Genomic DNA, 55,939 nt, shown 5'->3' with positions numbered 1-55,939 from the left:
GGAGAGCAGACGGGCAGCCGTGCGATGCGCCGGCGAGAGCCCGTCGCCGATAAACAGGATGACGTTCTTCGCCTTGCGCGGCCCGGTATCGTAGACCGTCCACCCGACGGTGCGGTTGCGCGCGCCATCGCTGACTTCCACTGTGACGTTGCCCGGCTTGGTCAGGGTGACGCCGCGAAGCGTCAGCGCCGACTGATCCTTGCCGTCTTCGCGCTCCACGAACGTTCCGGGCTGGCCGAAGGCAGCGGCATGGTCCTGGCCGTTCACGGTGACTTTCAATTTTGCGGGATCGATGCGATCCGGAAATTCGACTTTGAAGTCGAAGCGCGCCCCAGCGAGAATCGCCGCGCGGTCGATCGGGTAGATGGTCTGGGCAGCGGCCGGGAATCCCGATAGCAGGACAATGAGGGTCGCGGCAGCGAAGAATTTAATCATGGAGCGTCACCGGGTCGGATTCGGAGTAAGGCGCGCCCTGGCGGCAAGCTACCGGCCCCCGGGGCAAGGCATGCGCCCACTCTATATCCTACCGCTCCCGAATGACGTCCCCGTTACAATCAATGCCGGCAACGACCGCTACGCGCCGCGATTCAATCCTTGTCGCTCTCAAGCTTGAAGATGTCGGCGCCTTCCCGGCTCGATAGCAAGCCTGTCTTGCCGTAAAGATCCAGCTTGGCGCGGGTATCGGTGATGTCGAGGTTGCGCATCGTCAGCTGACCGATACGGTCCGCCGGCGTGAACGCCGCATCCTCCACCTTCTCCATGCTCAGCCGCTCCGGCTGATAGGTCAGATTGGGGCTCTCGGTGTTCAGGATCGAGTAGTCGTTGCCACGGCGCAGCTCGAGCGTCACCTCGCCGGTGACGGCGCGCGCCACCCAGCGCTGGGCGGTTTCGCGCAGCATGAGGGCCTGGGAATCGAACCACCGCCCTTGGTAGAGCAGCCGGCCAACGCGCATGCCGCTGATCCGATATTGCTCGATGGTGTCCTCGTTGTGGATGCCGGTTACCAGACGTTCATAGGCGATGTGCAGCAGCGCCATGCCGGGCGCTTCGTAAATGCCGCGGCTCTTCGCCTCGATGATCCGGTTCTCGATCTGGTCGCTCATGCCGAGGCCATGCCGGCCGCCGATGGCGTTGGCCTCGAGGAACAGCGCGACCGGATCCGTGAACGTCTGGCCGTTCAGCGCGACGGGCTGGCCCTCCTCGAAACGCACGGCGACCGTTTCGGCCTTGACGGCACAGTCGTCGCGCCAGAACGGCACGCCCATGATCGGATTGACGATCTTGATGCCGCGGTCCAGGCGCTCGAGATCCTTGGCCTCGTGGGTTGCACCGAGCAGATTGCTGTCGGTCGAATACGCCTTCTCGGCGCTCATCTTGTAGGCGAATCCATTTGCGGACATGAACGCCGACATTTCCGCGCGGCCGCCCAGCTCATCGATGAACAGCTGGTCGAGCCAGGGCTTGTAGATCCGCAGGCTCGGATTTGTCAGCAGGCCGTAGCGGTAGAACCGCTCGATATCGTTGCCCTTGTAGGTGGAGCCATCGCCCCAGATGTTGACGCCGTCCTCCTGCATTGCCGCAACCAGCATCGTGCCGGTCACGGCGCGGCCAAGCGGCGTGGTGTTGAAGTAGGTGATCCCGCCGGTCGAGATGTGGAAGGCGCCGGACTGGATGGCGGCGATACCTTCGTGGACCAGTTGGGTGCGGCAATCCACCAGCCGGGCTTTTTCGCCGCCGAACTCGAGCGCCTTGCGCGGAATCTCGTCGTAGTCCGCCTCGTCGGGCTGGCCGAGATTGGCGGTATAGGCAAAGACGCGCGCGCCCTTTTGCTTCATCCAGAGCAGCGCCGCGCTGGTGTCGAGACCGCCGGAGAAAGCGATGCCGACTTTTTCCCCCTTGGGCAGGCTTTTCAGAATCGTACTCATCGAGCTTCCAATCGGTCGAAATGGCGGATGTCGTTATAGCGTTTTCGAGCGAAGTGGGTACCGGTTCGCGTGAAGAAAACGCGTCAAAACAAAAATCTAGAGCTTCGGTTCTGATTCAATCAGAACCGATAATGCTCTAGCGGCTTGGGGGCGCGAATATCAAATTTCGCGCTGATGGGCACGCGTTTAATGACGTCTGGCGGCTGGGATCGGATTATCCGGCTTCGCGCCCGCGCCAGCGCTGCAACAGCCGGTAGCCGGGCCAGCCCCAGCGCGCCAGCGCGGCCTCGATTTGCTCATCCGACCGCCGGGTCGACGGCCAGCGGTAAATCCAGGCATAGCAGAGCCAGATCACGAAAAAGCTGACGAGGCCCGCGGCGGCGACGTCGGTAAAGAAATGCCCGCCGAACGCCATCCGTAACGCGCTGGTTGCGACCCCGAACGCGGTCGCCGCCACATAGGCCAAGGGCCGCCACGCCGGCGGGGTCAGGGCTGCGGGTGCGTAGGTCCAGAACGCGGTGGCGCCCTCGCCGGAGAAGAATGAGCAGTTACGCCCGCACTCCCCGCGCGGGTCCCACCACGGCACGAACTGCCAGGGGCCGTTGAACTCCGTCACAACCACCGGCCGCGGCCGCCCCCAGTAACTCTTGAAGGTGAGATTGGTCAGCACGACGGCGGAGAGCAGGATGGTGACCAAAAGAAACACCGCCGCGCGCCCCGGAACCAGCATCGGCCGGTCCGGCCGCACCAGCTTTCCCACGATGGCAATCAGCGCCGGCAGCGCCAGCGCCCAGGCAATCCACATCGCGCCATCGCGCGCGAAGCCGGCAAGCCCGTTCTGCTTCAGCGGAAACGATGTGCTGGTGGAATCGTAGAACAATCCCGCCAGCTTCAGGTCGAGTTCGGGGAAAATCCCGAACAGCAGGCCGATGACGAGCGATATGCCCAACGCGATAACAAGTCCGGTCCGGTTCATGGCGCGGGGTTTAGCCGAGGCGGTTGGCGATGAAAACCCCCGTCATTACGAGCCAACGGGGCGCGCATTCGCGCGACCCGTTGGCTCGCAATGACGGCTGCGCTCTGGTTCACGCCTGCGGCCGCGAGTGCGAGGGCAATGGCGGCGGTGGCCGCAAGGGAGGTCTCGGTTCGCGCCAGGCGCCGGCGGATCGGCCCGCGATCATCCAGTAGATCAGGCCGGCCACGATGCCCGCGCCGGTCATGATTTCGAGATGGCGGTGCACGATGCCATCGAAACGCAGCGTGTCCGGATCGAACGGAATAAGGCCGAGATAGCAGGCCGCGCCGACGATCGCGCCGCCGACCGCATAAGCGAGCACGTTGCGGATATAGAAGGCCTCGGTGATCAAGACCACGATCAGCGCCGGCAGCAGCGCAAAGCCGGACAGGAAGATGAAGCCGAAGCCGAGCACGACGTTGATCGCGCCCTGATCGATCGGCCCGCCGCCGAGATCGCTGAATTCGGGGTAGAGCACCGCGCCGACCACGATCATCCCCGCCACGAAACAGGCGGCGAGGAAGGCGAACAGGATGACGAAGAAGCGGCCGATTAGCGCCATGCCTACACCGTCATTGCCTGCGACAAACGCGAAGCGTTTGCGCAAGGGAGCGCAAGCGACGACTTGTCCGCCGTAGCTCGAACAGCGAAGGCGGGACTCATCCTCAATCCGTCATCGCCATCGCGCGCAGCGCCTGGCGCTCGCGCGCGGACAGTTTTTCGGTCTCCGACTTCAACTGACCGCAGGCGGCGAGGATGTCGCGGCCGCGCGGCGTGCGGACCGGCGAGGAGTAGCCGGCATTGAAGATATATTCGGAGAACTTTTCGATCTGCTCCCAGTCCGAGCACTCATACTTTGTGCCCGGCCACGGGTTGAACGGAATCAAATTGATCTTGGCCGGAATGCCCTTGAGCAGCTTCACCAGCAGTTTGGCGTCATCCATGGAATCATTGATGCCCTTGAGCATCACATATTCGAAGGTGATGCGCCGCGCGTTCGACGAGCCCGGATAATCGCGGCAGGCCTGCAGCAATTCGGCAATCGGGTATTTTCGGTTGAGCGGCACCAGCTCGTTGCGCAGCTCGTCGCGCACCGCATGCAGCGAGATCGCCAGCATGACGCCGATTTCGTCGCCGGTGCGGATGATGTTCGGCACCACGCCCGAGGTCGACAGCGTGATGCGGCGGCGGGAAATGCCGATGCCTTCGTTATCTGCAACAATCAGCAGCGCATCGCGCACCGCGTCGAAATTATAGAGCGGCTCGCCCATCCCCATCATGACGACGTTGGTGACGAGACGGCTGCCGGTCGGCGTCTCGCGGTCGGCCCAGTCGTTGAGGCGGTCGCGCGCCACCATGATCTGGCCGACGATTTCGCCCGCCGTGAGATTGCGCACCAGCCGCTGTGTGCCGGTGTGGCAAAACGAACAGTTCAGGGTGCAGCCGACCTGCGAGGAGACGCAGAGCGTGCCGCGATCGGTTTCGGGAATGTAGACGCACTCGACTTCATGCGCTTTCTGGAACGCGTCACCGCTCGGCAGGCGCAACAGCCATTTGCGGGTGCCGTCGTTGGAAACCTGCTCGGCCACCACTTCGGGGCGATCGACGGTAAAATGCTGCTCCAGCTGCGCGCGCATTTCTTTCGAAATGCTGGTCATCTCGTCGAACGCCTTGGCGCCGCGGACATACATCCAGTGCCAGAGCTGCTGCGTGCGCATCTTGCGCTGCGCGGACGCAACGCCGATCTCGCCCAGCCGGTCGGCGATCTCGCCGCGCGACAGGCCGATCAGCGAAGGTTTTGCCGGCGGCACATAGGTTTCGAGCGGAACCTTCTCGAGGGGAGCCTGAGCCGAGGAACTGCTCTCGATTGAAGCGACGGTCATTGTGTTTCTGTTCTTGAGATACGTGGGGTGGGCAATGCGAAGTCCCCACCATAAACGTTAATGGTGGGCACGGCGCGACGCGCCTTTGCCCACTCTACGAGGTAGCACTCAAATAGGCCTTTCAGGCCCCCTAAACAACGTCATTCTGGGCTTAAAAGCCGTTGTTTGGGCATGATCTCTTCGGAAAACCGGAAACCACTTTTCCGGATCATGCGCTAGCGCTTGCAGTCCTGCGCCAGCCGGTCGAGCGCCTGGGCCAGCCCCTTCAGCGAGAAGACGTCCGTGGTCTCGGTGCCCTTGGCCGAAACGCCCTTGACGGTGACTTCGGCGGATTTGCGCATGGCGCTGACCATCTGCTCTTCCTCCGCGGCGTTCTTGATCCAGAGCCCGTCGCCCTGGGTATACATCGCATAGGCCGAGCCGCCGACCTCAAGAGAGGATTCCGAACCCGGCTTCAGCGCGTATCCGATCATGATCGAAACTTCGTTGATGACTTTTTCCGCCGGGCGCGTCGAGACGAAAGCGTAGGCAGGATCGCGCGGACGATTCGGTGGATTCGTTTTGGATGACGATGGCTTCGCCAACGCGAAACAGACCTTCCTGCCCGCCGGCGTCGCCGTGTAGGCGCCCCAGGTACCGTACTGACCGATCAAGGTGGGCTCCGCCCCGCCAGCAGCAGCCGCGGCGGCCGGTTCCGCAGGTTTGGCCCCAGGCTTTGCCGCGGGTGCAGGCGCGGGCTTGGCCGCTTCCTTCGCCGAATCCTTGGCGCCCTTCGGAGCAGCGCTCTGTGCTTGTGCGAGGGATGCCGCCCCACACAACGCCGCAATCGCAACCAGAAATGTCAGTATTCGCAACACGGACAACTGGTTCCCTCATCATTGTGACTGCAAGATGGCCCGAGAGCGCTTCGCGCCGCCGGGGATGGATAGCCGGGAAATGCTTTTTTGGGAAGGCAGTTACAGCGTTGCTCACCGCCGTGGCGACGCCTCGCCCCAAGATCCTTTGACGATCCCTTTGGCGAATCAAAACGCAGGCTTCGGTTTCAGCCCTTGGGACGACGCTCGCGCTGCTTTTGCCACTGCGCATCGGTCCATTGCAACAGATCTTCGGCGCCGGAACTGCGCAAATGGGCGCCGCCATCCTGCACCACCATCTCTCCATTGATGTAGCCGGCCCGGTCCGAAATCAGAAAGCTCGCCAGGTCAGCAAGTTCACCATGCTCGCCGGCGCGGCCGAGCGGATTGCGCTGCGCCCAGCTTTCATCGCGGCCCTCGGGGCGGAGCTGACCTGAAGCTCCAGGTGTCGGAAACGCGCCGGGCGCGATCGCAACCGTGCGCACGCCCTTGGGTCCCCATTCCACCGCAAGGCTTTTGGTCATCGCGAGCACGGCGGATTTCGCCATCGCCGAAGGCACCGTGAAAGCGCGCCCGGTGATCGTCGAGGTCGAGAGGATGCTCAGCACCACGCCGCTGCGCTTGGCTTCGATCCACCGCCGGCCCGCGGCGAGCGTGCAATACATTGTACCGTGCAGTGTCGGCGCCAGGATCGCGTCCGCCGCCCGCGACGACAGATGTTCGGTCTGCGCGATGAATGTCGCGGCGGCATTATTGACCAGCACATCGATCGGCGCCTCGCGCCATATCCCTTCCATCATGCCATCGACCGCAGTACCGTCGCGGATATCGCAGCCGATCACGCCAACCTTGCCGCCGAGTTCGCTGCGCATCTTTGCTGCCGTCGCCTCCAGCAATTCGAGCCGCCGGCCGCAAATGATCAGCTCGGCGCCGAGCTCGACGAAGCGGTGTCCCATCGCAGCCCCGAGCCCCGAACCGCCACCGGTGACCAATATCCGCTTTCCCGCCAGCAAGCCCTTTTCAAACATCGTTTGAATCCCCTTCGATCACCATAAGGTCATGCGCCTGAATCGGATTGTAGCCTGCCTTCAAATCCGGCAAGAAGCATCCAGCCTCTTCTTTTTCCCGGTCCGAAATCAGGTGCGCCCATGAAAGCCATTCTCTGTTCGCAATATTGCCAACCCGACGACCTCGTGCTGGCCGACGTGCCCGATCCGGTGGCCGAACCGGGACAGGCCGTGATTGCGATCAAGGCCGCAGCGCTGAATTTCTTCGACATCCTGATGATCCAGGGCAAGTACCAGATCAAGCCGCCATTCCCGTTTTCGCCGGCCGCCGAGGTTGCCGGCGTGATCGAAAGTGTCGGTGCCGGGGTCACCGACCTGAAGGTCGGCGACCGCGTGGTGGCGTCCTGCGGCCATAACGGCGCACGCGAAAAGATCGCGCTGCCGGCGAACACGATCGTGAAAATTCCCGACAATCTGGATTTCGATCGCGCCGCCGGAATCATCATCATCTATGGCACCGCGCTGCATGCGCTGGAAGATCGCGCCAGCCCGAAAGCCGGTGAGACGCTTGCGGTGCTGGGCGCTGCCGGCGGCACCGGACTTGCGGCCTGCGAACTCGGCAAGCTGATGGGCCTGAAGGTGATCGCCTGCGCATCGTCGGACGAGAAGCTCGAATTCGCCAAAGCGCATGGCGCCGAACTCACGCTGAACTACGCCAAGGAAGACCTGAAGGAGGGCCTGAAGCGGCTGACCGGCGGCAAGGGCGTCGACATCGTTTTCGATCCCGTCGGCGGCAGCTACGCCGAGGCGGCGCTGCGCGCCATTGCATGGGAGGGGCGCTTCCTGGTGATCGGCTTTGCCGCCGGCGACATCCCGAAGATGCCGCTCAACCTCGCGCTGCTCAAGGGCTGCGATATCCGCGGCGTGTTCTGGGGCGCGTGGACCAGGGTCAACCCGGAGAAGAACCGCGCCAACCTGGAAAAGCTCGTGAAGTGGACTGCGGAAGGCAAGATCTCCTCGCATGTCGACCGCACCTTCCCGCTGGCACAAACCGCCGAAGCGCTGAAGGTGCTCGCCGGCCGCAAGGCGATGGGCAAGGTGATCCTGCATCCCTGAGAGGAGATGCCGGATCATCCGTTGAATTGTTGAATTGTCGGCGCTTGAGGATGTGCAAAGGGTCCGTGCGATGCGCGGGCCGCAGAGGTGCGTCGCTATGTGACGCGTGCCTCCATGTCATCTCACCGAGATCATTTCTCGGTAACAATGCGTGTTCCAAAACCCCCTTATGCCGCTTCTTTGCCTCAATCTTACCAAGATATCTCCCCATTCGCACTGTCCGCCGTCGTTTTTTGAGCCCATTCCGTGTGCGACTTTAACCATCAGTTAAGGGGCTCCTGTACGTCAACAAAAGCAAGAAGTAGGTGCAGGGGACGCCCGTAGTTGCGTTCAGTAGTGGGGAGCATCATCCATGGCCGAGAATACCAGGCTGCCGACTCAGCCGAGAGATCCGTTCGACCGGTTCGACGAAGCCATCAGCGATCCTCGGTTGTATGAAGCTGATCAATCTCGATACGCGCAGCTACGAGAGCAGCTACGATACGAGCCGCAGCCTCAATATGAGCAGCCCCAGTACGAGCAGCCTCAATATGAGCAGCCCTTTGCGCTGCAGTATGATCGGACGGATGCGCTGCAGGAAGAGTTGCCGGCACACGAGCCGGTGCCGCTTTTCCTCTCCAACTATGAGGAGGAGGCTCATCAGGCGCTTTCCGAATATACTTTCGCGAGCGGCAGCCGAAAGAAACCGCGCGCGGGGCGCATCGTAACCGGCGTCGTGGTGGTGTCGGCGATAGCGGCCGTTCTCGCGCTGTTTTCAATCGACTCGACCCGTGCCGTCATCTTCAACGCCTCGCTCGGCGGTGGCGGTGGTGGCAGCGCGCCGCCGCCCGCTCAACTTGCCGCGGCGATGCCGGAGCCTGCGCAGCCGCAGCGCATTGCCGCGCCGCCGCTGGCCGCCGAACCGACCGGCGCGGAGGTTGCGGCCGCTCGCCGCACGCCGCCCAACGCGCTGGCATCGGCATCGCCGACGCGCGACGAAATCGCTGCCGCCTATCAGAGCGCGCTCAAGGGCAAGGTCGCAGTGCCCGAGCCGGTGGCGCGCGACGCTGCCCGCGAGGTCGCTGCGGTAACGCCGGCGGCCGCGGTGGTCGCGGTTGCTCCGGCCGTTCGTGAGCCTGTTCCTGTGGTGACGCGTGAGGCGGCTCCGGCAAGACGCATCGATCCAGACGAGCTTGCGGTGCTGCTGAAGCGGGCGAAGAGCCTGCTTTCGATCGGCGACATCACCTCCGCCCGCCTGCTGCTCGAACGGGCCGCGGACGCGCAGGAGGCGGAAGCGGCGCTGATGCTGGCGGGAACGTATGATCCGCTGGTACTGGGCAGCCAGGATTTGCGGAGCGTCACGCCCGATCCGGCGGCGGCACGGGTTTGGTATCAGAAGGCCGCCCAGCTCGGCTCGGCGGACGCGAAGCGGCGGCTCGGTCAGCTGCAAAACTAGGTAATTACTGAACTAGAGAATTACTCAAGACCAGCGCAGAGGTATCCATGCGACATTTGTTCGGAATGGCATTGCTTGCCATGACGATGGCATTCAGCAACACGACGGCCCGGGCCGCGGAGACGGAATACGATCCGGCCAAGGTCAGCGAAAGCCTGAAGGCCATTTTTCAGTTCGGTTCGGTCGCCACCAAGCAGGCGCTGAACGCCAACACAGTCACACTGATCTCGGGAACGATCGGCGGCACCTATGTGCAGTTCGGTGCTGACCTCGCTTCCGTGCTCGACGACGGAAACAAGTTACGCGTACTTCCGATCGTCGGGCGCGGCTCTGTGCAGAGCGTCGCCGACATCCTGTTCCTGCAGGGCGTCGACCTCGGCATCGTGCGAGCCGATACGCTCGATTATCTCGAGAAGAAGGGCTTTGCGAAGGACATCAAGAAGCAGTTCACCTATGTGACCAAGCTTTACAATGAAGAGATGTACGTCCTCGCCTCGAAATCGGTCACCAACATCAGCCAGCTCAACGGCAAGAAGGTCAGTGTCGATCTTCCCAATGGAGGCACCTTCGTCACCGCGGCGATCGTGTTCGAGCGGCTCGGCATCAAGCCTACCTTCCTCTATCTCGAACAGCGCATCGCGATGGAGAAAATGCGGGCCGGCGAGATCGACGCCGTGATTGCCGTTGGCGGCAAACCGTATAAGTCCGTCGCAGGGTTCAAGGACGACCGCTTCCATCTGGTTCCGGTCGATTATTCGAAACCACTGCAGACCGACTATCTGCCCGCGACCCTTACCGCAAAGGATTATCCCAACCTGATCGCGGAAGGGGCGAAGGTCGATACCATTGCGGTGCCTGCCGTGCTCGCGGCCTACAATTGGGCGCCCAATACCGAGCGCTATCGCAAGCTCGCGCAGTTCGTGGATGCCTTCTTCACGAAGTTTCCGACGTTCCAGAACCCTCCGTTCCACCCGAAGTGGAAGGAGGTCTCGCTGTCGGCGCCGTTGCCCGACTGGCAGCGCCTGCCGGTCGCCGAGCAATGGCTCAAGACCCACAACGTCGAGGCCGTGTCCCGCGCCAGGTTCGATGACTTCCTGAAACAGAGCCCGGCGACCGCGGCAAACGTCAAGACGGACTCGGACAAGGAAACCCTGTTCAAGCAATTCCAGGCCTGGGAGGCCGAGCGAAGCGCGAGAGCGCAGGTTCCGGCACAGCGCTAGAGAAAACGCGTCAAATCAGAAATCCAGAGCCCCGTTTCGATTCACATCGGAACGGGGCTCTTGGCTGTTCAATCCGTCACGTCAGCGGCGTCGATGCCGCGCTTCAGCGCGGCACGGGCGGCATCGCGATGCTCCTGCCTGATGTGGCCCGCGACCATGCGGATGGCGGTCGCGAGGACCGCGGCATCGTCGGTGAAGCCGAGCAACGGCAGCATGTCCGGCATGAAATCGAACGGCAGGATGAAATAAGCGACGGCACCGAGCAGCGCCGCCTGCACGTGACGCGGCGTCTGTTTGTCGAACGCACAATAATAGGCTGCGAGCAGCTCTTCGGCGAAGGGAAGCTGCGCCACCACCTGCTTGAACTTGATCCAGAAGCGCCGACGCACGCTTTCACGGTCCTGCGCCAGCCGGTCGGCCGGATCGAAACCTGCGGTGTGATCGGACGATGCCATCGCGGCGTTCCTCGGAACCCGGCGCGGCAGATCGCCGCGGCCGATGTATGATTCAAGAATTGGGGATGTCCGCCCCGCCGCGCAAGATCGTGGGTGCACAGACTCAGGTGACGCCCAATTGCCTTGCGATCGCATTCATCGCCTTGGCCAGATCGATATCGAGCCGGGTGACGCCGCCGGCGTCGTGGGTCGCCAGCACCACTTCCACCGTCTTGTAGACGTTCTTCCATTCCGGGTGATGGTCGTTCTTTTCCGCCACCAGGGCAGCGCGGGACATGAATCCGAAGGCTTCGTTGAAATCCTTGAAGGTGAAGGTCCGCGCAATCGCCTCGCGTCCCGACGTCTCGGACCAGCCGGGAAGTTCCGCCAGCGCCGATTTCCGCGCCTCCGCCGACAGCCGTTCCGCCATGATCACCTCCCGTTTCAGACCGCATCTACCCTAACACCGAAGGCCGCATCGGGGTCCCCTGCCCGGAATAGGCCGCAACCGGCCTCCTGTGGCGGCTGGGGGCGCCGGTAACCATGACGGAGATGTAACAATGGTTAAGGGGGAAATTTGCTAGGATACCGGGGTAAGCGTGCCGGCGGCATGAAATTGCACCTCCAACGACTATCCAGGGATTGATGAGCGACGGCCCTCTCCTTTCGGAAAAGCCGGCCCCACCCTCGCCCCGCTCAGCGAAACGACGACTGACCTTCGTCACGCTGGCCGGCGTGCTGGCCATCGTCGGCGCGCTGGCTGCCGGCTATTACTTTGCCATGCGGCCAGTGACGTTGCGGATCGCCGTCGGCCCGGCCAACAGCGACGACCTCAAAGTCGTTCAGAACCTGACGCAAGCCTTCAACAACCAGCGAAACAGCGTGGTCCGGTTGCGCCCGGTGCAGACCGATGGCGCGCTGGCGAGCGCCAATCTGCTCGGAGAAGGCAAGGCCGATCTCGCCATCATCAGGGGCGACCTCGATGTGCCGAAGAATGCGCAGGCCGTGGCGACGCTGCGCAAGAACGTCGTGGTGCTGTGGGTGCCGCCTGCAGCTAAGACCAAGGGAAAGAAGGCCGCGCCCGCCATCACGAAAATCGGCCAGCTCGCCGGGCGCCGCATCGGCGTCGTCGGCCGCACCCAGGCCAACGTCAATCTGCTCAAGGTGATTCTGCGGCAATACGGCGTCGACCCGGCAAAGGTCGAGATCGTCCAGTTCCCCGCCAACGAGGCTGCCGAGGCCATTCGTAACCAGAAGGCGGACGCCTACCTCGCCGCCGGCCCGGTCAACAGCAAGATCACGGCGGACGCGATCACAGCCTCCGTGCGCGACGGCGGCGCACCGAAATTTCTCGCGATCGATTCGGCCGAGGCGATTGCGCAGAACCATCCCGCCTACGAGGCCTCCGACATCCCGGCCGGAACATTTGGCGGCGCGCCGGGCCGGCCCGAGGAAGAGGTCAAGACGATCAGCTTCTCGCACCACATCGTGGCGCGCAGGGGTATTGCCGAATCGACCATCGCGATCTTTACGCGGCAGTTGTTTGCGATCCGCCAGACGCTGAAGAACGAATTTCCGCTGGCCGCCAAGATCGAGACGCCCGATACCGACAAGGACGCCACGATCCCCGTCCATCCCGGCGCTGCCGCCTTTGTCGACGGCGAGGAAAAAACCTTCCTCGACCGCTACAGCGATTACATCTGGTGGGCCTTGATGGCGCTGTCGGCGATGGGCTCCGCCGGCGCCTGGTTCGCCGGCTATCTCAAGAAGGATGAGCGCAATGTCAACACCTCGCAGCGCGACCGGCTCCTCGACATGCTTACCGCCGCGCGTCAATGCGATTCCATGGAAGAGCTCGACCAGATGCAGTCGGAAGCGGACGCTATTCTGCGCCACACGCTGCTATGCTACGAGCACGGGACGATCGAGGAGGGCACCTTGACTGCGTTCAACATCGCGATCGAGCAGTTCCACAACGCGGTGGCCGACCGCAAGGCGCTCTTGATGAGCATGCCGCAGAACCTGCAACGGGCGAGCGCGCAATTCCGCGCGGCCAGCAACGCCTGATCTGTAAATTTCGGCAATCCAACTGTCATCAATTCTCTCCAGGTCTATCGGTGCTATCATTGCGCCCCGCGCCAGATCCCGAAGAGGCCAGCATGACGTTCAGGATTTCCCGCAAAATTTCCCGCAATGTTCTCCGCGGAATTTCCCGGCGTCGTTTCCTCGCGGGCGCCGGAGCCATCGGCGTCATGACAATGCCTTATCTCAGCCGCGCCGCCGACCGGCCGATCGTGACATCGGGTGTGCAATCCGGCGATGTCGGCGCTGACGGCGGCGTGGTATGGGCGCGCGCCGACCGTCCGTCGCAAATGATGGTTGAAGTCGCGACCACGGAGTCCTTTGCCAATGCAAGGGCGCTGCCGCCGATCGCGACGCTGCCCGAAAGCGACTTCACCGCGAAGATGCTGCTGGAGAACCTGCCTGCCGGGCAGGAGATTTTCTACCGTGTCCGGTTTCGCGACCTCGCGCATACCGGCATCGAGAGCGAGCCGGTGGTCGGACGGTTCCGCACTGCGCCGGCCGATCGCCGCGACGTCAGTTTCGTCTGGGGCGGTGACGTTGCCGGGCAGGGCTGGGGCATCAACCCCGATGATGGCGGCATGTTCACCTTCGCCACCATGCGCAAGCATCGCCCGGATTTCCTGCTGCACTCCGGCGACACCGTCTATGCCGACGGACCGTTCAAGAGCGAGGTGACGCTTCCCGACGGCAAGGTCTGGAAGAATTTCACGATTCCGGAGAAGACCAAGGTCGCCGAAACGCTCGACGAATTCCGCGCCGCGCACAAGTACAATTTCATGGACGAGCATTTGCGCGCGTTCAATGCCGAGGTGCCGGTGTTCGTGCAGTGGGACGACCACGATGTGGTCAACAACTGGTCGCCGTCGAAGGAATTGCCCGCGGCCTACAAGGAACGCAACATCACCCTGCTCGCCGCCCGCGCCGCGCGCGCGTTCCACGAAATGTATCCGATGCGCGAGAGCATCACGGAGCCGGGACGGGTCTATCGCATCCTGAATTACGGCCCGCATCTCGACGTGTTCATGCTGGACGAGCGCAGCTATCGCGGACCCAATGGTCCGAACCAGCAGGCCTCATATGGACCCGAAAGCTATTTTCTCGGTCCGGAGCAACTGGCCTGGTTGAAACGCGGGCTGATGAATTCGCGCGCCACCTGGAAGGTGATTGCATCCGACATGCCGCTCAGCATCATCGTCTATGACGATGCACGCAACAAAAAGGGCTCGGAGGCCGTTGCTCAGGGCGATGGGCCGCCGCGCGGCCGCGAACTGGAGATCGCCGACCTGCTGCGCTTCATCAAGGCATCGGGCGTCGTCAACACGGTGTGGCTGACGGCGGATGTGCACTATGCGGCCGCGCACTACTACAACCCCGACAAGGCGCAGTTTAGCGAATTCGACCCGTTCTGGGAATTCGTCGCCGGGCCGCTGCATGCCGGCACGTTCGGCCCGAACAACCTCGACAACACCTTCGGACCTGAACTGAAGTTCATCAAGGCGCCGGGACCCGGCAATCAAAACCTGCCGCCATCCGCCGGCATGCAGTTCTTCGGCCACGTCAGGATCGACGGCGCCAGCGGACAGATGACGGTGACCTTGCGCGACCGCGCCGACGTGGCGCTGTGGTCGACAACGCTCGATCCCAAGCCCCTATAGCTGAGCCCGCGCAATTGCCGCGCCGACCGCAACCGCTCACGGCCTGCTGCAGCCGTTCTTCAAGAGCGCCTGCAGCGCATCGGTCGAATAGGGCTTGGGCAGCCGCGGCTTCGCCGCGAATGCGGCCGGAAGCCGGGCGTCGGCGCCATAGCCGGTGACGAAGGCAAACGGAATCTTGAGCGCCTCCAGCCGTTCGGCCACGGCAAAACTCTTCTCGCGAATGAGGCTGACATCGAGCAGTGCGAATTCCGGTGGCCGGTCGGCGATCAGATCGAGCGCCTTGGCCACGTTCGCGGCGGTCCGCACCGTCTTCACGCCAAACCCCAAAATCGTGTCTTCGAAATCGAGCGCAATGATCGGATCGTCTTCAACGATCAAGACATCGTTGGGCATGCCGTCGGAGGAGGCGGGGTCCATGTTTCTCGCCAGTTCAAGGTTCAGCATTTGATCAGAGACCCGGGCCGAAGCCCCGGAAGGCACAACACCAGCCGACGCCCGTAAAAGCGCATCGCCGGTTCCGGAACTGAAACCACCACATGCGAGTTCTACCGTCTGTCCACTAGTGCACACATAAACGGGATTGGATCGATTATTGTGCTCCGGCGGGGAGCAGGAACCTTCGATGATTTTGCGACAGGAAGATACGGCCGGCGGGCGGCCGTTCAACAATTTGCTGCGCCGACTGAACGACGCCGATTTTGCGTTAATCGAACCGCACCTCATCCCCGCCGACGCCGTTCCGAACGATTTGCTCTACAGCCCCGGCGACCCCGTCGAGACCGTGCACTTCCCCTGCGGTCCAAGCCTCGTATCCTACATGGTGACCAACGAGGACGGCCGCGATGTCGAGACCATCCTGATCGGCCGCGAAGGCGCCGTCGGCGGCATCGTCAGCCAGGGCTATCTGCCCGCCTACACCCGCATCACCGTCAAATTCGCAGGTCCCTTCGTGCGGCTGCCGGTCGGCAAGCTCGACGCGGCGAAATCGAAATCACGCACGCTGAGCAACATTTTCGCACGTTACGCCGACTGCATGCTGGCCCAGATCTTCCAGTCCACCGCCTGCAATGCCATCCATTCGATCGAGCAGCGCACGGCGAAATGGATCATTTCGGCGATGGAACGCGCCGACGGCGGCGAGGTCGTGCCGCTCACCCATGAGCAATTGGCGACCCTGCTCGGGGTCGGCCGCTCCTATACCAGCCGGGTCATTCAGACCTTCAAGGCGGAAGGCACGCTGGAGACCCGGCGCGGCTCGATCCTGATCCGCAACCCGGATGCCATGCGAAACCGGTCCTGCCAGTGCAACGAGGCGGTGAAAGCCCATTTCGAGGAGGTCTTGCGGGGGGTCTATCCCGACCTCGAAAAGGGCAATTAGGGCCGGAGACACGCCCAAAATCGGCTAATCAAATGCCAAACAAACCATTGTTTTTTGGCGTTTTCTGAATATATTGCGCCGCAACGCGTAAGGTGTGCCCGGTCCTTTTGGCCGGGTTTCCTTTTTGGGACCCATTGGGCCCCAGAGTATGATCCGGAAGAGTGGCTACCGGTTTTCCCTCGGGACAAACGCGGTACGTGTTTGCCCGGAGATCATGCTCAAACAAAAAGATGGATCGGGATGACGATTCGAAGAAGCGTCATCACGCGCCAGTATTCCAGGTTTTAGAAGCGCGATCCGGAAAAGTGGGTCCCGGTTTTCCGGTGAGATCGCGCATCCACCATGCACGACCAGAAGAAGAGCCATGAACCTTCGTAACGTCGCCATCATCGCCCACGTCGACCACGGCAAGACCACCCTCGTCGACCGCCTGCTGCAGCAATCCGGCACCTATCGCGAAAACCAGAAGGTGACCGAGCGCGCGATGGACTCCAACGACCTGGAGCGCGAGCGCGGCATCACCATTCTGGCCAAGGCCGCCTCGGTGCAGTGGAAGGACACCCGCATCAACATCGTCGACACCCCCGGCCACGCCGATTTCGGCGGCGAGGTCGAGCGCATCCTCAACATGGTGGATGGCGCGCTGGTGCTGGTGGACGCGGCCGAAGGTCCGCTGCCGCAAACCAAATTCGTGGTCTCCAAGGCGCTCAAGGTCGGATTGAAGCCGATCGTCGTCATCAACAAGGTCGACCGCCCCGACGCGCGCCCGACCGAAGTCATCAACGAAGTGTTCGACCTGTTCGCAGCACTCGACGCCAGCGAGGAGCAACTTGATTTCCCGATTCTCTACGGGTCGGCCAAGCAAGGCTGGATGGCCGACAGCCCGGACGGTTCGCACGATGCCGGCATGCAGCCGCTGTTCGACCTGATCGTGCGCCACGTCGCGCCGCCGAGCGTCGAGGAAGGTCCGTTCCGGATGATCGGCACCATCCTCGAAGCCAATCCCTATCTCGGCCGCATCATCACCGGCCGCATCACTTCCGGCTCGATCAAGCCGAACCAGGCCGTGAAGGTGCTTGGCGCCGACGGCAAGACCATCGAGCAGGGACGCATCACAAAAATCCTCGCCTTCCGCGGCATCGAACGCACCCCGCTCGAGGAAGCCGACGCCGGCGACATCGTCGCCATCGCGGGCCTCACCAAGGGCACGGTCGCCGACACCTTCTGCGATCCCTCGGTCGAGACGCCACTGGTAGCGCAGCCGATCGATCCGCCGACCGTGTCGATGTCGTTCATCGTCAACAACTCGCCGCTCGCCGGCACCGAAGGCGACAAGGTGACCTCGCGCATGATCCGCGACCGCCTGCTGCGCGAAGCCGAAGGCAATGTCGCGCTGCGCGTGGTCGAGGCTTCCGACAAGGATGCGATGGAAGTGTCCGGCCGCGGCGAATTGCAGCTTGCGATCCTGATCGAGACCATGCGCCGCGAAGGCTTTGAACTCTCGGTGTCGCGTCCGCGCGTGGTGCTGCAGAAGGACGAGGCGACCGGCCAGTGGAAAGAGCCGATCGAGGAAGTCGTGATCGACGTCGACGAGGAGCATTCCGGCGTCGTCGTGCAGAAGATGAGCGAGCGCAAGGCCGAGATGATCGAGATGCGCCCCTCCGGCGGCAACCGCCTGCGGCTGGTGTTCTACGCGCCGACCCGCGGCCTGATCGGCTATCAGGGCGAATTGCTGACCGACACCCGCGGCACCGCGATCATGAACCGCCTGTTCCACGGCTATGCGCCCTACAAGGGCGACATCCAGGGCCGCCGCAACGGCGTGCTGATCTCCAACGATCAGGGCGAAGCGGTGGCTTACGCTATGTTCAAGCTGGAAGACCGCGGCCCGATGATGATCGAGCCCGGCTGGAAGGTCTACAAGGGCATGATCGTCGGCGAGCACACCCGCGACAACGACCTCGAGATCAACATACTCAAGGGCAAGCAGCTCACCAACATCCGCACCACCTCCAAGGACGAGGCGGTGCGCCTGACGCCGCCGATCCGGATGACGCTGGAAAAGGCGCTGGCCTATATCGAGGAAGACGAGCTGGTCGAAGTGACCCCGAAGTCGATCCGCCTGCGCAAGAAGTTCTTGGACGCCAACGACCGCAAGCGCGCGGAAAAGGCCAAGGAAGCGGTGGCGTAAGCCGAACTCTCTCGTCATGCCCCGCGAATGCGGGGCATCCAGTACGCCGCGCCCTCTCGATTCAATTAAAAATGTCTCTGGAATACCGGGTCACCCGCCCCAGTGCGCAAATGCGCACAAGGCGGGTGATGACGGCTATGCGCGGGGTGGCTTCAGGCGCGGCAGCGAACATGCTAGATGCAAGGGCATGACGTCCCTCCCCTCCTCAGTCGATGTCGCCATCATCGGCGCCGGCGCAGCCGGCCTCGGCGCCGCGAATGCGCTGAAGAATTCCGGTCTCTCCGTCATCGTGCTGGAAGCGCGCGACCGCGTCGGCGGCCGGGCGCACACCATCATGGCCTCGCCTGACGTCACCTTCGACGTCGGCTGCGGCTGGCTGCATTCGGCGGACCAGAACTCCTTCGTCAAGATTGCCGAACAACTGAATTTCGAAATCAACAAGTCGCTGCCGCCCTGGCGCGAGCGCGCCTATGGCAAGGCGTTTCCGCAGGACGACCGCGACGACTACATGCGCGCGCTCGATGCGTTCTACGATCGCGCCGAGAAGGCTGCGATCGAAGCCGAGCAGAGCGGCCGCGATGTTCCCGCCAGCCTGTTCCTCGAACCCGGCAATCGCTGGAATCCGATGATCGATGCGATCTCGACCTACATCAATGGCTGCGAGCTCGATCAGGTCTCTATTCTCGACATGGACGCCTATGAGGATACCGACCTCAACTGGCGCATCCGCCGCGGCTACGGTGCGCTGATTGCCGCCTACGGCGCGACATGTCCGACCGCGTTCAATTGCGTGGTGACGCTGATCGATCATTCGGCAAAACGCGTCCGCATCGAGACCTCGCAGGGCACGCTGACGGCCGACAAGGTCATCGTCACCGTGCCGACCAATTTGATCGCCGACGAAGCCATCCGCTTTCATCCGCCCTTGCCGGCAAAGGTCGACGCCGCGCGCGGCCTGCCGCTCGGCCTCGCCGACAAGGTGACGCTGGCGCTGGACGAGCCGGAGGCACTGCCGAAAGAAGGCAATCTGCGCGCCGCCACCATGCGCACCGCAATGGGCACCTATCACATCCGTCCATTCGGCCAGCCCTGCATCGAAGGATTTTTCGGCGGCCGTTTTGCGCAATCGCTGGAAGACGCCGGCGAAGGCGCGCTCGCCGCGGCGAGCATCAACGAGATCGCCTCAATCCTCGGCAATGATTTTCGCCGCAAGCTGAGGCCGCTTGCGGAATCACGCTGGGCCCACGACCCGTTTGCGCGCGGTTCGTATTCGCACGCGCTGCCGGGGCATGCAGGAGATCGCGAGGTGCTCGCCGCGCCAGTCGATGGGCGTTTGTTCTTCGCGGGTGAAGCGACCTCGCCGGAGTTTTTCTCGACCGCGCATGGGGCACGGGACAGCGGAGAGCGAGCGGCTGGGGAAGTTGTAGCTTCGCTCGCGAGCGAATAGCTCACGTTCCCGAATCAGCCGCACGTGGCGAGCACCGCATTCTTGAAGGCGTGGTACTCGGTCTGGAGATCGACGTCGTAGGCGGCCGAATAAGGTGGTTGCGGCTGACACGACAGCGTGACGATGACGACCTTGTTCTTCCTGTTGACGTAGAGCGACTGGCCGGCGAAACCGACGGCGACCATCGATCCGTCAGGATCGAGCCACCAACTGTACCCGTATCCCGTCGCCCCATAGCGATTGGTTGCGGCGTCGAGGACGAATGCCGGGCGTCCGGCATGTTCGACCCAATCCGGCGGCAGGACGGGAGTGCCATCGACGACGCCGTTGCGCAGAAGGAACACGCCGAAGCGGCCAAAATCCCGCAGCGCTATCCCGGCCCGGCTGCCCCCGATCTCCTGCCCGGCTTCGGATTCCAGCGTATAGAACGCGTCATACTCCATGCCGAGGCCAGACCAGATCGTCTCGGACATGTAGTCGGCCAGGGTTTTTCCCGTTGCCGCCGATATCAGGCTGCCGAGGACGTAGGTGTCGCCGGTATTGTAATTGAATTGACTGCCGGGCCGATGCTCGGCTTTCAAACTCCGCATCAGCGCCAGAACGCCTCCCGGCGCCTTGTCGCCAAGCGATTTGCTGTAACGATTAACGTCTGAATTCCGGTCGGTGTAGTCCTCGTTCCAGCGCACGCCTGATGACATGGTGATCAGGTGGCGAATGGTGACCGCATCATAGGCACAGCCGCGCAGCGCCGGGATATATTTTGATACCGCGTCGTCCAGGCTCGCGATCGCGCCCTGCTGCAGGGCGGCGCCGGCCAACGTCGCCGTCAACGACTTGATCATCGACATCGATGACCAGCGTACGTTCTCCTCCAACCCGAGGGAATAGCGCTCCAACACAATCTTTTCGTGCCTGATGACGAGCAGCCCCGCGACATTGGCGCGATCCATGTACGCGTCGACGTCACACGCGCCTTGCGCCGCTTGATAGCGGGGTGAAATCTCCTGTCCACGCTCCAGTGGCAGAACTGAGCTGCCCCGGCGGATTGCCCGCGTCGCGAACATCCGATCCACATTCCGGTAGGCGTGGGCCTGTGCCGTCGGCGAGAGAAGCAGGAAGTCTTCGCCTCTTGGCACATGCCGTTTTGGATACGCAACGATACCTGTCATGCGGCGCTAACCCTTGAAAACCTTGTCCCGATGAAACTTCAAATAATGTGCATTGGGATGGAGAGTTTCGTCTTCGGGAAGATTGATTGATCCATTTTGATTCAGAAGACGAGCCGCATCTTCGGGAACGTGATCCTTGGCGACCAGAATCGTGTAGTCGTCGCCGATCGAAATGAGACCTCGATCAAACATCCAATGCACTGTCCCAGACAAAGCCACGCCGTTTCGAACGGAGTCTGGTCCTTTTGAAGCTACAGGCTGAATATGCGCCGCCTGCACTTCGGGCCGACCACCTCCATTGATCAATCGCAATCCCGTCATGGCGCATCTATTCGAGTAGGCAGCACGCACATTGTGCATGAACGACCGCTCCCGAAATGGTCGGGAAGCAATCATTTCGACGATTGGGCGCTCGAATGGCGCGGGTGGCTCTGAGAATCCAGGCAATGCAATCTCGTTCGCAGTACTCTCGCCAAGAACCGGAGCAAATCCAGACTTCAGGATTCGGTCGAATTCGTCGTCCGGAATGAGGCGCACAGCGCGGCCGAACGCACCTTTGTTAGTGCTGCCATCGCCCTTCTCGAGCGCACTTTCGTAATACTGTCCGCCCTCTTGGAACGGTACAGGTGTGTCAAAGTCCAAATAGGTGGTTCGATCGATGATCGCGAAATAGTGGCCCTGCAGGTCAGTGTCTTCAATCACCGACACAACGCGAGCTACGCCAAAATAAGATTGACGACCGCCACGACTTGAAAGCTCTGCGCTAGACCTTCGCGGCTCATAGTAGACAATATAGTCACCAACAGCCTGCCGAACATAGTTCAAGTAAGTACGCGGAAAATGATATCGGTCCTCGGGCAGGTCCTTGTAGCTTGGTGTGACCTTGGTGGTGAAAACTGCCTTGGTCATACACTGAAGGCTCTACGATGGCTCACTATCCAAATCCGCTTCAATTTAGAGCAGCTTTCCTATCTTGGATAGCCAACAACACCTCAAACCACCTTCACTCCATCACCCTTGCCCGCATCTCCGCGTCCGGCACAAAGCATTCGTCATACTTCCCGAAAATCCGATACCGGTTGCGTGCGACGAGGCTGTAGACGGCGTTGCGCACCGGCTTCGGGACGACGAACAACGCGCGTATCCATCGCCAGCCGGGCAGTGAGCTCAACACTGTTAGCGCAGCATCCGATTTAAAATACGCCACCCCGCCATGCACAACGGCGTTGGTGTCGGGATCGCTGGGATCGATACCAAAAGCCTGCGCCAGCCGCGTGCCGTAGGGCGACTGGATCGCGGTGAAACGGAATCTTCGCTCGACGTCGCGCGTTGCGACGAAGCGGACCCAGCGCGAGCAGAAGACGCAGACGCCGTCGTAGAGGATCACGTCATCGTCGGGCCATTGGGTCACGGGTTTTGGGGTCATGGTTTTGGGGTCATCGGTTGTCCAAGGTCAGTAGCGCCACGAGCATCAGCACGATGGCGGGGCAGGTCTTCACCAGCGCGCCGAGCGGCTCGATCCAGAGGTCCGGCGTCAGGATCGCCGCGCCAATCATATAGCCCAGCGACGCGACGATACCCGCGACCAGACCAACTGCCGCGGTGCGGCGGAACGCGATCAGCACGCCGATGCTCATATCCATCAGGCTGGTGCCGACGGTGATGGGACCAACAAGCGACGGCGGAAAGCCGTGACTGCTCAGGATCCCAGCCGCAGCGTCATAGGAAATCACCAGCGCAATGAAGCCCGAGACGACCCAGAACAGCACGAGGCTTGCGATGACAAGGGCCTTGATCGGGAACAGCCGGGCAAACCATTTGTCTTGAATGGTCGCCGGGCGTTTTCCGGCCGTCTGTTCGATGCGCTTCGGCACGATGCCGGTGGCGGCCATCCAGTCCGCGGGATCGCCGCGGACGCCGCGGCGCAGCTCCGCGATCGCGGTGGTTCGCATCGGCGGCATCCAGCCGAACTGGTTCGCGAGATCGCCGAATCTTGCGCCGAGATCAAGCAGGAACGCCGGCATGACGATGCGCCACCATCTGCCGGTACCGAACACCTCGCGGAACTGATCGATCACGTCACCAAGCGTGACCGGCTGCTCCTGCATCAGGTCCCATGTCACGGCGTTCGCCTCGCCGGGGTCGCGCGCGGCAAGCCAGGCGATGGTCGCGGCAATGTCCTCCATCGCGACTGGCTGGAACGGTGCAGCCCGCTCGGCGGCCGGGAGATCGAGCGGAAACGCCGCGAGCGAGCGCACCATGGCGCTGCCGCCATAGGCCGCAAGCGCCACCACGAAGCCCGGCCGCAGGATTGTGAACGCGACGCCGGATTCCGCGATCAGCCGCTCGGCCTCGCGTTTGGTGGTGCTGAAGGCAGTCCGGTCGGTCTCGCTCGTGCCTGGAATCGAGATATGCACCAGCCGGATCGCGCCGTCGCTGTCGCGGATCGCCTGCAACAACCGCGCGACGAAATCGCGATGCACAGCGGCGGTGTCGCTGCCTGGGCCGTCCTGCAGCACGCCGAGGCAATTGACGACGACATCGATGCGCTGATCGCGCAGCAGCCGCGCCAGTTGGGCTGCTTCCATCGACATGACAGGCAGTTCGAGATCGAGCGGACCGCTCTTCTGCGAGGCGGATAATCTTCGGGCAACGCCCACTACGGAAAATCCCCGTGCGCGCAGATCGTCGGTCACGAAGCGGCCGATCAGGCCGGAGGCGCCGAGCACGAGGATTTTTCGGTTACTGGCGTTCATGCCTGCCTAAAGCGGTTTGGCGATCATCAGCCAGAGAATAGCCATGACAGAGCCAAAACCGGGAATCCCAAACAGAAACCAGCGGTGGAAAAGTGCGAAATAGCGCGGCGGCAACTTCTGGTTCTGCTCAGCCGCCTTGCGCGCGAGATCGCGCATTTCGATCTGCATGAAGATCACCGGCACCCAGAACAGCCCCGCGACCGCATAGAGCCCGAGCGAAGCCATCAGCCAGCGCTCGCTCCACGCGGTAGAGGACAGCCACATCAGCACGCCGCCACTCACCGGCTGCAGCAGCACCGCCGTCAGCGTGAACAGCATGTCGGCGATCACGACGGCTTCAGCCGTGCGCGCGATGAAGGCCGCGTCCCGGCTGCGATGGGCCATCAGCATGAAGAACGCGATGCCGGCGCCGGTGCCGAGAATGACGATCGCGCCCACCACATGCAGATATTTAACGAGGAAATACAGCGTCATCGCTTCTTCGCCGAATTTGCCGATTGCACCTTCAAGGCGCGATCGAGTTCGCGTCCGGCGAGTTTTACCCCGCCCTCGGTTTCCACCAGCCAGTGCCCCTCGCCGCCATGGGCCGGCAGCACGTGAAAATCAGCCTTGCCGCCGGGGCTACGAAACGCGTCGACCAGTTGACGCGAGAATGCGGGCGAAAAGTAGCTGTCATTGGCGGCCACCAGCCAGGTCACATTCACGCGCGCGGCCTTGCCGAATTCGCCCGCCGCGGCCATCAGCGTATGCGGCGCGCAGACCCGATTGGGAAAATCATTGGCATGCCCGCCGCGCCCCGGCGCGAACGCGACGACGGCGGCAATTTTCGTCGGATCTTCACCGGCCAGCGCCAGCGCACCCCAGGCGCCGGCCGAATGGCCGATCACCACGATACCGTCCGGCCGGATGAAGGATTGCTTCCGTACAAGCCCGACTGCAGCGGCAATCGCATCCGCCGTGGCGCGTCCCGCCTTGGCGTAATCAGCCTCATCGCAGCCGCCCTGATCCTCGAGGTACTTTCCACCGGTCGCGCCATGGCCCGGACGCTCGGGAATCAACACGGCAAAACCGCGCGCCACCAGCCAGGCGGCGAGCGCGCGGTATTCGGGCTGCGGCATTTGCGCCCGTCGCAGCACGTTCTGGGTGGAGGCGTGCGCGATCACGGCTAGCGGAAACGGGCCCTCGCCGGCCGGCCGAAACAGCACCGCATGCGCCGCGGTAACAGGATCGGGAGAAGGTACCAGCCATTGCTGCAGCCGGTGCGGCTCGCCTTCCGCACCTTGGGCGCCAAGGGCAGGCTGCGCCGCCGCGGCCTTGATACCGAGCGCCGCCACGAGAACCAGCGCAAAAAGCACGTTTGGCGAGCGCATGAACGGGCCTGACACAGCCGAAGGAGGGCGCATTTGCGAAGTCACCCAACAGAATACCGCCGGCGAATCAAATCCAGCGCATTTTTCCGTGAACGGAATTCGCGGAGACTTTCCGCAGGTGATTCTGACAACCATTTCGCCGCCTTGGCATCGGCAAATACCGTTAAGACAGGGCCGCTGTCCTCTTTCGGTACAGAGGGGCATAAAACTGATGCAGAAAATCCACAGGTTAACCGATAATTAACGATGGACCTTGAAGCCGGCCCGCCGACTTGCTTTGATCAGGTCATGAGCACAACCCTGATCGAGGTCCGACCGGCCAAGGCTGCAGACGCAGCCGCGGTGGCGTCTACCCATGATGAAGCCTGGCGGTCCGCCTATCAGGGCATCATTCCCGGCGCCGAGCTCGAAAAACTCATCAACCGTCGCGGCCCGCAATGGTGGGACAGCGCGATCCGCAAAGGCAGCCGCGTCAGCGTGCTGGTGTTCGGCGACAAGGTCGCGGGTTACGCCAATTACGGCCGCAACCGCGCCCGCAGCCTGCATTTCGAGGGCGAGATTTACGAGCTCTATCTGCGGCCGGAATTCCAGGGCCTCGGCTTCGGCCGCCGCCTCTTCACCGCCGCCCGGCGCGATCTGATGCAGAGCGGGCTGAAGAGCATGGTGATCTGGGCACTGTCCGACAACGACACGGCGACGGAATTCTACCGTGCGCTGGGCGGCCGGATGGTGGCGCGCTCCTCGGAGAAGTTCGGGCCGAAGTCGCTCGATAAAGTCGCTTTCGCCTGGACCAACTGAGCCTGTTCTATTTTTTTCTTTGGATTTGAGCATGGTCTCCGCGCAAGCGCTTGCGTTTGTCGCGACGAAAGGCGTGCCGACTTTTCCCGATCAGGCTGTATTTGAGGCTTCCCCCTGCTGCACTGCGAGGCTAAACCGGCGCTAACACGCGCCCGGTCCGGGCGCCTCCCTCAACGCCACGCGGAGCCCTTTATGCGCATTGACGCCATTCCGATCGGAGTAAATCCGCCACACGAGGTCAACGTCATCATCGAGGTGCCCGTTGGCGGCGAGCCGATCAAATATGAAATGGACAAGGAAGCCGGCACGCTGGTGGTCGATCGCTTCCTCTACACGGCGATGCGCTACCCCGGCAATTACGGCTTCATCCCGCATACGCTGTCCGGCGACGGCGACCCCTGCGACGTGCTGGTCGCCAATACCCGCGCGATCGTGCCGGGCGCCGTGATGAGCGTGCGCCCCGTCGGCGTGTTGCTGATGGAAGACGAGGCCGGCGGCGACGAGAAGATCATCGCGGTGCCGTCTTCGAAGCTGACCCAGCGCTACGACAAGGTCAAAACTTACAGCGACCTCCCCGATATCACGCTGCAGCAGATCCAGCACTTCTTCGAGCACTACAAGGATCTCGAACCCGGAAAATGGGTGAAGGTGCTGCGCTGGTGCGGCGCCGAGGACGCCCACCGGCTGATCCTGGAAGGCATCGAGCGGGCGAAGAAGAAGTAGGCGCTGCGCGGATACCGTCATTGCCTGCGGCAAACGCGATGCGTTTGCGCAAGGAGCGTTAGCGACGAAGCAATCCAGAAGCTTGCGCGTGCGGCGCGATTTATGGATTGCTTCGCTTCGCTCGCAATGACGGGGGAAACAACACCATGCGCCGCCTGATCAGGATCATCCGCAACATCCTGCTGCTCGTGATCGCTGTTATCGTCATCCTCGCCGGCGTATTGGCGTTCAACACCCTCACCCACGGTTCGCGGCAGCTCCAGGTAACCGCCGTGCCGCGCGCCGAGGTCGACGCACAGGCGGCGGCCAGACGCCTGTCAGAGGCGATCCGCTTCCGGACCATTTCGAGTTACGAAAAGCCCGACCAGCACGCCGAAGCACTCCGCGGCATGCGCGCGCATATCGAAAAGAGCTTCCCGGCATTTCATGCCGCGGCGAAACGCGAAATCGTCGGTCGCTACAGCCTGCTCTACACATGGGCAGGCTCCGACCCGAGGACGCAGCCGATCGCATTCCTCGCGCATCAGGATGTCGTGCCGGTGGCGCCGGGCACCGAGAAGGACTGGCAACAGCCGCCCTTTGACGGCGTGATAGCTGACGGATTCATCTGGGGCCGCGGCTCCTGGGATGACAAGGGCAACCTCTATTCCATGCTGGAGGCCGCCGAGGCGATGGCCAAGGCCGACTTCCGCCCCAAACGCACGATCTATTTCGCGTTCGGCCATGACGAAGAGACCGCGGGCACCGCCGGCGCCAAATCGATCGCGGCGCTGCTCGCCTCGCGCGGCATCCGCCTCGACTTCGTGATCGACGAGGGCCTGTTGATCACCGAAGGCATCATGAAGGGCCTCGACAAGCCGGCCGCGCTGATCGGCGTCGCCGAAAAGGGCTATGCCACGCTGGTGCTGAACGCGCAGGCGACGCCCGGTCATTCGTCGATGCCGCCGCGCGACACCGCGATCGGCATGATGAGTGCGGCGCTGGCGCGGCTGGAAGATCGCCGCCTGCCGATGCAGATCCGCTCTACGGTCGCGGAAATGTTCGGCACGCTGGCGCCCGAGATGTCCGGCTTCAACCGCGTGGTGCTGTCGAACCTCTGGCTGTTCAAGCCGCTGTTGCTGCGCGAGCTCGAAAAGAGCGGGCCGACGGAAGCAATGGTGCGCACCACCACGGCGCTGACGATCTTCAACGCCGGCGACAAGGACAATGTGCTGCCCGGCAAGGCCGAGGCGACCGTCAACTTCCGCCTGATCCCAGGCGATACCCAGGCGAGCATCACCGATCACGTGCGCAGCACGATCGCCAATGAGCGTATTTCCATCAAGCCGTTTCCCGGCAATACCGATCCGCCGCCGGTAACGGCGACATCAAGTCCGTCGTTCCAGATGCTCAGCCGGACCATCCGGGAAATCTATCCGGATGTGATCGTCGCGCCCGGCCTGATGGTGGCCGCCACCGACTCGCGCCACTACACTGGCATCACCGACACGATTTTCCGCTTCTCGCCGGTGCGCGCCAATTCGGAAGATTTGAAGCGTTTTCACGGCACCAACGAACGGCTTCCCGTCGAAGGCTATGCCGACATGATCCGGTTTTATCGGCGGCTGATCGAGAACGCAGCGGGGTGAGGTGTTAGCGCTCCCTCGCCCCGTGAAGAACGGGGAGAGGGAGAGTCACACCGCAGGCTTCGGCAGTCCGTGAATCCCACACGCCGCGCGCAGCGTGTTCACCAGCAGGCACGCCACCGTCATTTGCCCGACGCCGCCGGGCACCGGCGTGATCGCACCGGCGACCTCGGCCACCTCCTTGAACGCGACGTCGCCGACCAGCCGCGTCTTGCCGTCGGCCAGAGGCAGGCGGTTGATGCCGACGTCGATCACGGTGGCGCCCGGCTTGATCCAGTCCGCGCGCACCATCTCTGGCTTGCCGACGGCGGCATAGACCAGATCGGCGCGGGCGCAGAGTTGCGGCAGATCCCTTGAGCGCGAATGCGCGATCGTCACCGTGGCATTTTCGTTGAGCAGCAATTGCACCAGGGGACGGCCGACCAGATTGGAGCGGCCGATGACGATCGCATTCATGCCTTCCAGCGAGGCATGCACACTCCTGGTCAGGATGATGCAGCCGAGCGGCGTGCATGGCGACAGCGCGGCAAAGCCGCCGGCCAGCCGGCCGGCATTGCTGGGATGCAAGCCGTCGACATCCTTGGCGGGATCGATGGCGTTGATGACCGTTTCGGTGTGGATCGACTTCGGCAGCGGCAATTGCACGAGAATGCCGTGCACGGCCGGATCGCCGTTGAGCTTTGCGATCAGCGCCAGCAGATCGGCCTGCGCCACATCGGCGGGCAGTTTATGCTCGAACGAGGCCATGCCGGCCGCCTGCGTCTGCGTGTGCTTGCTGCGGACATAGACCTCGCTGGCGGAGTCGTTGCCGACCAGCACCACGGCAAGGCCCGGCGTGAGCTGATGCTCGCGCTTGACCCTGGCGACCTCTTCCGCGACGCAGGCGCGAAGCTCGGCTGCGATGACCTTTCCATCGATAATTCGTGCCGTCATCTCAATCCTTCGTCTTTTCGGCCTTGGCGGCGGTCGCCTTTCGCAGCGCTTCGCCGAGAATTTTGGGATCGCCGTCGACTGCGACCTGTTTCAGCCGCGACGTGACGCCTGACAGGATCTTCACTTTCGCCTTCGGAACACCAAGCGCCTTCGCCAGCAATTCGGTCACCGCGCGGTTGGCCTCGCCGCCTTCGGCGATGGCGCGGACACGAACCTTTACGACCGATCGGCCATTGGCGAGCGTCTCAATCCCATCGATATCATCCCGGCCACCGCGCGGTGTCACCCGCAGCGCGATACTGATGCCCTTGGTGGAATAGCGCCAAGGATCCATCAGGCATCCATCAGCTACCGACGCCCGCGATCAGACGACGTTGGGATAGACGTAGTAGGCGATCACCCGCTGGACGAACATGATGACCAGGATCAGGATGATCGGCGAGATATCGAGCCCGCCCAGATTGGGCATGAACCGCCGGATCGGCGCCAGCGCCGGCTCGGTGATCCGGTACAGGAACTCCGCCACCGCCGCGACGAACTGGTTGCGCGTGTTCACGACGTTGAAGGCGATCAGCCAGGACAGGATGGCCGAAGCGATCAAAAGCCAGACGTAGAGGTCAAGGACGATGATGAGGATATCGAGGACAGCGCGCATGTGGAGGGGGCTCGCAGGTGGGGTATCAGCTAGATATCGGTTCATCCCCCCGCAAACAAGGGAAGTTCCCGGCAAATGACGCCAAAATCGGTGCTTTCACCGTTCTTGACTTGGCCTTGGGCCGGACTGTAAATGGCGCCGATTGTCGGTTGCTTCGGGTCACTTCGAGGCGGTCGCGACGGGGCCATAGCTCAGCTGGGAGAGCGCGTCGTTCGCAATGACGAGGTCGGCGGTTCGATCCCGCCTGGCTCCACCAGCCTTCGCAGGCTGCGCCTGCTTCGGCTAGGCAAGCCTCCATCGTAGCGAAGGCTGCCTCGCCATAGCCCGAAGGGCGACGGCGGGCCTAGGCAAGCCTCCAACACAGAACAGAGCAGGCTCCCCCTACTTCCCCGTAAACTTCGGCGCCCTCTTCTCCACAAAACTCGCCACACCCTCCCGGAAATCGCTCCCCTTCAGCGCGATCTGCATTTCGCGGTTGGCGTCGATGGTGGCTTCCGCCAGCGTCTGGAACGGCACGTCGTAGAGCTGGCGCTTGATCACCGAAATCGCGCTGGGCGAGACGAATTCAGCAAGGTCGCGCGCATAGGCATAGGTCTGCTCGCGCAACAGGTCCGGCGGATAGAGGCGGTTGACCAGCCCGATCCGCAGCGCCTCCTCGCTCGACACCCGCCGCGCGGACATCAGCAAATCGAGCGCGTTGGCGTGGCCGACGATGCGCGGCAGCATCCAGCTGATGCCGTGCTCGGCAATCAGCCCGCGGCGCGCGAACGAGGTGGTGAAGACGGTATTGTTGGCGGCAAACCGCAGGTCGCAATAGAGCGCGTGGACGAGGCCGATGCCGGCGGTGGCGCCGTTCAGCATGCCGATCACGGGCTTTGGAATCGCCGGATAATAGGCGTAGCGCGTCTGCCAGTCCGCCCGCCGGTTCATGTCGAACGACGGGGTATTCTCGCCGCGCCTGATCTCGCTGGGATCGATGCTCTGCAACGCCTCCATATCCGCGCCGGCGCAGAAGGCGCGACCGGCGCCGGTGAGCACGATGACGCGGACGTCATCGTCGCCGGCCGCCGCCTCCATCGCGTGGCGCACGTCACGCTCCATGGTCGCGGTCCACGCATTCATGCGGTCGGGCCGGTTGAGCGTGATGGTCGCGATCTTGTCGCTCACCTCGTAGAGAATATGCTGATAGGTCACCGCAACCTCCCTGTCGTTTCTGTCATTGACGATTCGCGCGCGAGCCCTTGGGCCGCGCCAGATAATCCAACGTTTCCGGCCGCTCCTTGAGCCATCCGGTCCAGCGCCGGAACACTTTCTCCATCCGCGCCGGCTCGACGCCGAGCTGCGCCATCGCAACCCCGCCATTGACGGACTCGCGATATTCCGCGATCAGCCCGTCGCGCACGAGAAAGCGGCTCATGCCGTCGATCACCACGCGCCGGCCCTTGAATTGCGGAATGGTCGACGTAAAACTCGACAGCGACCACGCATAGCCCTGACGCCCGTCGAATACGGGATCGAACATTTCCCAGCGATAATCGGTGGCGTCACGGTGAAACAGGCCCTGCATCATAAGCGCGATGTCGGCGCGGCTCTGATGCGGGCCGTAGATGTAGTCATGATAGACGGCGTCTTCGGTGAAATGGTTGGCGAAGCGCGCGCCATCGCCTGACTCCGCCGACAGCGTGAAATCACCGAGGAGCGATGCAAACTCGTCGCCGGTCATATCGCCTCCCATTTGCCTGCTGGTATCCGCAGGCTTCAGGCAGCGACTCTATCACATCCCAAGATTTTGAAAGACGTTCGACATGCGGGCAAATTCCGCGTGACGGCTATTCTGCGGCGTCCAGCATGATCGCGCGCGGCGCGCACGCGATCCAGCCCGCAATGAAATTCTTCAACCACGCCCGTTCGATCACGTCGTGCACCGCGCGGCCTTCGAAGTGAAGGTGACGCGGCTGCGCGCCCGGCGAATCCATGCGCACGCACCCGCGCGTGGTCCAGCGATGCATCATGGCGTAGGTCACATCAGGATGAAACTGAAAGCCGAACGCATGACCGTGCTGATACGCCTGCACCGGAAAGTCGTCGCCTTCAGCCAGCAGTTTCGCGCCGCGAGGCAGTTGAAATCCCTCGCCGTGCCAGTGATAGACACGCTCCGGCCAGTCCGGGCACAGCGCACGTCCGTCCGCCGTCGGACGGATCGGATAGTAGCCGACCTCGACCCGCCCTTCGTGATGCGGCGCGACCTGCGCGCCCAATTGTTTGGCAAGCATCTGCGCGCCCAGGCAGATGCCGAGAAACGGCCGCTGCTCACGCAGGGGGATTTCGATCCAGTCGATTTCGCGGCGGACATAATCGTCGCTGTCGTTGGCGCTCATCGGGCCGCCGAAGATAACCGCGCCGGCATGCCGCTCCAGCGTGTCCGGCAGCGGGTCGCCGAACCGAGGACGGCGGATGTCGAGGGGATAGCCGAGCGCCCGCAGCGCATTGCCGACCCGACCTGGCGTCGACGTCTCCTGATGAAGAACGATCAGAACCGGCGGCGAGGCGGCAGCGGCGGATGCAACCGCCCTCCGGCCCGGAAAAGGCAGAATATTTTCGTCATTTTTGTTCGACCGGAACGACATCGACGTTGCTCTGGCACCTCAACCCAAACCATACCTAAGTGAGTATTAATTTGGCGTGAGTTCACGCACACTCGCGAAAATCTAAAAGCAAGTCGCGGGCCAGATGCGGTCTCCGTCGCGCCTTCCCGGCACGCACGTGCTTTCGTCCGCAAAAATACGTGGTTTTCTCAGCGCTGGCGGAGCTGAAGGCGGCCGACCGCGCCCAGGATGAACCCGCGCGGGAAGAACCGGAGCAGAAACGGCACAATCTTGATGCCGAGGCCGGGCATCACTGCCCGCTTGTTCGCCATCAATCCGCGATAGGCCTGCTGCGCGACGGCGGCGGGCAAAACCTTGAGAACGGCCGAATCGAAACCAGGCCTGAAGCCTGCGCGCGCCTGGAATTCCGACGGCACCGGACCGGGACAGAGCACCGTCACGCGCACGCCATGCGGCGCCAGCTCGGCCCTCATCGCCTCCGTGAACGACAGCACGTAGGCTTTGGTGGCGTAATAAACCGCCATTCCCGGGCCAGGCAGAAAGCCGGCGATCGAGCCGACATTCAGAAGCCCGCCACGATTGCGAATCAGGTGATCGGAAAACCGCAACGACAGCTCCGTGAGTGCGCGGATGTTGACCGCGATCATCTCGAGCTGGACTGCTCTGTCACGCTGGACCGCTCTGCCGAACAGGCCGAAGCCTGCATTGTTGACGACGTACTCGACCTCCACGCCGGAGGCCGCCAGAGCGTCGGCTATCTGGTCGCCGGAGTCGGATTGTGCGAGGTCGCAGGGAATGACGATCGGAGCCGCGCCGCCCGCAGCCGTGATTTCAGCCGCCAGCGCTTCCAGGCGATCTGCGCGCCGCGCCACCAGCGCCACGCGATGACCGTGCGAAGCAAAAACGCGCGCCAGCTCGGTGCCTATGCCCGCCGATGCACCGGTAATCAGCGTCACACGCTCGGTCACGATTGAATGCTCTTAAAATCAATTCAAGGTTATGCCGCCAGCACGGGAACGAGAGCATAGGCGCGTGGTGTGGCGCAAGCCATCCCCTAAACATGGCGCCATGCAGACCCGCGTGCTCCGCGCGCTGAAGTCTCTATATTTTCAGGCTTATCGCGCGTTATCGCAGCCGATCGCGGCGCACATTAAAGTTTCGTCATCTGCAATGACGCGTGGCTGCGCCGCTCATTGTCATATCGACGCGTCTTCGGCTTTCGGCGTGGCCACAGAAGAGGCCGACTGCCGCTGCTCCGCCACCTTGTGCTTGAGATCGATCCGGTCGCGCGATGAAATACCGAGCAGATCAGCCGCACGCCAGACGACGTTATCCTCGAACTCGCTGACCTGGCCGTCCGCGTATACCAGTTCCCACATCATCTCGATGATGCGGAGCCGGCCCTCCTCGTTCACCGAACGCATGATGACGCTGGTGAAATGATAGAGATCGACCGCCTCGCCTTCGGCCCGCGTCGCCTGCGCGATCAAATGATCCGCCGTACCGGGATCGAGCTTGAAGCGGCTTTCGATCAAACTGTGCAATTTGCGCTGCTCGATCGCGCTCGGCTCGCCATCGAGTGAGACGACGTGAACCAGTAGCGCGGTCGCCGCCAGGAGATACCCGGTATCGTCGAACGCGAGATCCGGATCCGCACTGGGCGCAACGATATCGGCAATGAATTGGCGCAGTCCGTCGAGCATCAATCTACCTGCAAAGTCGTGTAAGGCCTGTCGGTCGAATATGGGTTGAAAATCTGGCCTCCGCAATCAACGCCTGGCTGCGCGAGCAGATTAAATCGGCGTCACCTTTGAAGTGACCAAAACATCTGCATCGAAAGCAATGCGGGCGGTCGCAGAGCCGTCGCTTAGTGGTGAGTCAAAGCGCTGGCCGAGGTTCAAGAGCACCGTCCTCGCGTGCTTCGAAAGACAGGGCATTACGCCAAAACCTGATGCGCGCGATTCGCCGCAGGAAGGAAGGGCGCCAATTCAATTGCAAATCATTCGCATTTGCATTAGAAACGAAACTCGTTGTTCCAACGAGTGATTTTTGAGGAAACGCGCATGACCACCTTCCGCTTCGCGCTGGGCGCCGCCGTTGTGCTTGGAATTGCCTCGGGAGCCGCGCTTGCGGCGGGCGATATGTCGCGGCAGACGCCGATCGAGATAACGGTCGATCTCGGCTCACCTGGCAAACATGAATTCGCGCCGAAGCAACTCAAGTTTGAAACCGGCAAGCTCTACAAGCTGATCCTGCGCAACACGAGCAACGATCCGCATTACTTCACCTCGCATGCGTTCTCGCAGATGGTGTTCACGCGCAAGGTGCAGGTGACGCAGCAGCAAAATGGCAAGGCCGTGACGCTCGCCGAATTCAAGGGCGCGATCCGCGAGATCGAGGTCTATCCGGGACAATCCGCCGAATGGTGGCTGGTGCCGGTCGCGGCCGGCCGCGCCAGCGACCTGCGTTGCGACATCAAGACCAGCGATGGCAAGACCCACGCCGAACTCGGCATGACCGGCGAGATCGTGATCGAGTAGCGCGTCAACGCTTGACCAGCATAGCGGCCAGCGTCAGTCACTCTCCGTCATGGCCGGGCAAAAGCGCGAAGCGCGTCTTCGCGCTTTTGCCCGGGCATGACGAGTCCGATTTACTGGCGCGCTTTTAAGTTAGGCGTTCAAGGGATCTCGTACACCACGATCTTGTCGGCGATGCCGCGCAGCGCGGCTTCCTTCTGGATCGGCCTGATCGCCTCGTTCTGAAGGATCGTGGCGACCGCCGGCGATTCGATCACAGGTCCGGTGATGTGGATCTCTTGCGAGGTCGACAGGCTCTGCACGCGCGATGCGATATTGACGGTCTGGCCGAAATAATCCTGCCGCTCGTTGAGCATCACGGCCAGGCATGGACCTTCGTGAATGCCGATCTTGACGATCAGATCCTCCCTGCCACGCTCGATATTGAGCTGAGCCATCGCCGCGCGCATCCGTAACCCCGCAACGATCGCGTGCTCCGGCCTGATGAAGGTCGCCATCACGGCGTCGCCGATCGTCTTCACCACCGCGCCCTTCTCGGACGCGATGATTTCGAGCAGCGCATGGAAATGCGCGCGCACCAGATCGAACGCGGCGAGATCGCCGACCCGCTCATAGAGCGCCGTGGAGCCCTTCAGGTCCGTGAACAGGAAGGTCAGCGAGGTGATCTTGAGGCGCTGATCGACATTGAGGTTATCCGCCTTGAAGACGTCGCGAAAAGTCTGGTTGGACAGCATCCGCTTGGCGGTCAGGATCGGCTTGCGCTTGCCGAGCAGCTCGTGGAGCGTATCGTTGGCGATCCAGACCGCGGGAAGCACCCGGTGGTCGGTCTGGTTTTCGAGCGATAGCCGCAGCGGCCCGGGACGCATCACGGTCGTGCCGGTCGGCGCGTGCAGCTTGTTGAAGACGATGGAGAACTGCTGGCGCTCGCGGGTCGGCTCGCCCTGGATGTCCAGAAAATGCGCCGAATGCGTCACCGGTTCGAACACGATCACGAACTGATTAGGCAGTTGCAGCGACAGCACCGCCTTTTCGCCCGCCGGCAGTTCGATCGCCTCGAGCGAGACCTCGTCGATCAGCCGCGTGATCGATTCTTCGCTCAGGTCCATCCCCGAACTCCAGAACATCTGGCGGTTATATTCCCAGATCGGCAATGTATTGGGATCATGCGCCGCTATACGCCTGACGCGGGGACTGACGGTGAAAGAAACCTCCACACGGTCGTCGACGGATGCCTCATAGCCCTGAGCGCATAGCGCGCAATTGTAGTCGTCGTGCCGAAGCGATTTCAGGGTGTTGTGCGCACCGAGCACGCCACCACAGCCGGGGCACAGGACATTCCAGCTGAGGTCGAACAGCCCGAGCCGCGCTGAATGCAGGAAGGCCGAAATGACCTTTTCCTCGTCGAGCCCGTACCGCGCGGCAAAATCCAGCAAGTTGATCCGGTTGAGGTCGCGATCCTCGCCCTTCGCGATCAACTGCGAAATGGCATCCACGACCGCTGGATCGGCGGTCTGCCGCAGAACCGAGAACTGGGCTTCGGTATTGCTCATGCTCACATCCTAGATGACGTTGGCGAAGCGGCTCCGCAAGGTGCTCTCTGTAGTTTGACGTGGTTTCTACCGCAGATAAGTCTACGCAATCTGCGAAAACTTATCTGCGAAAACCTGATTGCTATGCGACCCGGCAATCCATCCGGATCGGGCCTAGGGAAGGCTTTCGCCTCGAAAACACTACCGGGGCGTGATGGCAAACATCGGCGAACGGTCAGGCTGCGTCGTCACCACGCCGATCGGCATCACCGGCTCCTTGTCGACCAGTGTGACGCGGAACGCGCCGATCATCTTCGCCAGCGCCAGCGTTGCTTCGACCAGCGCGAAATGCGCGCCGATGCAGACGCGTGCGCCGACGCCGAACGGCAGGTAGGCGAAGCGATCGGGCGGCGTGCCGGTCATGAAACGGGACGGGATGAACGCGTTCGGATCGCGCCAGAGTTTTTCGTGCCGGTGCAACAGCCACGGCGCGATCAGGATGACGTCCTTCTTCTTGACCGGAAGCCCCATGATCGTATCCGGCCCGCTGGCTGCACGCGCAATCAGGAACGCCGGCGGATAGAGCCGCATGGTCTCGTCGATCACCGCGCGGGTGAATTTCAGCCGCTCGATATCGAGCGTGCCGTTGACGGTTGCACCCTCCACCTCGTTGGCGACGTCCTGCTGGACCGCAGGATCAAGCGCCAGCAAATAGAGCGCCCAGAACAGCGCCGTCGCCGTGGTCTCGTGGCCGGCCAGGATCATGGTCGCAATCTGATCGCCGAGCTGCGCATCGGTGAAGGCCTCGCCGGTTTCCGGATCGCGCGCATCACCCATCAAGTCGAACAGATCGTGCGCCGGCGCGCCCTCGTTCTTGCCGGCGGCGCGGCGTTCGGCCATCAGCATGCCGACAAACGCCGTCCAGCGTTTGCGGAAGCGCGCGCGGGACAGATCCTGCGGACTCGGCCAGTTCAGCGGCAGCAATAAATCGAGGAAATGCGGCCGCGCCAGCCGCTCGCCATATTCCATGACGAAATCGCGCAAGGCTGCGCCGTGCCGATCCATCCCGAACGAAAACATCGTGCGGCCGGCGATTTCCAGTGTCATTCGCTGCATGGCTTCACGCAGGTCGACGGGCGCGTTGCTGGCGGCCCTGAGCTTGGCAACCGTCTCGTCGGTCGCCGCCAGCATGTGCGGAACGAGCGTCGAGACCGCGCGCGGCGTGAAGGCCGGCGCCAGCGTTCGGCGCTGGTGTTTCCACGCGCGTCCTTCGGCAATCAGCAGGCCCTGGCCCAATATCGGACGTAACACCCGGAAGCTCACCGGCGTGCGCGTATAGTTTTCGAAATTGTCGACCAGCACATGCCGGATCGCATCGGGCGCGTTGAGAATGAAACTGCCACGCCCGAAAAAGCGGCCCTGGACGATATCTTCCTCATAGGCCCGCTGGCCCCACATGCCGATCGGGCTGATGCGGATCGCCTTCAACCGCCCGAACATCGTCATGTCTTCGGGCGCCCGCGGCGGGCTCGGCGGCACCAGCGGCGCGCGTGGGGCCGGCATGTCGTAGGCTTCGGCTATGCTCATGGGCGCCACTTTCGTAGCCCGGATGAGCGCAGCGATATCCGGGATCCTGCCAAGCCCCGCATATCGCTGCGCTCATGCGGGCTACGATCGTATCTCAGTCTTCGATCCGGGCGCCACAAAGGCGTACCAGTCAGGAAACAGCTAATAAGTCAGTTCGGCAATCGCAATGCGGTTCTCCGAGGCCGGCCAAGCCCGTGCCACGATTCGCTCTGTATTGAACATGGCTGCCACCGGGCGGCCAATCTCCTCCGCTGGAAGCCGCAAGGTCGTGACCGAATCGGTCGGCACGCCAGGTTTCAGGTCCCTGGGCTCCTTGCCGTCGATCAGCACCACGTCCCGCGGCAAGCCAAAATAACCCCGCGGACGCGACGTCAGGACCACGGCGCCCGCGCCGGCATCGGCCGGCCCGAGCGGGCGCGCGGCGCGCAAATGCACCACGTCGGAGGAGCGCGGAAACGGCGATCGATAGAGATGCGTCGTGGGAGAGCCGGCCGATGCCAGCACGATTTCGAGATACCAGCTCGGCTCGACCTGCGCCGGGCCCCAGCGGCCGTCGGCGCCGGTTTGCGACGAATGAATCGGACCGCCGATCCGTTCGCCGGTATCAGAAGAGACGCGATAGATTTCAACCGTCGCGCCGGAGACCGGGCGGTTGGTGACGACGCCTCCCGGCGTGCCCGTCACAAGTCCACTCAGCCTGACTTCCGCTTCCGGTACGATCTCGATGCGTGACGGCTCCTGGCCGGCAATGAATTTGTAGATCTCGCGAAACGCGCGCGGATGAAACGCGACCTCGCGATGATCGAGCGCACCGAGCACGAGATTGGTCGCGCCCTTCAGCGCAGGGCCTTCCGACGTCACGCCGGTCGGCGTGCCCGGCTTGCCGACGAAGCGCCCATCGCCTTGCGCAAATTTATCGATGCCGTCGCTGCGCAAGGTGAGAAATGCCGTGCCCGGCGTCACCTCGCTCTCGCCCTCGTTCAAGCCGCGCAGGAACGGGCCGCGGCCGTTGAACTCGCCGCCTGGACCGTCGTCCCAATCATAGATGCCGTGGTTTGGGACGCCGCACAGCACGGCGTGGCTGACGTCGGTGCCGCCGCCATTCCTGATGTAATTGCGGATCGAATAGCCGCCGCGCGAATTACCGACGAGGGCGATGCGCGACGCGCCGGTGCGACGCTGCAATTCCTTGACGGCCTCGCCGAGTTCGCGGCGCTGGTCTTCGGTCGAGGAACGGTTCGGTTGTTCCACCCTGTCATCGGTGCGCGCCAGGGGATCGGTAAAGCTGACAGCCAGCATTCGCTCGTGTGGCACGCCGTTCGATTCCATGCGCCATAATGTGGTGATCCAGAGTGCCGCATGGTCGCCATTGCCGTGCACGAACAGGACCGGCGGAACCGCCGCTGGCGCGGATGCCGCCGACGCCGCCTGCGCCCACGCCCGCAAACCCAGGGGCATGAGACCGAATGAGCCAGCCAGCACGGGCAAGGCTCCGGCGCTCTTCAGGATCAACCGCCGTGACAGCCGCATTTCGAAACCTTCCGTTGCTCTTCAGTACCTTAGCTGTGCTGTAGCACCGCCGAAAGCGGTGTAACGACTGGACAGGTCAGGGTTTTCGCAGGCATCACTTTAAGTTGGAATGGAATCAAGCCGGTGACAGAAAGCCAACGGAACCGATCATGACCGACCAGCCGAAACGCTCGCGTCTTGCGACTGACGGTATCGCAGCGCCGCTGCGGCATGCCGTGTTCCGGCGCATCTGGCTCGCCAGTCTCGTGTCCAATCTGGGGATATTGATCCAGGGCGTTGGAGCTGCCTGGGCGATGACGCAGATGACTTCTTCCGCCGACAAGGTCGCGCTGGTGCAGACCGCGCTGATGCTGCCGATCATGCTGATTTCGATGCCGGCTGGCGCCATCGCCGACATGCACGACCGGCGGATCGTCGCCCTCGTCTCGCTCGGTATCGCGCTTGTCGGCGCAACCGTGCTGACCGTCATGGCGTGGCTCGGCCTCGTCACGCCGAATATCCTGCTGGCGCTGTGCTTCGTGGTGGGCAGCGGCATGGCGCTGTTCGGGCCGGCCTGGCAAGCCTCGGTCAGCGAGCAGGTGCCGGCGGAAACGCTGCCGGCGGCGGTCGCGCTCAACGGCATCAGCTACAACATCGCGCGCAGTTTCGGGCCGGCGGTCGGCGGCATTGTGGTCGCGACCGCAGGCGCCGTCGCCGCGTTCGCCGTCAATGCCGTGCTTTATCTGCCGCTGATGGTGGTGCTGTTTCTGTGGAACCGCACCCATGAACCATCGCGCCTGCCGCGCGAACGCCTCAACCGCGCCATGGTCTCGGGCGTGCGCTACATCGCCAACTCGCCGTCGATCCGCATCGTCCTGATCAGGACATTGGTCACCGGCGTGATCGGCGGCTCGATCTCGGCGCTGATGCCGCTGGTCGCCCGCGACCTCCTGCATGGCGGCGCGCAAACTTACGGCATCATGTTGGGGGCCTTCGGCATGGGCGCGGTATTCGGCGCGCTGAATATCTCCGAAGTGCGGCGGCGCATGAGCGGCGAGGCCGCGGTGCGCGCCTGCACGATATCGCTGGCCGGCGCGATCGCCGCGGTCGCCCTGAGCAACAGCGCCATCCTGACGGCGATCGCCCTGGTGCTCGCGGGAGCGGTGTGGATGCTGGCGGTCGCCTTGTTCAACATCGGCGTGCAGCTCTCGGCGCCGCGCTGGGTCGCGGGCCGCTCGCTGGCGGCATTCCAGGCCGCAATTGCCGGCGGTATTGCGATCGGAAGCTGGGGCTGGGGCCACCTCACCGACATCGCCGGCGTCGAGGTGGCGCTGCTGGTCTCGGCCGGACTGATGTTGCTTTCCCCGCTGCTCGGAATCTGGTTGCGCATGCCGCCGGTCGGCGCGCGCTATGAGCCGCCCGCCGAGGCGCTGGCCGATCCCGAAGTGCGGCTGTCGCTCACCGGGCGCAGCGGGCCGCTGGTGGTCGAGATCGAGTATCGCGTCGCGCAGGACAGCGCGCGCGCCTTCCACAATGTGATGCAGGAAGTGCAGCTCAGCCGCCAGCGCAATGGCGCCTATGGCTGGTCGATCGCGCGCGACATCGCCGACCCCGAATTATGGACCGAGCGCTATCACTGCCCGACCTGGCTGGACTACCTGCGCCAGCGTAGCCGCCCGACCCAGTCCGAGCGCGCCCTGCACCAGCGCGCGATCGACTTTCATCTCGGGCCCGAACCGATCCGCGTCCGCCGCATGCTGGAGCGGCCGTTCGGTTCGGTCCGCTGGAAGGAAGATACCCCCGACCGCGCCGCCAACGAGGTCTTGCCGGTGGTCGCAACGGCCGCGGGCAGCAGCACCTGACCTGATCCGTTAAGAGCATGACGCGACGCGGCTATTGGGCGCAGAACGGCACGGGAATAAACCAGCCAGTCTGATTCAAACCGCTGCCGATTTCGCGCGGCCAATTTCCTGCGACTAAAGTGCAAGACTTCGGTGCGCTTTCGCTCCGCCGAGCGGAAAGGAAGGTCCCGTTTCGCGTCTGCGAAACAACAACGATGCTTACCGTATGCGCGATTCACCATGAGCGAACGCACTTCCCGCTTGCCAAAATGCCGCGCAAGCCTTTGACTTGGCGTCAAGACAAAACAAGCCCGCGATGCAGCGGGCGATCTTTCAACCGGGAGGAACTCATGAGCAAGCGTAGCGATACAAAAACGACGCGCCGCCGTTTCCTGACGGCGGCCGCCGCTGGCGGCGCGGTGATTGCGATGCCGCAGGTCAGCCGGGCGCAGACGGCGACTCTGAAAATGCAGGGCTCGTGGGGCAAGGCCGACGTCTTCAACGAGATGGCCGAAGACTATGTGAAGCGCGTCAACGAGATGGCCGGAGGCCGGCTGCGCATCGACTATCTGGTCGGCGGCTCGGTCGTGCATCCGTTCCAGGTCTTCGACGGCGTGCACGGCGGCCAGATCGACGCAGCGCACACGGTGACGGTCTACTGGTACGGCAAACACAAGGCAGCTTCGCTGTTCGGCACGGGTCCCGTGTTCGGCTTCAACGCCAATGAAGGTCTCGGCTGGATCCACAACGGCGGCGGTCGCGAGCTGTTCGAAGAGCTCCAGACCCAGATCATGAAGGTCAACATCAAGAGCTTCTTCGCCATGCCGATGCCGACCCAGCCGCTCGGCTGGTTCAAGAAGCCGATCACCAGCGAGGCCGATCTCAAGGGCCTGAAGTATCGCACGGTGGGCCTTGCCGCCGATCTCTTCCAGGCGATGGGTTCATCCGTCGCGCAGCTTCCCGGCGGCGAGATCGTGCCTGCCATGGAGCGCGGCGTGATCGACGGGTTCGAGTTCAACAATCCGACCTCGGACCGGCGCTTCGGCGCGCAGGACGTCGCCAAGTACTACATGATGGGCAGCCACCATCAGGCGACGGAATACTTCGAGATCATGTTCAACAAGACCAAGTTCAACGCCCTTCCCGCCGAGCACAAGGCCATTCTGCAATATGCAGCGGAAGCCGTGTCATCGGCCAACGAATGGAAGGCCATGGACTATTACTCCAAGGACCTGCAGGAACTGATCACCAAGGACAAGGTCAACGTCCTGCGAACGCCGAAATCGGTGTTCGATGCGCAGATCAAGGCATGGGACGGCCTGATCACCCAGCTCGGTTCGGATCCGTTCATGAAGAAGGTGATGGACTCGCAGAAGGCATGGGTACGCCGCGTGGTTTACTACAACACGTACAACACGACGGACTACCGCGGCGCCTTCGAACATCACTTCCCGGGCGTGATCAAGCTCTGATTGCTTTCGCTGCTTAACGCTGACGCAGTATGAATGAAGGGCGGCGCAGTGGGAGCGCCGCCTGACCACGAACAGGGTGGGGGAAATCCGGATGTGCTACTCACAGCGAGTTCAGCTCGCATGAAAAAATTTCTCTTCTTCATTGATGAGCTCAGCACGTGGGTCGGAAAGGCGTTCGCCTGGCTGATTCTCGTCCTGACGCTGGGTGTCAGCTACGAGGTGTTCGTGCGCTACGTGCTGCGTGCGCCGACCACCTGGGCTTTCGACATCAGCTACATCACCTACGGCGCGATGTTCCTGATGGCCGGCGCTTATACGCTCTCGCGCAACGGCCATGTGCGCGCCGACGTGGTCTACCGCCTCTGGTCGCCGCGCACCCAGGCGACGATGGACCTCGTTCTCTACATTTTGTTCTTCCTGCCGGCGATCGCGGCGCTGATGTATTCGGGCTGGAATTATGCCGATATGTCGGTGCGCTTCCGTGAAGTCAGCATCTTCAGTCCGGCCGGCGTGCCGGTGTTTCCGCTGAAGGCGCTGATCCCGGCCACCGGTGTCCTTCTGTTTCTGCAAGGGCTCGCTGAGGTCATCCGCTGCGTGCTTTGCATACGCACCGGCCGGTGGCCGCAGCGCCTGCACGACGTGGAGGAGACCGAGAGCCTCATCATTCGCGAACATCAGCAGGCGGCGGCTGCGCAGCAGGACGAGAAGGGAGCAGGCGCATGACCGATCCACAACTCGGCATGCTGATGCTGGGCCTGTTCATCTTCATCATCATGCTCGGCTTCCCGATCGCCTTCACGCTGATGGCGATGGGCGTCTCGTTCGGCTACTACGCCTACTACACCGCCGGCCAGGACTTCTTCGAGAATCGTATCTTCACGCTTCTGGTGCAGAAGACGTTCGAGGTCACGTCCAGTGACGTGCTGGTCGCGGTTCCGCTGTTCCTGTTCATGGGCTATCTGATCGAGCGCGCAAACATCCTCGACCGCCTGTTCTACTCGCTGCAATTGTCGATGAAGAACGTGCCGGGCGCGCTGGCGGTGGCCACGCTGATAACCTGTGCGATGTTCGCGACCGCCACCGGCATCGTCGGCGCCGTTGTCACGCTGATGGGCCTGCTGGCTTTGCCCGCGATGCTGCGCGCCGGCTACGACGTCAAGTTGTCGGCCGGCGTGGTCTGCGCCGGCGGCTGCCTCGGCATCCTGATTCCGCCGAGCATTCTCCTGATCGTCTATGCGGCGACCGCCGGCGTTTCGGCGGTCAAGCTTTATGCGGCCGCTTTCTTTCCGGGGTTCCTGCTGGCCGGGCTCTACGTCCTCTATGCGATGGCGCGCGCGATCATCAATCCCGCGCTCGCGCCGAAGCTGCCGCCCGAGCAGACCAACGTGCCGCTCAGCACGGTAATCTGGGCGCTCGCTACATCGTTCCTGCCGCTAGCGCTGCTCATCGTTTCGGTGCTCGGCGCGATCCTGTTTGGCCTGGCGACGCCGTCCGAGGCGGCCGCGGTAGGCGCACTCATGAGCATCGTTCTGGCGGCCGCCTATCGTTCGCTCAACTTCACGATGATGCAAGAATCGGTGTACCTGACCGTGCGCGCCACCGCGATGGTCTGCTACCTGTTCATCGGGTCGTGGACGTTCTCCGCGGTGTTTGCCGTCCTCGGCGGACAGACGGTGGTCGAGCAGTTCTTCGCCTCGATGAATCTGTCACCGGTAGGGTTCCTGCTGTTGACCCAGGTGATCATCTTCCTGCTCGGCTGGCCGCTGGAATGGACAGAGATCATCATCATATTCGTGCCGATTTTCCTGCCGCTGCTTCCCCAGTACGGCATCGATCCGATCTTCTTCGGCATCCTGGTTGCACTGAACACGCAGACAGCGTTCAACACGCCGCCGGTCGCGATGGCCGCCTTCTACCTGAAGGGCGTGGCGCCGCCGGAGGTGAAGCTCACCGACATCTTCTCCGGCGCGCTTCCGTTTGTCGGCCTGGTCTTCTTCACCATGGCGCTGGTCTACATCTTCCCGGGTATTGCGTTGTGGTTGCCCGGCTACCTCTATGGATCGCGGTGAGCAGGTTGAGTAAGACGCTGAAGGGGTGCGCATGAGCCTCAATGCGCTCAGCCTCACGGAAGCTGCGGCCGGCATCCGCGACGGCCGGCTCAGTTCGGTGGAGTTCGTCGGCGACTGCCTCAAGCGCATCGATGAGGTCGATCGCGATATCGAGGCGTGGGCGTTCCTCGACCGCGACCACGCGATGTGGCAGGCCGAGGTAGCCGACGATCGTCGCAAGCAGGGCAAGGCCATAGGCCCCCTGCATGGCGTGCCGGTCGGCATCAAGGACATCTTCGACACCGGCGACATGCCGACGGAATTCGGATCGAAACTGTGGGCCGGACGCACGCCGCGCCGCGATGCAGCGGCTGTGGCGCGGCTGCGGGCGGCAGGCGCCGTGATCCTCGGCAAGACGGTGACGACCGAGTACGCCTACTTCAATCCGGGCAAGACCCGAAATCCGCACAACCCGGATCACACGCCGGGCGGATCGTCCTCCGGCTCGGCTGCGGCCGTGGCCGCGCTGATGGTGCCGGGCGCGATCGGCTCGCAGACCAACGGCTCGGTGATCCGCCCCGCCGCCTTCTGCGGCGTGGTCGGCTTCAAGCCGACACACGGCCTGATTCCGCGGAGCGGCGCGCTGCTCTTGTCGCGGGCGCTCGATCATGTCGGCGTATTTGCGCGCTCGGTCGACGATGCCGCACTGCTTGCCGAGATGCTTGCCGGCTTCGACGAAGAGGATCCGGATACGCGGCCCCTCGCCCGTCCGCCCTTCGTCGAGGTGGCGGCAAGCGAGCCGCCATTGCCGCCGCGCTTCGCCTTCGTCCGTTCGCCCGCCTGGACGCATGCCGAGAAGGTGACTACGGAGGCATTTGCCGAACTGGTGGAAACGCTGGGCGAGCAAATTTCGGAGGTCGAGATCGGGCAGAGTTTCGACCGTGTCATCGACATGCACCGCACCGTCATGGAAGTGGAGATGGCGCACAACCTGCATCGCGATTTCGAGCAGGGCGGCGATTCCCTGAGCAAGGTGCTGCGCGCATTGATCGAGCGCGGGCGCAAGGCTCTCGCCGTCGATTACACGCGGGCGCTGGCCGGCAGCGCGACGCTCAACGCGGCGCTCGACGGCGTGTTCGACGAATACGACGCGATTTTGACCCCGGCGGCGCCCGGCCCGGCGCCGCGCGGCCTCGACAGTACCGGAAACCCGGCGTTCTGCTCGATATGGACTTATCTCGGCACGCCGGCGGTGACGCTGCCGCTGCTGCAGTCGGAAAGCGGCTTGCCCATCGGCGTGCAGCTGGTCGGACGCCGCGGCAACGATGCGCGGCTGTTGCGGACGGCCAACTGGCTTGTCAGAAAACTCGGAAAGCGCGGCGGCGCCGCGCCTGCGAAGACCAGTGCGGGTCGTGCGAAAACAAGGAGCGGCAGATGACAAACTTCATCACCGGACTGATCGGCATTGCCGGCGTCTGCACGTTTCTCGGCATCATGCTCTGGTGGATCAAGGCAGTGCCGCTGATCATCATCTGCGTGCTTGTCATGGCGCTGCTGATCTACGATTTCTACCAATCGCTGCGCGCCAACGGGAACGGGGCGGGTTGAGTCGCGACTGCCCGGCGCGTTCTACTGCCCGTGACTCGTCAGCTTCTGCTGGCAGGCCTTGCTGATCCGTGAGCGGTTCTGCTTCAGGCAGGCCAGAATGATCTGATCGCCATCCTGCATCTGCGCCCGGCAATACCGCGAGACGTCGCGCGCGCACTCGTCATGCCCCTCTTTTTTTGTCTGCGCCGACGCGCTGGAGGCCATCAGGATCAAGGGAATGACGAAAAGGATCTTGGTCATTTGCTATGCCTTTACACGAGAACGCAATCCGCGCGTTCTATATCGTTTTCCAGTGAAAGCCAGCCCCGGACCTGATCCGGGGCGGATACCGGTTCGCGTCAAGAAAACGTGTCAGAACGGGAATCCGGGCACCGAAATTCGGCTGCCAACGCATTTGTGAACGGCTAAATCGCGCAACCGTGCGCTTTCTGAACGCCCTAAAAGGCGGAAAACGCCTGCGTCGCATCGACGCAAGCGTTTTCCAAGCCGTTAATGATCGCGAAGACAGGGTTCGTTATTGCGCGGCGAGCTTGCCGGATTTCTGCGCGGCGAGCTCGCGGTCCATCACGCCGCGGCAGCCCGCGCTCAGATCAGAGCGGTGCTTCACCATGCAGGCTGTGATCTTCGGAATATTGGGGATTTCCGAGCTGCAGAGGCGGAACGCGTCACCCGTGCACTGCTGCTGCGCTTCCGAGCTGAACGCGAAGCTCGCGGTCGACGAGACGGCGGCGAATGAGGTGGTCAAGGCCAGCGCTAAGCTGACCTTGCGAACGGTATTGAAGAAGGTTGCGGTCATTTTCGGCTCCTGTTGGCCCGGCAAAGCGAGCCCGTTGTTGATGGCAGGAGCATGCGCCTGGAACCGCGGGCGCGACTGTGACTGACGTCACTCAGATATAAGCCCCTCATCTTCTTCGTCTAACCGGCGCTTGTTCGGGAGACGTTAAGACATTGTTGGCATTAATGCCCCGTTGTGTGTGTACCCCGAGTATCTGGAAAGAGTAGCGATGCGTAATGCGTTGGGCCTGATGCTGGCCAGTGTAGTCACGGCGCTGGTGATCACCGGCGTTTGGTTCTGGACCTCCTCACCGCGCGCCGATGCGGCCGCACCTCAAACCGTCGCCGCCCGCAAGGCCGAGCCGTTACCGGCGCTCGCCGCGGCCAAGCTCGCGCTGAAGGATGATGTCGAGATCACGGCTTCTCTCTCGAAGCCCGCCCCTGCCCCCGCGCCGGTTCTGGCACCGCAGCCGGTGCGATCGGCCTGCGCCAACCCCGACGCGCTCGGTGTCAGCCGCACAGTGGTGATCGACACCACGGGCGGTCCCGGTTTCGGCTTCCTGCAATACAAGCAGTTCGACTTCCTGACCGACAAGGAAGTGGTGCTGACGTTCGACGACGGTCCGTGGCCGACCACGCCCGCGGTGCTCAAGGCGCTCGCGGATGAATGCACGAAAGCTCTGTTCTTCCCGGTCGGCAAGCACACCACCTATCATCCGGAGATTCTCAAGCAGGTCGCGGCCGCCGGCCACACGATCGGCTCGCACACATGGTCGCACGCCCATCTCGACAGCAAGAAGCTGACCGAAGCGCAGGTCAGGGAAGAAATCGAGAAGGGCTTTAGCGCCGTGAAGATGGCGCTGGGGACTGCGCCCGCGCCGTTCTTCCGCTTCCCGGGCCTCGCGCACACGCAAGGAGCCCTCGGCTATCTCGCCTCGCGCAACATCTCGATGTTTTCAGTTGATGTCGATTCCAACGACTTCAAATCGTCGGGTCCCGACCAGGTCGTCCAGAACGTCATGACCAAGCTCGACAAGCAGGGCAAGGGCGTAATTCTGATGCACGATCTGCAGAAGAGCACGGCGCAGGCCTTGCCGACGCTGCTGCGTCGCCTCAGGGCCGGCGGCTACAAGGTCGTGCAGATGAAGGCCAAGGAGCAGCTCGAAACCTTGCCCGAATATGATGCGATGCTGGTGAAGGACCAGAAAGTGCCGGCGGTTGCCAGCCGCCCGCTCAGCAGCGTGGTGCAGACGGTTTCGCAATAAGGGAAGCCGGTCGCCGGCTCCAGCCTTACTCAATGAAAAACGCGCCCTTCGGATTTGAATCCGAGAGGCGCGTTTTGCTTTGGCAATGTTACCAATAGATGCCGTGCCGGTGCAGTGCGCCGATGATGCGCGCGATCCGGTAGCGCACGCCGTGCGGCCTCGCACTCCTCGAGATGTACGCCGTTCTCCGTGCCACAGGTCTTCCGGGTCCGGCGCTCGCAGGCCCGGCAGCGGGCCGATACGCCCTGGCCGCTCTGGCCGCCCTGGGCCTGGCCGTCTCGGTCCTGCTCGTCTCAGGCTTGCTCGTCTCAGGCTTGGGCTCGACGACCGCCGGCCGCTCGACATATTTTGGTGCTTCCGCAGCCTGCGGGGCTTCGGCGCTTTTCGATGCATCCGTAGCTTTGGCCGGCGCCGGAGCGGCGTTCGTCTCCACGCCTCCGAGCGAAAGGCTTCGATCGCCAGCTTGAGCTGCGGCGGAGGCCAAAACGAACCCTGCAATCAGAATGAATTTACGCATGTTGAAATCTCCCCTTGAGGTCGAGGCGGAGACTATGCCGGGCAAGGTCATTCCCGATGTGAGACAGGTCACGCAAACAAATCCGTGAACGCGGATGCCGACTGCTCAAGGAATTTTTTGAGGGACTGGTGCCGCAAACAGGACTCGAACCTGTGACCCCGTCATTACGAATGACGTGCTCTACCAACTGAGCTATTGCGGCGGACCAAACGCGGCGTTCGGGCGTGACCCGGAAAACGCCCGCACCTGATATCGGGGACGGCCCCGATTGGCAAGAAAAACGCGGGCCCTACAAAGCGTTTTCAAGCGAAGTGGACACCGGTTCGCATCAAGAAAACGCGTCAAAACAACAATCTAGACGCCTAGTTGCCGCCCCAGCGTGACAAAAATCCCCGCCAGCCGCCGGCCTGGGCCTTGGGCGGGCCGATTTGTTCCGCGAATTCGTCCGCCGGGCCCTCGTCGTCGACCCCGGGATCGTCGGGCGCCCGGATGAGCGGAATGATCGCCGGAATGGGGGCTGGAACAGCCTTCGGAATGTCCTGCCGGGACCGGAACAAGGGGGCCGGTCGGCTTGGGGCCGATTCGACCGGCGCGGGTGACGGGGCTGGCGTTGGGGCGGGGCGGCCTCAGCGGGGCAGCCTCAGTGGGGCAGCCTCGGCGGCGGCAGCCGGCGGAGGCGCATTGTCCTGCTCGGCGGCCGACGCAGGAGCTGAAGCAGCGGGCGCGGCGGAAGGTGCCGGGACGACGGGCGACGGAGGCGGCTCTTCCTCGGCGACGTCCTTTGGCGGCTCGAGCACGACGGCCCGGCGCGGCGTCGCCAGCATGGCTTCCTCGAAGGCCGAGGATTCGATCGCGGCCCCCTTGTCGGACGGCAGTGCGGCGACCGGCGTCTGCCACTGGAAGGCATCGAGCCTGCCGGTGACCGGGGAGACCGGCCGCCAGCGATCGCTGACATAGCCGTCCGCAGTCCAGGCCGGATCGTGCAGCGCGCGCACCGCGCGCAAGGTCCAGGCCCGCGCCCGGCCGCTATCGCCATGTTCGGTGCGCTCGAGCTCCGCCATCAACAGCGCGACGCGTTGCGTAGGAGCTGCAATGAACGGCGCCAGCGCCTCGCGCGCTTTGGTAAACTCGGATGCGTCGATCGCGGCGCGGGCAATTGCCAGCGCGCCCTCGATGTGGCCGGGCATCTTCGCTGCGAGCGTCTCGACCCGCACCAGCCGCTGGCGCGCGGAATCGCCGAGCTTCACATGCGAGTAGGCATCCGCCAGATCCGGATGCGGCTGCGCCAGCCACGCTGTCTCGACCAGGCGCATCGAACGCCGCACCTGATGCGCTTCGCTCTCGAACTTGCTCGCCAGCACCGCGGCCGGCACCAGCGTCGGCGCCAGCTTGACCGCTTCCATCACGTTCTCGCGCGACAGGTCGCGATCGACCTTTTCGAGCTCGAGCGCGCGCGCCGTCAGCAGCACGCCGCGTTGCCGGCGATAAGTCGCCTTGTCGATCAGTCCGGCCGATTGATTGTTGTCGAGGATTTTCAGCGCGCCGGCCCAGTCGCCCCTGGCGCAGCAGAAGCCGAGCACCGCATGCGACGCCCATGACGAGGACGGCGACAGCTTCAGCGCTTCTTCGGCGACCATCACGGCCGCAACCGGATCGTCGGCGCGCTGCGCCTCGATGAACAGGCCGCGCAGGCCGAGCAGCCGCGTATCCTCGCGTTCGGCCATGGCGCGGAAGGCGCGCTGCGCGCCCTCGCGGTCGCCGTCGAGTTGCGCCGACTGCGCATGCAGCAGCAGCGCCAGCGGATCGTGCGCCGCATGTTTGCGCGCCGCCTCGGCATGGACGCGGGCCGCCGTGGAATCGCCATGGCCGATCGCGAGCAGTCCTTGCGTGATCGCATGCCGGCCGCGGGCCTGACGCCGTTCGCGCCGATTGCGCCGCATACGCGCCGGCGTACGCCACACGCCACGCAGGATCGCCCACGCCATCATCGCCGCAACGACGACGATGCCCAGCACCAGTACGAAGACCGGCAGTGTGGTCTGGGCGCGATAGCCGCCCCACGACAGCACGACATCGCCGGTCTGCTCGGCAATCCAGGCCGCGCCGGCCGCTCCCAGCGCGATCAACAACAGAAACAGAATGATCCGAACCATCGAAATCCTTATTGCGCCGGTTTGGCGAGCGCAGCCATGGCGTCGGCCGCAAATTGACGGGATGCGGCCAGCGCGGCGTCGCGCGCATCGGCCCGTTCAAGCCAGGACTGCGCCGCGGCGCGATCGTCCGGCTCCAGCGTCTTCAATTCCCGCCGCGCCTCGCTGGCGTCATTTCGCAGCGCAGCCGCGGTGATCCGCGCCACCACCGCGCCGCGATCATTGCCGACGGTATCGGTGCGTTCGATCTTGACCAGTTTGGCGGCGCCGGCCTGCAGACGCTCGACGATGCCCGTACCGGTCGTGGCGGTGCTCTGCTGGGCGGCCGGCAACATTTTTGGCACCAACGCCAGCAGTTCCGTGCTCAGTCTGCCGGCGTTCGGCACGCCCTTCTCCGCAAACTGATCGAGCGGCTTCAAGACATCCGGATTGGGCGCCAGCGCTTTGGTCGCGGCGAGCGCCGCCGGATAGGGATCGCCGATCCGGACCAGCACATCGAGCAGCGCTCCCGCCACCAGGCGGCGCAGCGCCAGATCGTCGGCAGGTTTGGCGTCGGCCTTGGTGTCGGCAAGCTTGCTGCCTTGCTGCGCGATCTCGGCGCTCTGCGTCCGCATCAGGCTCTCGATCTTCGCGATGCGCTCATCGATCCCGGAGAGATCGACAGACGCGACGCCGTCGCCGCGCGGCGCTGATTTCACATCATTGACGGCGGACGCGAGCTTCTCGCCTTGCGCCCGCGTTGCCGCGAGTTCGGCGCGCAACGCCGCGACTGTTTTTTCCAGGGCCTCGGTGCGCGCGGCAGCCGCGGGATCGGGTACAGGCTTGCCGACCTTTGGCTCCAGTCCGGCGACACGGGCGGTGAGAGCGTCGATGGCGGTACTGAGCTGCGGGGCAGGCGGCGCGGAGGCGGGCTGAATCGCGGGCCAACCGAGCATCCAGCCGACGCCAATCACCAGCGCCGCGGCGGCGGCGCCGGAGACCGGCGCAACGATCCAGGGCGAAACCGGTCGGGACGGCGGCGCATCAACCGGAGGTTCCTCGACTGAAGCTTTGGCGACCTCGGGCGCGGGCTCAGCCACGGGCTCGGGCGGCGTCTCGGCAGAACTCCTGGTCTCGCTCGACACTTCGGTCGCCTCGAGATCGATGGTCGGCGGCTCGCGCTTCGGCCGGCCCGAATCGGGCAGCGATCCAGTGTCTTCGGGCCTGTCATCGACCATCACAGCGGTTCCCTCAGGTGGTTAGGTTGCGGAACTTAGCAGAATCGGGACGTCTTAGAGCATGATCCGGCCATGGCGGCACCGGTTTTCCGATAAGACCATGCTCAGACTTAAAGATTAGGGCACGAACGATTAGCCAGACCGCGGCTGCAACGCCCGGCCCAGCGCCTCGAACAGGGCATTTTCGTCCGGCGAAGCCGCCGCCATGACCTGGGTCGCGCCAGCATCCCGCAGGACCGCGGCGACGGCCGGCGAAATGCAGCATTGCGGCAACGCCAATGCCGAGATTTCGACGCCGCCGGAGCGCGCCGCCTCCAGGAATGCGCGCGCGCTGCGCCGTGAGTAATGCAGCACGGCCTCGACCTCATGCGCCACGAAAGCGTCACATATTTCCCGCGGCAGGCTGGGCGCAGGCACCATCCGGTAGGTGGTCTGCGTCACGACCGTAAAGCCGTTCTCGCCGAGTTCGCTCGCCAGGTCGCGCGCGAGATCGGCGCCGGCGAGGTACAGGATCGGGCTCGCTTTCTTCAGTTGCTTCGACTTCGCACGCGCCAGCACCAGATCGCGCAACGCGCCGGCATCGCCCTTTGACGCGATCACCTCGCCAAACCCGGCATCGCGCGCCGCTTCTGCGGTGTTTTCGCCGACCGCGAACAGGGGCAGTTTGAGGAGTCGGCTGTCGGCCGAATGTGACGCGATGGCGCGCAGCGCATTGGCGCTGGTGACGATGACCGCGCCATAGGTCGCGTCCGCGTCGTCCTGGAACGGCACCGGCTCGAACCGCAGCATCGGCGCGCGCAGGACGTCGAACCCGCGCGCGCGCAGCGCCTCGGCCGTCGTCTCATCATCCGGATACGGGCGCGTGACGAGAACGGCCATATTTCAGATCTCCGCCAACACGATTTCGGCATACTCAAGCGATTGCACGCCGTCACCTCGTAATGCTACCGGGTTACGGAAGCGTTGTTTTTGGCGATAGCGCAAGGGTTCAAATAAGGGTTCAAATTGGACAACGACACGCCGATGCTGGTGCTGGGTATCGAGACCACCTGCGATGAAACCGCGGCCGCCGTGGTGGAACGCCAGAGCGACGGCAGCGGAAAGATTCTGTCCAATATCGTGCGCTCGCAGACCACAGAGCACGCCCGTTTCGGCGGCGTGGTGCCGGAAATCGCGGCGCGCGCCCATGTCGACCTGCTCGATGGCATCGTCGGCCAAGCGATGAAGGACGCGAACACAGGCTTTGCGCAATTGTCGGCGGTGGCCGCCGCCGCCGGGCCCGGCCTGATCGGCGGCGTGATCGTCGGCCTCACCACGGCCAAAGCAATCGCGATGGTGCACGATACGCCGCTGATTGCGGTCAATCATCTCGAAGCCCACGCGCTGACGCCGCGGCTGACCTGCGCGCTCGCCTTTCCCTATTGCCTGTTCCTTGCGTCCGGCGGGCACACCCAGATCGTGGCCGTGGTCGGCGTCGGCAAATATGTCCGGCTCGGCACCACCGTCGACGACGCGATGGGCGAGGCCTTCGACAAGGTCGCAAAGATGCTGTCGCTGCCCTACCCCGGCGGACCGGAGGTCGAACGATCAGCAGCGAGCGGCGACGCCAAACGGTTCGCCTTTCCGCGGCCGATGCTCGGACGGCCCGATGCGAATTTCTCGCTGTCGGGATTGAAGACGGCGGTTCGCAACGAAGCCAACCGCATGACGCCGCTGGAACCGCAGGACGTCAGCGATCTCTGCGCCAGTTTTCAGGCCGCGGTGCTGGACTCGACGGCGGACCGATTGAGCGTGGGCTTGAGATTGTTTCACGAACAGTTCGGCCCGCCCCGCGCGCTGGTCGCCGCCGGCGGCGTCGCCGCCAATCACGCCATCCGCGGCGCGTTGCAGGACGTTGCAGCGAAGGCGCAGACCACGCTGATCATTCCGCCACCCGCGCTCTGCACCGACAATGGCGCCATGATCGCCTGGGCCGGCGCGGAACGGATGGCGCTCGGACTGACCGATACGATGGATGCGCCGCCCCGCGCGCGCTGGCTGCTCGACGCCAACGCGACAGCGCCGGCCGGCTACAGCAACACGCGCGCAGGATTCTGACATGGCGTCCTTCAATTCAGTCGCGGTGATCGGCGGTGGCGCATATGGCACCGCGCTCGCATGCGCCGCGCTGCGCGCCGGCCGCGACGTCATCCTGTATGCGCGAAACGCCGAAAGCGCCGCGCAGATGCAGACGACGCGAAAGAATCCAAAGCTGCCCGGCGCGAGTCTTGACGCGGGTATCGACATCACCGCCGACATCGTTGCAGCGGCGCGCGCGGATATCATCCTGCTTGCGACGCCCGCGCAAAATTTGCGCGAAGCCGCGGGGGCGCTTGCGCCGCACCTGAAGCCTGCGACACCTGTCGTCGCCTGTGCCAAGGGCATCGAGCGCGGCACCCATCGGTTCATGACCGAGGTCATTGCTGAAACCATATCGGATGCAATTCCTGCGATCCTGTCGGGACCGAATTTCGCCGACGACGTGGCGCGGGGACTTCCAACCGCGGTGACGCTTGCCGCGAGGGATGAAGGGCTGGCGAGCGATCTGGTGCAGGCGCTGGGCTCTTCAACCTTCCGGCCCTATCACACGTCAGATGTCCGCGGCGTCGAGATCGGCGGCGCGGCCAAGAACGTGCTGGCGATCGCCGCCGGGATCGTCGTCGGCCGTCAACTCGGCGCCTCGGCGCTGGCGGCGCTCACCACGCGAGGTTTCAGCGAACTCGCACGGCTCGGCCGCGCCTGCGGCGCGCGCAGCGAGACCCTGGCGGGTCTTTCCGGCCTCGGCGACCTGATCCTGAGCTGCTCGAGCCTGCAATCGCGCAACTTTGCGTTCGGCATTGCGCTCGGCCGCGGCGAGCAGCCAAACCGCGACAAGCTCGCGGAAGGCGAGTTCACCGCGCCGGTCCTGATCGAACTGGCCGCTTCGCAGAACGTCGATATGCCGGTATCAAATGCGGTCGCGGCGATATTGAGCGGCAAGGTGACGATCGACGCGGCGATCGAAGGCCTGCTGACGCGGCCATTCAAGGCGGAGGAATGACGATGGCGTACTGGCTGGTGAAATCCGAACCCTCGGTCTGGTCGTGGGACCAGCAGGTCGCAAAGGGAGCCAAAGGCGAAGCCTGGACCGGCGTGCGCAACTTCACCGCCCGGCAGAATCTCGTGGCCATGAAGAAAGGCGACAAGGCCTTCTTCTATCATTCCAACGAGGGCAAGGAGATCGTCGGGATCGCCGAAATCATCAAGGAAGCCTACCCCGATCCCTCCGACAAAACCGGAAAGTTCGTCTGCGTCGACATCAAGGCGGACAAGCCGTTGAAGACACCGGTGACGATGGCCACCATCAAGGCCGACAAGAAACTCGCGGATATGGCGCTGGTGAAATATTCGCGGCTGTCAGTTCAGCCGGTCACGACGGAAGAGTGGAAGATGGTCTGCAAGATGGGCGGGCTATAGCTTGCCGCAATGCGTAGGGTGGGCAAAGCGAAGCGTGCCCACCATCTATCAACACCCGGTGCTCTGAATGGTGGGCACGCTTACGCTTTGCCCACCCTACGGCATAAGCG

54 protein-coding genes, 2 tRNA genes and 1 pseudogene (1 of these 57 running past the window's edge) are annotated in these 55,939 nt (G+C 63.3%); 23 read left to right on the top strand and 34 right to left on the bottom strand.

The genetic code is table 11. The features are described from left to right. From IVB05_RS00555 to IVB05_RS00525, 7 genes are all read right to left on the bottom strand, one after another. Positions 1–435, bottom strand: the start of a protein-coding gene (locus IVB05_RS00555) for an alkaline phosphatase (RefSeq protein ID WP_247782530.1). The gene continues 1,326 nt to the left of window position 1, outside the view; only the first 435 of its 1,761 coding nucleotides appear in the window; it begins with the start codon at positions 433–435; the stop codon falls past the left edge of the window. A 152-nt stretch (positions 436–587) separates the two neighbouring features. After that, positions 588–1,925 carry an argininosuccinate synthase gene (argG, locus tag IVB05_RS00550; protein WP_247782529.1) on the bottom strand — a complete coding sequence of 446 codons (1,338 nt, stop codon included), beginning with the start codon at positions 1,923–1,925 and terminating at the stop codon, positions 588–590. A 214-nt stretch (positions 1,926–2,139) separates the two neighbouring features. Next, positions 2,140–2,901, bottom strand: a complete 762-nt coding sequence (locus tag IVB05_RS00545; protein WP_247782528.1) for a phosphatase PAP2 family protein — start codon at positions 2,899–2,901, stop codon at positions 2,140–2,142. Between the two features lie 109 nt (positions 2,902–3,010). Further along, positions 3,011–3,502, bottom strand: a complete 492-nt coding sequence (locus IVB05_RS00540) for a hypothetical protein (RefSeq protein WP_247782527.1) — start codon at positions 3,500–3,502, stop codon at positions 3,011–3,013. A 103-nt stretch (positions 3,503–3,605) separates the two neighbouring features. Continuing rightward, positions 3,606–4,823 carry a 23S rRNA (adenine(2503)-C(2))-methyltransferase RlmN gene (gene rlmN, locus IVB05_RS00535; protein ID WP_247782526.1) on the bottom strand — a complete coding sequence of 406 codons (1,218 nt, stop codon included), beginning with the start codon at positions 4,821–4,823 and terminating at the stop codon, positions 3,606–3,608. Between the two features lie 215 nt (positions 4,824–5,038). Further along, positions 5,039–5,680, bottom strand: coding sequence for an invasion associated locus B family protein (locus IVB05_RS00530; RefSeq protein WP_247782525.1), 642 nt, complete (start codon positions 5,678–5,680; stop codon positions 5,039–5,041). Between the two features lie 185 nt (positions 5,681–5,865). Beyond that, positions 5,866–6,705, bottom strand: a complete 840-nt coding sequence (locus IVB05_RS00525; RefSeq protein WP_247782524.1) for an SDR family oxidoreductase — start codon at positions 6,703–6,705, stop codon at positions 5,866–5,868. A gap of 120 nt (positions 6,706–6,825) precedes the next feature. Between IVB05_RS00525 and IVB05_RS00520 the strand changes: the two genes are divergently transcribed. From IVB05_RS00520 to IVB05_RS00510, 3 genes are all read left to right on the top strand, one after another. Next, positions 6,826–7,800 carry an NADPH:quinone oxidoreductase family protein gene (locus IVB05_RS00520; RefSeq protein WP_247782523.1) on the top strand — a complete coding sequence of 325 codons (975 nt, stop codon included), beginning with the start codon at positions 6,826–6,828 and terminating at the stop codon, positions 7,798–7,800. Between the two features lie 352 nt (positions 7,801–8,152). Continuing rightward, complete coding sequence (locus IVB05_RS00515) at positions 8,153–9,235, top strand: hypothetical protein (protein WP_247782522.1); 1,083 nt, start codon at positions 8,153–8,155, stop codon at positions 9,233–9,235. A gap of 47 nt (positions 9,236–9,282) precedes the next feature. After that, on the top strand, positions 9,283–10,455 hold the full coding sequence (locus IVB05_RS00510) for a TAXI family TRAP transporter solute-binding subunit (RefSeq protein ID WP_247782521.1): 1,173 nt from the start codon (positions 9,283–9,285) through the stop codon (positions 10,453–10,455). 68 nt (positions 10,456–10,523) lie between these two features. Here the strand turns inward: IVB05_RS00510 and IVB05_RS00505 are convergent, their stop codons facing one another. Both IVB05_RS00505 and IVB05_RS00500 read right to left on the bottom strand, forming a co-directional pair. Then, positions 10,524–10,910 carry a YkvA family protein gene (locus IVB05_RS00505; protein WP_247782520.1) on the bottom strand — a complete coding sequence of 129 codons (387 nt, stop codon included), beginning with the start codon at positions 10,908–10,910 and terminating at the stop codon, positions 10,524–10,526. 103 nt (positions 10,911–11,013) lie between these two features. Continuing rightward, complete coding sequence (locus IVB05_RS00500) at positions 11,014–11,319, bottom strand: 4a-hydroxytetrahydrobiopterin dehydratase (protein ID WP_214488284.1); 306 nt, start codon at positions 11,317–11,319, stop codon at positions 11,014–11,016. A gap of 215 nt (positions 11,320–11,534) precedes the next feature. Here IVB05_RS00500 and IVB05_RS00495 point away from each other — a divergent pair, with 215 nt between their 5' ends. Next, on the top strand, positions 11,535–12,956 hold the full coding sequence (locus tag IVB05_RS00495) for a TAXI family TRAP transporter solute-binding subunit (protein WP_247782519.1): 1,422 nt from the start codon (positions 11,535–11,537) through the stop codon (positions 12,954–12,956). A 92-nt stretch (positions 12,957–13,048) separates the two neighbouring features. Further along, positions 13,049–14,629 (top strand): alkaline phosphatase D family protein, encoded by a 1,581-nt coding sequence (locus tag IVB05_RS00490; RefSeq protein ID WP_247782518.1) that lies wholly within the window; start codon positions 13,049–13,051, stop codon positions 14,627–14,629. A 36-nt stretch (positions 14,630–14,665) separates the two neighbouring features. On the opposite strand, the gene IVB05_RS00485 is transcribed toward IVB05_RS00490, so the two are convergent. After that, a complete protein-coding gene (locus IVB05_RS00485; RefSeq protein WP_247782517.1) occupies positions 14,666–15,046 on the bottom strand; it encodes a response regulator in 381 nt (126 codons plus the stop codon). 205 nt (positions 15,047–15,251) lie between these two features. Between IVB05_RS00485 and IVB05_RS00480 the strand changes: the two genes are divergently transcribed. The 3 genes from IVB05_RS00480 to IVB05_RS00470 all read left to right on the top strand — a co-directional run bounded on the left by IVB05_RS00480 (position 15,252) and on the right by IVB05_RS00470 (position 19,645). Beyond that, a complete protein-coding gene (locus IVB05_RS00480) occupies positions 15,252–16,007 on the top strand; it encodes a Crp/Fnr family transcriptional regulator (RefSeq protein ID WP_247782516.1) in 756 nt (251 codons plus the stop codon). Positions 16,008–16,371: 364 nt separating this feature from the next. Continuing rightward, the gene (gene typA, locus IVB05_RS00475; protein ID WP_247782515.1) at positions 16,372–18,198 is read left to right on the top strand and encodes a translational GTPase TypA; all 1,827 of its coding nucleotides are present in this window, start codon (positions 16,372–16,374) and stop codon (positions 18,196–18,198) included. A 187-nt stretch (positions 18,199–18,385) separates the two neighbouring features. Beyond that, complete coding sequence (locus IVB05_RS00470) at positions 18,386–19,645, top strand: NAD(P)/FAD-dependent oxidoreductase (RefSeq protein WP_247782514.1); 1,260 nt, start codon at positions 18,386–18,388, stop codon at positions 19,643–19,645. A 14-nt stretch (positions 19,646–19,659) separates the two neighbouring features. Here IVB05_RS00470 and IVB05_RS00465 read toward each other — a convergent pair whose 3' ends face one another. The 6 genes from IVB05_RS00465 to IVB05_RS00440 all read right to left on the bottom strand — a co-directional run bounded on the left by IVB05_RS00465 (position 19,660) and on the right by IVB05_RS00440 (position 24,940). Then, positions 19,660–20,814 (bottom strand): serine hydrolase domain-containing protein, encoded by a 1,155-nt coding sequence (locus IVB05_RS00465; protein WP_247782513.1) that lies wholly within the window; start codon positions 20,812–20,814, stop codon positions 19,660–19,662. A gap of 6 nt (positions 20,815–20,820) precedes the next feature. Further along, positions 20,821–21,723: an HNH endonuclease gene (locus IVB05_RS00460; protein WP_247782512.1), complete on the bottom strand. Its 903-nt coding sequence runs from the start codon at positions 21,721–21,723 to the stop codon at positions 20,821–20,823. Positions 21,724–21,817: 94 nt separating this feature from the next. Continuing rightward, a complete protein-coding gene (locus tag IVB05_RS00455; protein ID WP_247787415.1) occupies positions 21,818–22,225 on the bottom strand; it encodes a thiol-disulfide oxidoreductase DCC family protein in 408 nt (135 codons plus the stop codon). 25 nt (positions 22,226–22,250) lie between these two features. Next, the gene (locus IVB05_RS00450; protein ID WP_247782511.1) at positions 22,251–23,570 is read right to left on the bottom strand and encodes an SDR family oxidoreductase; all 1,320 of its coding nucleotides are present in this window, start codon (positions 23,568–23,570) and stop codon (positions 22,251–22,253) included. 6 nt (positions 23,571–23,576) lie between these two features. Beyond that, entirely contained in the window at positions 23,577–24,044 is a 468-nt protein-coding gene (locus tag IVB05_RS00445) for a DUF2269 domain-containing protein (RefSeq protein WP_247782510.1), read from the bottom strand. After that, positions 24,041–24,940 (bottom strand): alpha/beta fold hydrolase, encoded by a 900-nt coding sequence (locus tag IVB05_RS00440; protein WP_247782509.1) that lies wholly within the window; start codon positions 24,938–24,940, stop codon positions 24,041–24,043. Before IVB05_RS00440 ends, IVB05_RS00445 begins: the two co-directional genes overlap by 4 nt. Positions 24,941–25,228: 288 nt before the next feature. Between IVB05_RS00440 and IVB05_RS00435 the strand changes: the two genes are divergently transcribed. The 3 genes from IVB05_RS00435 (at position 25,229) to IVB05_RS00425 (ending at position 28,089) form a co-directional block, all read left to right on the top strand. Beyond that, complete coding sequence (locus tag IVB05_RS00435) at positions 25,229–25,738, top strand: GNAT family N-acetyltransferase (RefSeq protein ID WP_247522123.1); 510 nt, start codon at positions 25,229–25,231, stop codon at positions 25,736–25,738. A gap of 192 nt (positions 25,739–25,930) precedes the next feature. After that, a complete protein-coding gene (gene ppa / locus IVB05_RS00430) occupies positions 25,931–26,461 on the top strand; it encodes an inorganic diphosphatase (RefSeq protein ID WP_247782508.1) in 531 nt (176 codons plus the stop codon). A gap of 146 nt (positions 26,462–26,607) precedes the next feature. Beyond that, positions 26,608–28,089 carry a M20 family peptidase gene (locus IVB05_RS00425; RefSeq protein WP_247782507.1) on the top strand — a complete coding sequence of 494 codons (1,482 nt, stop codon included), beginning with the start codon at positions 26,608–26,610 and terminating at the stop codon, positions 28,087–28,089. 45 nt (positions 28,090–28,134) lie between these two features. Here IVB05_RS00425 and folD read toward each other — a convergent pair whose 3' ends face one another. Genes folD through IVB05_RS00410 form a run of 3 tightly spaced genes read right to left on the bottom strand, consistent with a single transcriptional unit; the run spans position 28,135 to position 29,674 of the window. Continuing rightward, complete coding sequence (folD, locus tag IVB05_RS00420; RefSeq protein WP_247782506.1) at positions 28,135–29,019, bottom strand: bifunctional methylenetetrahydrofolate dehydrogenase/methenyltetrahydrofolate cyclohydrolase FolD; 885 nt, start codon at positions 29,017–29,019, stop codon at positions 28,135–28,137. A 1-nt stretch (position 29,020) separates the two neighbouring features. After that, positions 29,021–29,353, bottom strand: a complete 333-nt coding sequence (locus IVB05_RS00415; protein ID WP_247782504.1) for a DUF167 domain-containing protein — start codon at positions 29,351–29,353, stop codon at positions 29,021–29,023. 30 nt (positions 29,354–29,383) lie between these two features. Continuing rightward, positions 29,384–29,674 (bottom strand): YggT family protein, encoded by a 291-nt coding sequence (locus IVB05_RS00410; protein WP_247782502.1) that lies wholly within the window; start codon positions 29,672–29,674, stop codon positions 29,384–29,386. 180 nt (positions 29,675–29,854) lie between these two features. Here IVB05_RS00410 and IVB05_RS00405 point away from each other — a divergent pair. After that, positions 29,855–29,930, top strand: a tRNA-Ala gene (locus IVB05_RS00405). Between the two features lie 125 nt (positions 29,931–30,055). Here IVB05_RS00405 and IVB05_RS00400 read toward each other — a convergent pair. The 5 genes from IVB05_RS00400 to IVB05_RS00380 all read right to left on the bottom strand — a co-directional run bounded on the left by IVB05_RS00400 (position 30,056) and on the right by IVB05_RS00380 (position 33,983). Then, positions 30,056–30,868 (bottom strand): enoyl-CoA hydratase, encoded by an 813-nt coding sequence (locus tag IVB05_RS00400; protein ID WP_247782500.1) that lies wholly within the window; start codon positions 30,866–30,868, stop codon positions 30,056–30,058. Between the two features lie 22 nt (positions 30,869–30,890). Further along, entirely contained in the window at positions 30,891–31,397 is a 507-nt protein-coding gene (locus tag IVB05_RS00395; protein WP_247782498.1) for a nuclear transport factor 2 family protein, read from the bottom strand. A 106-nt stretch (positions 31,398–31,503) separates the two neighbouring features. Then, positions 31,504–32,301, bottom strand: coding sequence for a glutamine amidotransferase (locus IVB05_RS00390; RefSeq protein ID WP_247782495.1), 798 nt, complete (start codon positions 32,299–32,301; stop codon positions 31,504–31,506). Between the two features lie 167 nt (positions 32,302–32,468). Next, complete coding sequence (locus IVB05_RS00385; RefSeq protein ID WP_247782494.1) at positions 32,469–33,248, bottom strand: SDR family oxidoreductase; 780 nt, start codon at positions 33,246–33,248, stop codon at positions 32,469–32,471. Positions 33,249–33,476: 228 nt separating this feature from the next. Then, positions 33,477–33,983: a TerB family tellurite resistance protein gene (locus tag IVB05_RS00380; protein WP_247782493.1), complete on the bottom strand. Its 507-nt coding sequence runs from the start codon at positions 33,981–33,983 to the stop codon at positions 33,477–33,479. Between the two features lie 360 nt (positions 33,984–34,343). Between IVB05_RS00380 and IVB05_RS00375 the strand changes: the two genes are divergently transcribed. Next, positions 34,344–34,820, top strand: coding sequence for a hypothetical protein (locus IVB05_RS00375; RefSeq protein WP_247782492.1), 477 nt, complete (start codon positions 34,344–34,346; stop codon positions 34,818–34,820). A gap of 137 nt (positions 34,821–34,957) precedes the next feature. On the opposite strand, the gene IVB05_RS00370 is transcribed toward IVB05_RS00375, so the two are convergent. From IVB05_RS00370 to IVB05_RS00360, 3 genes are all read right to left on the bottom strand, one after another. After that, on the bottom strand, positions 34,958–36,367 hold the full coding sequence (locus IVB05_RS00370) for an adenylate/guanylate cyclase domain-containing protein (RefSeq protein ID WP_247782491.1): 1,410 nt from the start codon (positions 36,365–36,367) through the stop codon (positions 34,958–34,960). A gap of 180 nt (positions 36,368–36,547) precedes the next feature. Beyond that, positions 36,548–37,933 (bottom strand): cytochrome P450, encoded by a 1,386-nt coding sequence (locus IVB05_RS00365; RefSeq protein WP_247782485.1) that lies wholly within the window; start codon positions 37,931–37,933, stop codon positions 36,548–36,550. A 141-nt stretch (positions 37,934–38,074) separates the two neighbouring features. Continuing rightward, a complete protein-coding gene (locus IVB05_RS00360) occupies positions 38,075–39,463 on the bottom strand; it encodes a hydrolase (protein ID WP_247782483.1) in 1,389 nt (462 codons plus the stop codon). A 149-nt stretch (positions 39,464–39,612) separates the two neighbouring features. Here IVB05_RS00360 and IVB05_RS00355 point away from each other — a divergent pair, with 149 nt between their 5' ends. The 6 genes from IVB05_RS00355 to IVB05_RS00330 all read left to right on the top strand — a co-directional run bounded on the left by IVB05_RS00355 (position 39,613) and on the right by IVB05_RS00330 (position 46,411). Beyond that, positions 39,613–41,304 (top strand): MFS transporter, encoded by a 1,692-nt coding sequence (locus IVB05_RS00355; RefSeq protein WP_247782482.1) that lies wholly within the window; start codon positions 39,613–39,615, stop codon positions 41,302–41,304. A gap of 329 nt (positions 41,305–41,633) precedes the next feature. Then, positions 41,634–42,755, top strand: a complete 1,122-nt coding sequence (locus tag IVB05_RS00350; protein ID WP_247782481.1) for a TRAP transporter substrate-binding protein — start codon at positions 41,634–41,636, stop codon at positions 42,753–42,755. A 120-nt stretch (positions 42,756–42,875) separates the two neighbouring features. Beyond that, entirely contained in the window at positions 42,876–43,478 is a 603-nt protein-coding gene (locus IVB05_RS00345) for a TRAP transporter small permease subunit (RefSeq protein ID WP_247782480.1), read from the top strand. Next, positions 43,475–44,824, top strand: coding sequence for a TRAP transporter large permease subunit (locus tag IVB05_RS00340; protein ID WP_247782479.1), 1,350 nt, complete (start codon positions 43,475–43,477; stop codon positions 44,822–44,824). The genes IVB05_RS00345 and IVB05_RS00340 overlap by 4 nt, the downstream gene beginning before the upstream one ends. Positions 44,825–44,855: 31 nt before the next feature. Continuing rightward, positions 44,856–46,241: an amidase gene (locus IVB05_RS00335; RefSeq protein WP_247782478.1), complete on the top strand. Its 1,386-nt coding sequence runs from the start codon at positions 44,856–44,858 to the stop codon at positions 46,239–46,241. Continuing rightward, positions 46,238–46,411: a hypothetical protein gene (locus IVB05_RS00330; RefSeq protein WP_247782476.1), complete on the top strand. Its 174-nt coding sequence runs from the start codon at positions 46,238–46,240 to the stop codon at positions 46,409–46,411. Before IVB05_RS00335 ends, IVB05_RS00330 begins: the two co-directional genes overlap by 4 nt. Positions 46,412–46,432: 21 nt before the next feature. Here the strand turns inward: IVB05_RS00330 and IVB05_RS00325 are convergent, their stop codons facing one another. Together IVB05_RS00325 and IVB05_RS00320 are read right to left on the bottom strand one after the other, a co-directional pair. Beyond that, the gene (locus IVB05_RS00325; RefSeq protein ID WP_247782475.1) at positions 46,433–46,651 is read right to left on the bottom strand and encodes a hypothetical protein; all 219 of its coding nucleotides are present in this window, start codon (positions 46,649–46,651) and stop codon (positions 46,433–46,435) included. Positions 46,652–46,925: 274 nt separating this feature from the next. After that, positions 46,926–47,207, bottom strand: coding sequence for a hypothetical protein (locus IVB05_RS00320; RefSeq protein WP_247782470.1), 282 nt, complete (start codon positions 47,205–47,207; stop codon positions 46,926–46,928). Positions 47,208–47,415: 208 nt separating this feature from the next. Here IVB05_RS00320 and IVB05_RS00315 point away from each other — a divergent pair, with 208 nt between their 5' ends. Next, positions 47,416–48,450, top strand: coding sequence for a polysaccharide deacetylase family protein (locus IVB05_RS00315; RefSeq protein WP_247782468.1), 1,035 nt, complete (start codon positions 47,416–47,418; stop codon positions 48,448–48,450). Positions 48,451–48,538: 88 nt separating this feature from the next. Here the strand turns inward: IVB05_RS00315 and IVB05_RS00310 are convergent, their stop codons facing one another. The 5 genes and pseudogenes from IVB05_RS00310 to IVB05_RS00290 form a co-directional block, all read right to left on the bottom strand. Then, a complete protein-coding gene (locus IVB05_RS00310; protein ID WP_247782466.1) occupies positions 48,539–48,967 on the bottom strand; it encodes a hypothetical protein in 429 nt (142 codons plus the stop codon). A 126-nt stretch (positions 48,968–49,093) separates the two neighbouring features. Continuing rightward, positions 49,094–49,169: transfer RNA gene (locus tag IVB05_RS00305), tRNA-Thr, on the bottom strand. A gap of 160 nt (positions 49,170–49,329) precedes the next feature. After that, positions 49,330–51,120, bottom strand: a pseudogene (locus IVB05_RS00300) (heme biosynthesis HemY N-terminal domain-containing protein). Between the two features lie 8 nt (positions 51,121–51,128). Continuing rightward, the gene (locus IVB05_RS00295; protein WP_247782465.1) at positions 51,129–52,334 is read right to left on the bottom strand and encodes a hypothetical protein; all 1,206 of its coding nucleotides are present in this window, start codon (positions 52,332–52,334) and stop codon (positions 51,129–51,131) included. Positions 52,335–52,466: 132 nt separating this feature from the next. Beyond that, positions 52,467–53,213, bottom strand: coding sequence for a uroporphyrinogen-III synthase (locus IVB05_RS00290; protein WP_247782464.1), 747 nt, complete (start codon positions 53,211–53,213; stop codon positions 52,467–52,469). 144 nt (positions 53,214–53,357) lie between these two features. Between IVB05_RS00290 and tsaD the strand changes: the two genes are divergently transcribed. From tsaD to IVB05_RS00275, 3 genes are read left to right on the top strand one after another with little or no spacing between them, the layout of a single operon-like run. Then, positions 53,358–54,431: a tRNA (adenosine(37)-N6)-threonylcarbamoyltransferase complex transferase subunit TsaD gene (gene tsaD / locus IVB05_RS00285; protein ID WP_247787414.1), complete on the top strand. Its 1,074-nt coding sequence runs from the start codon at positions 53,358–53,360 to the stop codon at positions 54,429–54,431. Between the two features lies 1 nt (position 54,432). Further along, a complete protein-coding gene (locus IVB05_RS00280; protein ID WP_247782463.1) occupies positions 54,433–55,413 on the top strand; it encodes an NAD(P)H-dependent glycerol-3-phosphate dehydrogenase in 981 nt (326 codons plus the stop codon). A gap of 2 nt (positions 55,414–55,415) precedes the next feature. Then, positions 55,416–55,829: an EVE domain-containing protein gene (locus tag IVB05_RS00275; protein ID WP_247782462.1), complete on the top strand. Its 414-nt coding sequence runs from the start codon at positions 55,416–55,418 to the stop codon at positions 55,827–55,829. The last annotated feature ends 110 nt before the right edge of the window (positions 55,830–55,939 follow it).

This window comes from Bradyrhizobium sp. 170 (genome assembly GCF_023101085.1).
GTDB lineage: Bacteria > Pseudomonadota > Alphaproteobacteria > Rhizobiales > Xanthobacteraceae > Bradyrhizobium.
This window is presented reverse-complemented; position numbering and strand designations above follow the sequence as displayed.

Excerpts from the sequence above, each read along its gene's own strand:
- argG (WP_247782529.1), bottom strand. The coding sequence starts at position 1,925 with ATGAGTACGATTCTGAAAAGCCTGCCCAAGGGGGAAAAAGTCGGCATC.
- IVB05_RS00545 (WP_247782528.1), bottom strand. The coding sequence starts at position 2,901 with ATGAACCGGACCGGACTTGTTATCGCGTTGGGCATATCGCTCGTCATC.
- IVB05_RS00540 (WP_247782527.1), bottom strand. The coding sequence starts at position 3,502 with ATGGCGCTAATCGGCCGCTTCTTCGTCATCCTGTTCGCCTTCCTCGCC.
- rlmN (WP_247782526.1), bottom strand. The coding sequence starts at position 4,823 with ATGACCGTCGCTTCAATCGAGAGCAGTTCCTCGGCTCAGGCTCCCCTC.
- IVB05_RS00525 (WP_247782524.1), bottom strand. The coding sequence starts at position 6,705 with ATGTTTGAAAAGGGCTTGCTGGCGGGAAAGCGGATATTGGTCACCGGT.
- IVB05_RS00520 (WP_247782523.1), top strand. The coding sequence starts at position 6,826 with ATGAAAGCCATTCTCTGTTCGCAATATTGCCAACCCGACGACCTCGTG.
- IVB05_RS00515 (WP_247782522.1), top strand. The coding sequence starts at position 8,153 with ATGGCCGAGAATACCAGGCTGCCGACTCAGCCGAGAGATCCGTTCGAC.
- IVB05_RS00510 (WP_247782521.1), top strand. The coding sequence starts at position 9,283 with ATGCGACATTTGTTCGGAATGGCATTGCTTGCCATGACGATGGCATTC.
- IVB05_RS00505 (WP_247782520.1), bottom strand. The coding sequence starts at position 10,910 with ATGGCATCGTCCGATCACACCGCAGGTTTCGATCCGGCCGACCGGCTG.
- IVB05_RS00500 (WP_214488284.1), bottom strand. The coding sequence starts at position 11,319 with ATGGCGGAACGGCTGTCGGCGGAGGCGCGGAAATCGGCGCTGGCGGAA.
- IVB05_RS00495 (WP_247782519.1), top strand. The coding sequence starts at position 11,535 with ATGAGCGACGGCCCTCTCCTTTCGGAAAAGCCGGCCCCACCCTCGCCC.
- IVB05_RS00490 (WP_247782518.1), top strand. The coding sequence starts at position 13,049 with ATGACGTTCAGGATTTCCCGCAAAATTTCCCGCAATGTTCTCCGCGGA.
- IVB05_RS00485 (WP_247782517.1), bottom strand. The coding sequence starts at position 15,046 with ATGGACCCCGCCTCCTCCGACGGCATGCCCAACGATGTCTTGATCGTT.
- IVB05_RS00480 (WP_247782516.1), top strand. The coding sequence starts at position 15,252 with ATGATTTTGCGACAGGAAGATACGGCCGGCGGGCGGCCGTTCAACAAT.
- typA (WP_247782515.1), top strand. The coding sequence starts at position 16,372 with ATGAACCTTCGTAACGTCGCCATCATCGCCCACGTCGACCACGGCAAG.
- IVB05_RS00470 (WP_247782514.1), top strand. The coding sequence starts at position 18,386 with ATGACGTCCCTCCCCTCCTCAGTCGATGTCGCCATCATCGGCGCCGGC.
- IVB05_RS00465 (WP_247782513.1), bottom strand. The coding sequence starts at position 20,814 with ATGACAGGTATCGTTGCGTATCCAAAACGGCATGTGCCAAGAGGCGAA.
- IVB05_RS00460 (WP_247782512.1), bottom strand. The coding sequence starts at position 21,723 with ATGACCAAGGCAGTTTTCACCACCAAGGTCACACCAAGCTACAAGGAC.
- IVB05_RS00450 (WP_247782511.1), bottom strand. The coding sequence starts at position 23,570 with ATGAACGCCAGTAACCGAAAAATCCTCGTGCTCGGCGCCTCCGGCCTG.
- IVB05_RS00445 (WP_247782510.1), bottom strand. The coding sequence starts at position 24,044 with ATGACGCTGTATTTCCTCGTTAAATATCTGCATGTGGTGGGCGCGATC.
- IVB05_RS00440 (WP_247782509.1), bottom strand. The coding sequence starts at position 24,940 with ATGCGCTCGCCAAACGTGCTTTTTGCGCTGGTTCTCGTGGCGGCGCTC.
- IVB05_RS00435 (WP_247522123.1), top strand. The coding sequence starts at position 25,229 with ATGAGCACAACCCTGATCGAGGTCCGACCGGCCAAGGCTGCAGACGCA.
- ppa (WP_247782508.1), top strand. The coding sequence starts at position 25,931 with ATGCGCATTGACGCCATTCCGATCGGAGTAAATCCGCCACACGAGGTC.
- IVB05_RS00425 (WP_247782507.1), top strand. The coding sequence starts at position 26,608 with ATGCGCCGCCTGATCAGGATCATCCGCAACATCCTGCTGCTCGTGATC.
- folD (WP_247782506.1), bottom strand. The coding sequence starts at position 29,019 with ATGACGGCACGAATTATCGATGGAAAGGTCATCGCAGCCGAGCTTCGC.
- IVB05_RS00415 (WP_247782504.1), bottom strand. The coding sequence starts at position 29,353 with ATGGATCCTTGGCGCTATTCCACCAAGGGCATCAGTATCGCGCTGCGG.
- IVB05_RS00410 (WP_247782502.1), bottom strand. The coding sequence starts at position 29,674 with ATGCGCGCTGTCCTCGATATCCTCATCATCGTCCTTGACCTCTACGTC.
- IVB05_RS00395 (WP_247782498.1), bottom strand. The coding sequence starts at position 31,397 with ATGACCGGCGACGAGTTTGCATCGCTCCTCGGTGATTTCACGCTGTCG.
- IVB05_RS00390 (WP_247782495.1), bottom strand. The coding sequence starts at position 32,301 with ATGTCGTTCCGGTCGAACAAAAATGACGAAAATATTCTGCCTTTTCCG.
- IVB05_RS00380 (WP_247782493.1), bottom strand. The coding sequence starts at position 33,983 with ATGCTCGACGGACTGCGCCAATTCATTGCCGATATCGTTGCGCCCAGT.
- IVB05_RS00375 (WP_247782492.1), top strand. The coding sequence starts at position 34,344 with ATGACCACCTTCCGCTTCGCGCTGGGCGCCGCCGTTGTGCTTGGAATT.
- IVB05_RS00370 (WP_247782491.1), bottom strand. The coding sequence starts at position 36,367 with ATGAGCAATACCGAAGCCCAGTTCTCGGTTCTGCGGCAGACCGCCGAT.
- IVB05_RS00365 (WP_247782485.1), bottom strand. The coding sequence starts at position 37,933 with ATGAGCATAGCCGAAGCCTACGACATGCCGGCCCCACGCGCGCCGCTG.
- IVB05_RS00360 (WP_247782483.1), bottom strand. The coding sequence starts at position 39,463 with ATGCGGCTGTCACGGCGGTTGATCCTGAAGAGCGCCGGAGCCTTGCCC.
- IVB05_RS00355 (WP_247782482.1), top strand. The coding sequence starts at position 39,613 with ATGACCGACCAGCCGAAACGCTCGCGTCTTGCGACTGACGGTATCGCA.
- IVB05_RS00350 (WP_247782481.1), top strand. The coding sequence starts at position 41,634 with ATGAGCAAGCGTAGCGATACAAAAACGACGCGCCGCCGTTTCCTGACG.
- IVB05_RS00345 (WP_247782480.1), top strand. The coding sequence starts at position 42,876 with ATGAAAAAATTTCTCTTCTTCATTGATGAGCTCAGCACGTGGGTCGGA.
- IVB05_RS00340 (WP_247782479.1), top strand. The coding sequence starts at position 43,475 with ATGACCGATCCACAACTCGGCATGCTGATGCTGGGCCTGTTCATCTTC.
- IVB05_RS00335 (WP_247782478.1), top strand. The coding sequence starts at position 44,856 with ATGAGCCTCAATGCGCTCAGCCTCACGGAAGCTGCGGCCGGCATCCGC.
- IVB05_RS00330 (WP_247782476.1), top strand. The coding sequence starts at position 46,238 with ATGACAAACTTCATCACCGGACTGATCGGCATTGCCGGCGTCTGCACG.
- IVB05_RS00325 (WP_247782475.1), bottom strand. The coding sequence starts at position 46,651 with ATGACCAAGATCCTTTTCGTCATTCCCTTGATCCTGATGGCCTCCAGC.
- IVB05_RS00320 (WP_247782470.1), bottom strand. The coding sequence starts at position 47,207 with ATGACCGCAACCTTCTTCAATACCGTTCGCAAGGTCAGCTTAGCGCTG.
- IVB05_RS00315 (WP_247782468.1), top strand. The coding sequence starts at position 47,416 with ATGCGTAATGCGTTGGGCCTGATGCTGGCCAGTGTAGTCACGGCGCTG.
- IVB05_RS00310 (WP_247782466.1), bottom strand. The coding sequence starts at position 48,967 with ATGCGTAAATTCATTCTGATTGCAGGGTTCGTTTTGGCCTCCGCCGCA.
- IVB05_RS00295 (WP_247782465.1), bottom strand. The coding sequence starts at position 52,334 with ATGGTCGATGACAGGCCCGAAGACACTGGATCGCTGCCCGATTCGGGC.
- IVB05_RS00290 (WP_247782464.1), bottom strand. The coding sequence starts at position 53,213 with ATGGCCGTTCTCGTCACGCGCCCGTATCCGGATGATGAGACGACGGCC.
- tsaD (WP_247787414.1), top strand. The coding sequence starts at position 53,358 with ATGCTGGTGCTGGGTATCGAGACCACCTGCGATGAAACCGCGGCCGCC.
- IVB05_RS00280 (WP_247782463.1), top strand. The coding sequence starts at position 54,433 with ATGGCGTCCTTCAATTCAGTCGCGGTGATCGGCGGTGGCGCATATGGC.
- IVB05_RS00275 (WP_247782462.1), top strand. The coding sequence starts at position 55,416 with ATGGCGTACTGGCTGGTGAAATCCGAACCCTCGGTCTGGTCGTGGGAC.